Genomic DNA, 57671 nt, shown 5'->3' with positions numbered 1-57671 from the left:
AGCCATCGGCGTGACGCTGCGCGGGCGTGCGCGGATCAGGTGTGCCGTCGTGCGCAGGAAGCGGTTTCGACAGCGGCCGGAGCGCGGCCAGGAACTTCTGACCGGTCTCCTTGTCGAGCCGAGCCTTCACCACGACCATCCCGTCGCCGGTCGTGACGTAGTGCAGCTCCCGCGACTCGTGCTGGGCCTTCTCGTCCCGCACGGCGCGCTCGCGGTCGTGCGCGGCGTTGATCCCCTCGGCCAACTGCCGCAGGTCGCGAGGACGACACGCCCGCGCCTGCTCAACTAGTACCGCCTCCACCTGGGAGGTCTCGGCGGCATCGGGGAGCCTGTCGACGCACGAAGCGATCACCTGCGCGTGTTCCACGCTGATCATCCCGTCGGCCAACGCCTTCCGCGCCAGACGGCAGTGCTCGTGGCGACCTGAACCCGTCCACGAGCCTGCCGGGGATCGGCCTTGAGCACGTCCTGCAACCACACACCGGTGTTCCGCGCTCCCGAAGAGCGCGCGATCTCCCGCTGTTCAACCTCCTGGATCAACTCGGCCTGCACGGAATACACGTACCGAGCAAGCGATTCCAACTCCCGAATCGCACCGGCCAAGTCACCGGCACGCCTCGGTGACGCCACGGCACCCGCAAGAGCGGCCCGAGCCGCGGCCACGGCACCGGAAAACGACGTCATCGAACTCATGTTCCCATTGTGCCTGCTGGGCGATGCGAAAACGAGCCTCGCGCCATCGCTGGACCGGGTGAACAGTGCGTCCAAAAACGCGAAAATCAAACGGATTTCATGTAATTCGGCTGCTGGCTGGAGCAGTCCGAACCTCTCACATCATGTGCTCCCGCAGCTGCGTTGCCAGGTCGGCGATGTCGCGTCCGATCACGTCCCAAGGGCCGGTCGCGTGGAGGTCTTCGCGCTGGTCCGGGCCGTACTCCGTCGGGCGGGGGATGAAGGCCGTCCGCAGCCCGGCCTTCTGAGCGGCAGCGAGGTCGATGTTGTGGGCGGCGCACAGCATCACTCGCTCCGGCGGCAGGTGAAGGAGTTCGGCGGCGCGCAGGTAGGCGTTCGGGTCGGGCTTGTAGGTGCGGGTGATGTCCGACCCGATGATCACGTCCCACGGCAGCCCGGCGTGCTTGGCCATGTTCGTCAGCAGCGCGGTGTGGCCGTTGGACAACGGCCCGATGATGAACTCCCGCTTGATCGCGGTCAGCCCCGGAACGCTGTCGGGCCAAGCGGGAAGCCGGTGCCAAGCGCGGTTCAACCAGTCCACATCGGACGGGTCGCGGTCCAGGGGGAGGTCGAATTCGGCAGCGGTGGCTTCCAGGTTCTCGCGATGCAGCACATCGAGGTCGACGAATCCCCGCTCGCCGCGACGAACCGGAGTCATCGACGGCTGATACCGACCCCGCCAAGCCAGGGCGAACCGGTCCGCGTCCACGGCATCCCCCGCGAACTCCGCGACGGCCTGCGCGATGCCGGTTCTCCAGTCGACGACGGTGCCGAAGGTGTCGAACAGCACTGCGTCCACCAGGTGTTTCGGTCGCATCGTCGCCCTCCCGGGTCGTGGTCAACGGTCGCAGGTTACGAGCTCGTCAGCCCGTCCGGAAGGGCGACGCGGCCGTCAGCTGCGGGACTTCGGGGCGTTCTCGGCCGTTTTGCCCGGATCGGTGACCACGACCGGTGCGAGGATCTCGTTCATCTTCGCCACCAGGTCCGCGTCGAGCTGCACACCTGCGGCGACGGCGTTCTCCGACACCTGTTCGGGGCGGGAGGCGCCGATGATCGCGGCCGAGACGTTGTCGTTCTGCAGCACCCACGCCACCGCCAGCTGGGCCAGCGACAGGCCTGCCTCCTCGGCGAGCGGCTTGAGCTGCTGAACGCGCTCCAGGACTTCGTCACGCAGGTAGCGGGCCACGAAGGTGGAACCGCGCTCGTCGGTGGCGCGCGAGCCCTCCGGCGGTGCGGCGCCCGGCAGGTACTTTCCGGTCAGCACGCCCTGGGCGATGGGGGAGAAGACGATCTGGCCGATTCCCAGCTCGCGGGACGCGGGCACGACCTCGCCCTCGATGACCCGCCACAAGGCGGAGTACTGGGGCTGGTTGGACACCATCGGGATCCGCAGCTCCCGGGCCAGCCGGTGGCCTTCGCGGATCTGGTCGGCGGTCCACTCGGAAACGCCGATGTAGTGCGCTTTCCCGCTGCGGACGACGTCGGCGAAGGCCTCCATCGTCTCTTCGAGGGGAGTCTCCGGGTCGTAGCGGTGCGCCTGGTAGAGGTCGACGTAGTCGGTCTGCAGCCTGCGCAGCGAGTTGTCGATCGACTCCATGATGTGCTTGCGGGACAGCCCGCGGTCGTTCTTGCCCTCGCCCATCGGGTGGTAGACCTTCGTGAAGATCTCCAGTCCCTCGCGGCGCTCGGATCGCAACGCCCGCCCCAGCACTTCCTCGGCGCGCCCACCTGCGTAGACGTCGGCGGTGTCGAAGCTGGTGATGCCGTTGTTCAGCGCGGCCCGCACGCAGGCCACCGCGGCGTTCTCCTCGACCTGGGAGCCGTGCGTGATCCAGTTGCCGTAGACCAGCTCGCTGATGATCATGCCGCTGCTGCCCAGATGCCGGTACTGCATTCGCGTCCTCCTGGTTGCCTCGAAGCGCAAGCCGCCGTTCGCAGCATAAGCCGTTGCTCCACCCGATCGGCTAACTCGCATTCGATCATCGCAGGTCAGACGCTCATTCGCGATCAACGGAGGGTGTTCGGCAGGAGAAATCCCTTGCGTAAACGCCAGGTAACCGCCAAGGTATCGATCGCAGCCCGCGCTTCGGCAGGGTGTGCGGCCTGGCGAGACAACGGAGTCCCGCCAGGCGTCGAAAGCTCCAGGGCCGATGTGCGACGACGCCCGGCCCGACGGATTCGAAGAGGATTTTTCCTGGTGCGCAACATCCGCCGGCAACGGACCGCCGACGAAGACAAGGCGGGCGCCACCCGCCTCCTCCTCCGAGCCGCCTGGCTGCAACTCTTCACCGCCTTCGTACGCTGACCGCCTGGACGATCGGCGTCCGGTTCGTCGCGGTGCGCTCATTGCCGAATCTCGGGACGTTGTCTGATGCACATGTGACATCCCCTGGCCAACGCGTGGATGACCAGGGGATGTCGGGATTCCCAGATCAGTACGTCAGCCCGAAGCCGTACGGGAACAGCGGCTTCTGGCCGTCGCTGTCGTTGATGGGTTGTTGGTCTGCCGAGGCCATCCAGGTCATCGGGAGGGTCGCTGTCGGGTTGTGGTTTCCGAAGAGGACGTCTGCGACGCCGGCGCCTTCGGTGCCGGGGAGCCAGGAGGCGAGGAGGGCGTCCCAGCGGGGGAGGTGTTCGGCGATGTCCAGGGGGCGGCCGGAGACCGTGACCGCGATGACTGGGACTCCGCTGTCCTCCAGCTTCTTCACCGTGGCCAGGTCTTCCTGGTCCAGGCCCATGCCGGACGGCCGGTCGCCCTGGCCTTCGGCGTACGGGGTTTCGCCGACCACCGCGATGGCGGCGCGGTAGGAGGAGTCGATGCCCTCGCCGTGGCGGTCATAGGTGACCTCCGTGCCCTTCGCGGCGTCGCGGATGCCTTGCAGGATGGTGGTTCCCGGGGTGATGGGGCCGCTCTCGCCCTGCCAGCTGATGGTCCAGCCACCCGACTGGTTGCCGATGTCGTCGGCGTTCTTGCCCGCCACGAACAGCTTTCCGCCGTCCTTGGCCAGCGGCAGCACGCCGCCGTCGTTCTTGAGCAGGACCTGGGACTTGCGGACCGCGTCGCGGGCCAGGGCGCGGTGCTCCGGGCTGCCGACCGTGCCGGTGAATTGCCGGTCCGTGTAGGGGTTCTCGAAGAGCCCGAGCTCGAACTTCTTGGTGAGGATGCGGCGGTTGGCGTCGTCGATGCGCTCCATCGGGACGTGGCCGTTCTCGACCTCGCCGCGCAGCAGCTCGGTGAACTTCTGCCAGTCGTTCGGCACCATGATCATGTCGAGGCCGGAGTTGATCGCGGTCGCGACCTCCTCGGCGGTGAAGCCCAGCTGACCGTCGATCTGGTCGATCGCGTCGTAGTCGGAGATCACGAAGCCCTGGAATCCCAGCTCGCCCTTGAGCACGTCGTTGATCAGGTACGAGTGGGCGTGCAGCTTCAGGCCGTTCCAGCTGCTGTAGGAGATCATCACCGAACCGACGCCGCGGTTGATCGCCTCCTGGAACGGGGGCAGGTGGATGCGGCGCAGCTCCTGCTCGTCGATCTCGGTGTTGCCCTGGTCGTCACCGCCCGTGGTGCCGCCGTCGCCGATGTAGTGCTTGGCCGTGGCCAGCACCGAACCCGGGGCGTCGAGCGCCTCGCCCTGCAGGCCGTCGATGGCCGTCGCGTTTGCCGCGGGGCGCTCGGGGGTTTCGCCGAAGGACTCGTAGGTGCGTCCCCAGCGGTCGTTGCGGGCCACGCACAGGCACGGGGCGAAGTCCCAGTCGATGCCGGTGCCGGAGATCTCCTCGGCGGTCGCACGGCCGATGTCCTCCGTCAGCTGCGGGTCGTTGGCCGCGCCCAGGCCGATGTTGTGCGGGAAGATCGTCGCGCCGTGCACGTTGTTGTGCCCGTGCACCGCGTCCACGCCGTAGATCAGCGGGATGCCCAGCGGGGTCGAGGTCGCCGCGCGCTGGTACTCGTCGTACATGTCCGCCCAGGACTCCGCCGTGTTGGGTTCCGGGGCGGAACCGCCGCCGCTGAGGACCGATCCCAGCGACGCCGAGGCCGCGGTCCGCGGATCGGCTGCGACCCGCTCGGCCTGGGTCATCTGACCGATCTTGTCCTGCAACGACATCCGCGACAGCAGGTCCTCGACCCGGTCCGGGATCGGTGCCGACGCGTCCTGGTAGGTCGGGGCAGCGGCGGCCACCGTCGGGGTGATCAGCGCCGTGCACGCGAGCGCGGCACCGATCGCCGCCACGCGCATTCGTCTGCTGAAGGTCATGAACGCATCTCCTCCGCGTTGAGAAAACACAAAAGGCATTCGCCGAGACGGCAATCCGAAATGTTTCGGAATTCACCTGCGCGGCGAATGCGACCGAACCGATCCAGTTCGGGGGGTGTCGCCGTGAGGTCGGGTTTGTCGCGATTGCCGAACATAGCACCGCGCCAACGAATCCGGCCTCGTTGGCGAGAGTTCGACACCTTTCGTCGGAAAGGCGCACTCGCGTTCACCGAAATGCACGATCGGACGGGAAATGCCACGTGCGCCGGGATCGAAATCGGCGAACAATTCCGCCGTGACGAACTCGGCCGAGAGGACATCGCGATGAGGCGAACCCGACCCCGGCGCAGCCGCGCCGCACTGCTCGCCGGCGCCCTGCTGCTGGGAACCGCTGCGGGCGTCGCGCCCGGTGGTGCCGCGCCGGTCGTGCAGGTGTGGGAGACCACCGGCGACAAGAGCAAGCTGCTCGAACGCCAGGAGGACGAGGAGTTCGGCTCCGGTGGTACCGCCGAGACGATCATCGACGTCGACCCGGCCACCACCTACCAGACCGTCGACGGGTTCGGGACCGCCTTCACCGACTCGGCCGCCTCGCTCGTCGCCAACGACCTCGACCAGGGTGCGCGCGACGAGCTGATGAACAACCTGTTCGGCGCCAACGGGATCGGGCTCAGCATGCTCCGGCAACCGCTGGGCGCCAGCGACTTCGCCACCGCCGACTCCGGTGACTACACCTTCGACGACACCTGCTGCGACCTCGGCGACTTCTCCACCGCGCACGACGACGCCTACATCCTGCCGCTGCTGCGCCAGGCCGAGCAGATCAACCCCGACCTGAAGGTGATGGGCACGCCGTGGAGCGCGCCCGCCTGGATGAAGACCAACGACAACGTCGACGGCGGAGAGCTCAAGTCCGAGAACCACGGCGTCTTCGCCGACTACCTCGTGAAGACCGCCCGGGCCTACTCGGACGCGGGCGTACCGCTGGACTTCCTGAGCGTCCAGAACGAGCCCTACCACCCCGAATCCGGCGACGGCTCCGCCGGATACCCGTCGATGCACATGAGCCCCGAGCAGCAGGCCGCCGTCATCGGCGACGAGATCGGGCCGAAGTTCGCCGAATCAGGGCTGGGCACGCAACTGCTGGCGTGGGACCACAACTGGTCGCACCCCGAGTACCCGGGCGCCGTCGTCGACGACCCCGAAGCCGGGCCGCACGTGGCCGGGGCGGCGTTCCACTGCTACGAGGGCGACGTGTCCGGGCAGAGCGAGTTCCAGCAGGCCCACCCCGACAAGGGCGTGTGGCTCACCGAGTGCTCCGGCGGCGACTGGTCGCCCGACTTCGCCGAGAACCTCAAGTGGCAGACGCAGAACCTCGTCATCGGCGGCACCCGCAACGGCGCCAAGGGCGTCGCGCTGTGGAACGTGGCGCTCGACCAGGACCACGGGCCCACCAACGGCGGCTGCTCGGACTGCCGCGGCGTGGTCACCGTCGACACCGGCAGCGGGCAGGTCACCTACAACGAGGAGTACTACGTCCTCGGCCACGTCGCGAAGTTCGTGAAACCCGGTGCGCAGCGGGTGGAGTCGGCCAGCAACCCGGGCGGGATCGAGACCGTCGCCTTCCGCAACACCGACGGCTCGATCGCGCTGCTGGCGCTCAACGCCTCCGACTCGGAGCAGACCTTCCAGGTCCGCAGCGGCGGTCAGAGCTTCGAGCACGCGCTCCCGGCAGGAGCGGTGACGACCTTCGCGTGGTCGGAGTCCTGATGGGGTGGGGGGAAGTTTTCATGAAAACTTCCCCCCACCCCGAGAGATCACCGGTCGACGGCGACGACCATGCCTCGGAGCTCGTAGCCGCCGATGGCGTCGTTGAACGACACCCTCGGCGGGGTCTGGAGGCGCACGCCGGGGAGGGCGAACAGGCGGGTCAGGAAGACGTCGGTCTCCTGGATCGCGATGTTGTTGCCGGGGCAGCGGTGCGCGCCGTCGCTGAACGACAGGCCCGGGGCCGTGGCCTCGGTGAGCTCGCGGTGCGGGCAGACCTGCAGCGGCTTGTCGCCGAACGCGGCGGTGTCGGTGTTGGTGCTGGTCACGTCGATGTCGATGACCTCGCCCGCCGGCACCGCGTGCGTCTCGCCGCCCTCACCGGGCAGCTCGACCGGGGCGGTGGTGCGGCGCCGCAGGTTCGACACCACCGGCTCCAGGCGCAGGAACTCGTGCAGGATCGCCAGGCGCTCCGGTTCCTCGGCGTTGACGTAGCGCTCGCGCAGGGCGTCGTCGTCGAACAGGTGCCAGGCCGCCAGGTTCACGAACTCGCGCGTGGTCACCATGCCCGCGGCGGCGACCGTGATGCACTCGCCGAGGATCTCCGCCGACGAGCAGCCGTCGGCCAGCAGGTGCGAGATGAGGTCGTCCTGCGGCTGCTTGCGCCGGGCGCGCACCGCGGGCAGCACGTCCGCGAAGTAGATGCCGCCCCAGTTCACCGCCTGCCGCCACACCCAGTACAGGCCGTGCAGGCTGGTGAAACCGGGCTCGCCGAACTCCTCCGGGAAGAACCTCTCCAGGCGTCCGGCCAGGCCCGGCTTGCTCTCGGTCAGCCCGATCACCGCGCACGCCACGCCGATCGCCAGCTCGAAGCTCAGCTCCGAGAGCACCGCGTTGCCGTGGGTGGTGAGCTTGGCCAGCTGCTCGTCGCTGACCCGCTCCATGATCCCGCGGTAGGACTCGTCGACCTTGCGGGGAGTGAAGTACTTGGCCGTCTGCCTGCGGTGCTCGCGGTGCTCCGGCCCGTCCCGGTAGAGCACGGGGCGGCGGATCTTGGCGGGCATCTTCTCGACGGTCTCCACGCCGAGGCCGGCCTGGACCGTGTCGGTGCTGCGCAGGGCCGCGCGGGCGGCGGCGTGACCGCGAACCCGCCACACGCCGTCGGAGCCCCGGCTCACCGGGCATCCCCCGGTGTCCTGCTCGCGTTCGATCTTGCGCGCGTCGGTGTCGTCGTCGGTCGTCGACATGGTGGGGACCGGTCCTTTCCCGAAGCCGGTGGAGGAACATGATCTTTCCTCACCTTTGGTAGCAGGACCGTGACCGCCCGCGCACCGGGAATCCTCGCTTCGTAGCGGAAACTTCACCGAGCGCAGCAGCCGTTGAGCGGATCGGGCGGTGGGCCGTGCACTGCGCGCTGAGTAACCCAATAGGATGACCGAAACGTCGGACGAGGAGCAGCAACCGTGCAGTCGCAGTTCGGCCCGTACCGGGTGGAGGGCGTCATCGCCCGCGGGGGAATGGGCGAGATCCTGCGCGCCTACGACACCCGCCACGACCGCATCGTCGCGTTGAAGCTGCTCGCCCCGCACCTGGCGGCCGACCGGGAGTTCCGCGAGCGGTTCAAGCGCGAGGCCCACGCCGCAGGACGCCTCAACGAACCGCACGTCATCCCGATCCACGGCTACGGCGAGATCGACGGCCGCCTCTACCTGGACATGCGGCTGGTCGAGGGCGAGGACCTCGGCGCCCGGCTCAACGCCCACGGCCCGATGCACCCCAACGACGTGGTCCACGTGATCGAGCAGGTCGCCGCGGCGCTGGACGCCGCGCACGCCGCCCGCGTGGTGCACCGCGACGTCAAGCCGTCGAACGTGCTGCTCGGCGCAGGCGGCTTCGCCTACCTCGTGGACTTCGGCATCGCCGCCTCGATCCAGGACGCCACCAGCCGCACCTCCGGCAGCGTCACGATGGGCACCCTGGCCTACATGGCCCCGGAGCGCTTCGGCGACGCGCCCTCCGATCACCGGGTCGACGTCTACTCGCTGGCCTGCGTGCTCTACCAGTGCCTGACCGGCGCCAAGCCCTACGGCGTGACCAGCACCGAAGCGCTGATCTACGCCCACCTCAACCGGGAGCCCCCGAAGCCGTCGGAGTCGATGCCCGGCGTCCCGCCGGAGTTCGACCGCGTCGTGGCCAACGGCATGGCCAAGAACGCCGCCGACCGCTACAGCACCGCCGGTGAGCTCGCCGCCGCCGCGCGCCGCGCGCTTCGCACCACCGCGCCCCTGGGCGCCGGGGGAGCCGCTGGATTCGACGACGGTCGGCGCCGATCCCGCTGGCCGATCGCGCTGGCGACAGTGGGCGCGGTGGCCGCGGTCGCCGGAGTCGCCGCCGCCGTGGTGACGCTGCGACCCGAGGCCACCGGCGGCCAGGCCACGCCGCTTCCGGCTCCGGCGCCCACGACGGCCCCGGTGACCAGCGCGCCGCCGACCTCCTCGGCCGCGCCGACCACCACACCGGTGGTGATCTCGTCCTCGGTCCAGCCCGCACCTCCGCCGCCCGAGACGTCCCAACCGACGACCTCGCGGGCGCCGTACGAGGCCAGGATCTGCAAGTCCATCAGCTACAAGGGCGAGAACCGCGGCACCGGCTGCTTCGACGCCGACGGCGACTACATCGCGGCCAAGGACACCAACAAGGACGGGTACTGGATCAAGACCCGCTCGGAGACCGACTACCACCACACCGCCGAGTGCCGGGACACCAGCAGCGAGGGCGACTGGGTCCAGTGCAAGCTGCAGCTCAAGTCCGATGGCTCGATGCGGATCATGGTGGAGCTCTGGGACGGCAACAAGAAGCTCGCCGACACCCCCTGGACCCGCTTCAGCCCCATCAGCAAGTGATTCAGTCCACCAGGCCCGACTGGTAAGCGAAGACCACCAGCTGCGCGCGGTCCCGCGCCGCGAGCTTGACCATCGCGCGGCTGACGTGCGTGCGCGCCGTGGCCGGGCTGACGACCAGGCGCTGCGCGATCTCGTCGTTGCTCAACCCCTCGGCCACCAGCGCCAGCACCTCCCGCTCCCGGTCGGTGAGGGTGTGCAGCTGCGGGTGCGGCTGGTGGGAGCGCGGCGCGAGGGTGACGAACTCGCGCACCAGCTTGCGGGTTGCCGACGGCGCCAGCAGCGCCTCGCCGCCGGCGACCAGCCGGATCGCGCGCAGCAGCTCGACCGGGGTCGTGTCCTTGAGCAGGAAACCGCTGGCACCGGCGCGCAGCGCGCTGAAGACGTACTCGTCGATCTCGAAGGTCGTCAGCACGATCACCTTGGTGCCGGCCAGATCCGGGTCGGCGGTGATCCTGCGCGTCGCCTCCAGACCGTCCACACCGGACATCCGGATGTCCATCAGCACCACGTCGGGCCGGGTTTCGCTGGCTCTGGCCACGGCTTCGAGCCCGTCGGCGGCCTCGCCGGCGCAGTGCAGGTCGTCCTCGGAGTCCAGCAGCGTGCGCAGACCGATGCGCACCAGGTCCTGGTCGTCGACGATGAGAACGCTGATCACGGCTGCTCTCCGATCGGCAGGCGGGCTCGCACCCGGAAGCGGCCGCCGGACGCTCCGGCGTCGAACTCGCCGCCCAGCGCCTCCACGCGGCGGCGCATCCCCGGGATGCCGAGGCCGTCGCCGCCGGTGGCGGCGGGGGAGGGGTTGGTGACCTCGATGCGGACCTCCTCGGGCGCGTAGTCGACGGTGACCTCCGCTCGTTGCTCGCGGCTGTGCCGCAGCACGTTGGTCAGCGACTCCTGCAGTATCCGGTACCCGGTGAGGTCGACGGCCTTGGGCAGGTCGGGCCGCTCGCCTCGCACCCGCAGCGCGACGTCCACACCGGCCTCCCGGGTGCGGTGGACCAGGTCGTGCACGCGCTCCAGGCCCGGCTCGGGACCCCGGCCGGTGCCGGTGCGGACCATCGCCAGCGTCGCGCGCAGCTCGTCGAGGGCGTCGCTGCTGGTGCGGCTGATCGCGTCGAGCGCGATCTCGGCCTGCTCCGGTTTCTTCGGCAGCACGTGCAGCGCCACGTCCGCCTGCATCTTGATCGCCGCGAGCCCGTGCCCGACGACGTCGTGCACCTCCTGGGCGATGCGCAGCCGCTCGTCGTCGACGCGCTGCCGCAGCGCCTCGGCCCGATGACGCGCCACCGCCTCCGACTGCGTGCGCGCCACCAGTCCCGCGGCGAAGGGCACCAGGACCCACGCGGCCGCCGGGACCAGCCCCGTCCAGCCGGGACCGGTGATCAGCGTGTGCGCCCACATCAGCGCGAGGACGACGCCCGCGGCGATCCCGGCGGTGCGCGGCGGCCGGTGCCGCGCGGCCGAGTACACCGCCACCAGCAGGGCGAGCAGGATCGGCCCGTAGCGGTAGCCGCTGATCAGGTAGCCGGTGACGGCCGCCGCCGCGATCCCGAGCACCACCAGCGGCAGCCGGCGCCGCCAGGCCAGCGCCAGCCCGGCGACCAGCACGAAGGCGATGCCGAGCCCGTCGAGGCCGCGCATCCCGTGCCCGCTCCACCGGCTCGCGGCGACGGTCCCGATCACGCCGACCGCGGTCACCAGCACGGCCAGCCCCACATCACCGACCCGAGGACGCAACGAACCCATGCCCACCAGTCTCGCCCACGCACCCCGCCCTGACGTCGCCTCGACACCGACATCGCACCTACGCCCCCCGACGTACATCTCAATACGGTTGGTGGCGTCAGTGTCGAATGAAATCAATCCGCCATCACCGAACGGGGGAGTTGCCGGGACGTTCGGATCGGCATGATCGCGTGGCGTCTTCGGAGCGGCCTCAACGTGGAGGACTCATGTTCGGAAGAGTTGTGAGCGTCGTCGTCGGACTGGCACTGCTGGCCACCGGGTGTTCCGCCGAGCGCGAGTGGGGCGGGGGAGCCTCCCCGGAGGGCGGCGTCGCCAAGATCGGGCTGGTCACCAAGACCGACACCAATCCCTACTTCGTGGACCTGCGAGCGGACGCCGAAGCGGCGGCCTCGGCCCGGGGAGCCGAGTTCATCGCACTGGCCGGGCAGTTCGACGGGGACAACGACGGCCAGGTCCGCGCGATCGAGAACTTCATCCAGCAGGGCGTGAGCACCATCCTCATCACGCCGAACTCCTCCACCGGCGTCAACGACGCCCTCGCCCGCGCGCGGCAGGCCGGCATCCTGGTGATCGCCCTCGACACGGCCACCGAGCCCCCCGACGCGGTCGACGCCACCATCGCCACCGACAACTTCGAAGCCGGACGACTCCAGGGCGCCTACGCCAAGGCCGCCCTCGGCGACCGGCCGCCGAAGGTCCTCATGATCGACGGCACCGCCGGGTCGTCGGTGAGCACGCTGCGGCACCAGGGATTCCTCGTCGGCATGGGCCTCGCCGAGGGCGCCCCGGAGATCCGCGGCACCACCAACGCCAACGGCGACCAGAGCCTCGCCCAGCAGGGCGCCGAGAACCTGCTTGCCCGCAGCAGCGACATCACCGCCGTCCACACCATGAACGAACCGACCGCGCGCGGCGTGCACGCGGCCCTGCAGTCGCGCGGGCTGGCCGGACAGGTCGTGATGGCCTCGATCGACGGCGGCTGCGAAGGGGTCGCCGCCGTCAAGTCCGGTCAGATCCGGGCCACCGTCATGCAGTTCCCCGACAAGATGGCGCAGCTGGGCGTCGACGCCGCCGTCGAGCACGCCCGCACCGGCGCCAAGCCCGGCGGGTTCCAGGACACCGGATCGGTGGTGATCACCGACCAGCCGATGCCCGGCATCCCCAGCCAACCCGTCGCCTGGGGCGAGCAGCACTGCTGGGGCGAGCGGTGACCGCTGTCGCCGAGGAACGTCTCAGCGCCCGCGAGTTCCTGCTGCGGGCACCGGCCGTCGGCCCGGCCCTGGCGCTGCTGCTGGCCGTCGCGGTGTTCTCGCTGACCACCGACACGTTCCTCGATCCCGACAACCTGTCCCTGGTGGTCCAGCAGTCGCTGGTGATCGGCACCCTCGCGCTGGGTCAGACGCTGATCATCCTCACCGGCGGCATCGATCTGGCCAACGCCTCCTCCGCCGTGGTGGCCACGCTGGTGATGGCGCTGCTCGTGCTCGCCGGGGCACCGGGCGTGCTCGCCCTGCCTGCGGGCATCGCCACCACCGCGCTGATCGGGCTGGTGATCGGCGCGCTGGTCACCCGGTTCCGGCTGCCGCCGTTCATCGTCACGCTCGGCATGCTCACGATGCTCACCGCCGTCGGCAAGCTGCTCGCCGGCGGCGAGGCGGTGCCCACCGGCGACGGACTGCTGACCTGGCTGGGCACCCGCCGCTACCTGTTCGGCGGCATCGAGATCACCTACGGCATGACGCTGTGCCTGGTGCTGTACGCGGTGGTCTGGTACGCGCTGACCCGCACCGCTTGGGGCAGGCACGTCTACGCCGTGGGAAACGCGCCGGAAGCGGCGCGGCTGTCGGGCATCAAGGTCGACCGGACGCTGCTGTCGGTCTACCTCACCGCCGGGGTGATCTTCGGGATCGCTGCCTGGCAGGCGCTCGGCCGGGTCCCCAACGCCGATCCGAACGCCTACCAGCTGGGCAACCTCGACTCGATCACCGCGGTCGTGCTCTCGGCGGCACCAGCCTGTTCGGCGGACGCGGATCGGTGCTGGGCACGTTGATGGGAGCGCTGATCGTGGCGGTGCTGCGCTCCGGGCTCACCCAGCTCGGCGTCGACGCGCTCTACCAGGACGTGGCCACCGGTGCGCTCGTGATCGCCGCGGTGGTCTTCGACCGGCTGGCCAGGAGGCAACGATGAGCACACCGACGCTGTCGGCCACGGGCCTGAGCAAGCACTACGGGCGGGTCACCGCCATCGACGACGCCGAGTTCGAGGTCTTCCCCGGCGAGGTGCTGGCAGTGGTCGGCGACAACGGCGCGGGCAAGACCAGCCTGATCAAGGCGCTGTCCGGGGCGTTGATCCCGGACGCCGGGGAGATCCGGGTCGACGGGGAAGCGGTGCGCTTCCGGGGCCCGCTGGACGCGCGTCGCTGCGGGATCGAGACCGTCCACCAGGAACTGGCGCTGGCGCCGGCCCAGGACATCGCGACCAACATGTTCCTGGGGCGCGAACGCCGCAGGGACGGGGTGCTGGGCGGGGTGCTGCGCGCGGTCGACCGGGCGTGGATGCGGGACGAGGCGCAGCGGGTGCTCGACGAGCTGGGGATCAAGGTGAAGTCGATCAGCCAGCCGGTGGAGACGCTCTCCGGCGGTCAGCGCCAGGGCGTCGCGGTGGCCCGCGCGGCGGCGTTCGGCAGCAAGGCCGTGATCATGGACGAGCCGACGGCGGCGCTGGGCGTGGCCGAGGCGGGCAAGGTCCTCGAACTCGTCGACCGGATCCGGGATCGAGGGCTACCGGTCGTGCTGATCAGCCACAACCTGCCGCACGTGTTCGACATCGCCGACCGGATCCACGTGCACCGGCTCGGCAGGCGCGTCGGGCTCGTCTCACCGCGCACCCACGACATGAACCAGGTCGTCGGGCTGATCACCGGAGCGAGGGAGGCAGCGTAGGACGGACTTGCGAGGAGCGAGGTCCCGGGAGCGCGCCGCGGCCTCGACGGCTGAGCTCGTCAACTGTCGACGATGGAGTGGTACTCCGTGAGCTGCGCGACGTAGCCGTCGATCTGCTCGTCGAGCTCGGCGAGCCGGGCGCGCAGCCGTTGCGCTTGCTGCGTCGAGGCGCCGGGGAGCTGCGCCGCGAGGTGCCCGTACTCGGCCAGCACCGCGGGGAGGTTGCTGGTGTCCTGCTGCCTGGGAATTCGCTCCATATGCCGATGGTGCGGCCGAACGCCCGATTCGTCGATTCGATCTACGGCGTGGCTTCGCACCCTGGTCGGGTGATCTCGACGGGATATGCTCAGCCGGAACGACCGACCGGGTGAATCGAACCGGAACGAGGGAGTCCGATGAGCGAAGCGGACGTGGTGGCCCAGGCGCGGAACCTGCTCGAGGTGACGCCGGTGCTCGACGGCCACAACGACCTGCCCTGGGCGTTGCGCCAGCAGGTCCGCTACGACCTCGACCAGCGCGACATCGCCGCCGACCAGACCGGCAGGCTGCACACCGACCTCGCCCGGCTGGACGCGGGCGGCGTCGGCGGCCAGTTCTGGTCGGTCTACGTGCCGACCTCGCTGCAGGGCGACGACGCGGTGAGCGCGACGCTGGAGCAGATCGACTGCGTCAAGGCCCTCGCCGCCCGCTACCCGCACCGGCTGCGCTTGGCCAACACCGCCGACGAGGTCGAGGCCGCCCGCGCCGACGGCAAGATCGCCTCGCTGATGGGCGCCGAGGGCGGGCACTCCATCAACTGCTCGCTGGCGACCCTGCGGGCGTTCTACGACCTGGGCGTGCGCTACCTGACGCTGACCCACAACGACAACACCCCGTGGGCCGACTCGGCTACCGACGAGCCCGCCGCGAACGGCCTGACCCGCTTCGGCGAGGAGGTCGTGCGCGAGATGAACCGGATGGGCATGCTCGTCGACCTCTCGCACGTCGCCGCCGACACCATGCGCGACGCGCTGCGCGTCAGCCGGGCCCCGGTGCTGTTCTCGCACTCCTCCTCGCGCGCGGTGTGCACGCACCCGCGCAACATCCCCGACGACGTGCTCGCCCAGCTGCCCGGCAACGGCGGCGTGGCGATGGCGACGTTCGTGACCAAGTTCGTGCTGCAGGAGTCGGTGGACTGGACCGCCGCCGCGCAGCGCGAGCTGGTCGCCCAGGGCTTCGACGAGCTGGACAGCTCGGAGGCGGCCAAGGAGGTGCTGCGCAAGTTCGAGGAGGCCAACCCGCAGCCGACGGCCACCGCCAAGACCGTGGCCGATCACCTCGACCACATGCGGGAGGTCGCCGGGATCGACCACATCGGCGTCGGCGGTGACTTCGACGGCACGATGTTCCTGCCGGAGGACCTCGACGACGTCTCCGGTTACCCGAACCTCATCGCCGAGCTGCTGGACCGCGGCTGGTCGGAGACCGATCTGGGCAAGCTGACCTGGCACAACGGCGTGCGCGTGCTGCGCGACGCCGAGCGGGTGGCCGCGGAGCTGCAGCGGACCGAGTCGCCGTCGATCGCCACCATCGACGAGCTCGACGCCTGATCCGAGCGGGCTTCGCGCCCGCGGCACCACACCTCCGCTGCGCCGACCCGGTGATCCGGGTCGGCGCAGCGTCGTCTCCTCCGTCGCAGTCGGTAGTCGACTGGTCCAAAGTGGTCAGGTCGTGCCACTCGATCCGGCCACCTGCTGGCGAGTCGGCGCGAGCCCGTTCCCCGGGATGTCCAATATGGAACCGGGGGGAAGGTGCTTGGTCGAACACCGGCGCGAATCACCGTGATTCACGGGTTTCCTCGTGGTTCGCGGGGGTTCCCGGTTCGCCCTGCGCTGCCGCAGGGGCGCTCATACGATGCCGGTTGCGCCTCCTGGCCGGTGGATAGGAGGAGGACCGATGGTCTTGTCGTTGCCGGACGAGACGCTGTCCGGTGAGGATCCCGAACACCCGGAGGGGTCAGGGCGTTCGGGCGAGTTCCCGCGCAGCGCCGCGGTGCTGGCGCGGATGCGTTCCGAGAACTTCCCGGTGGCCTCCCGCGTCCTGCCCCGGGGCGTGCGCAGGCACCTGCACGCGCTCTACGGCTACTTCCGGCTCGTCGACTACGCCGGCGACGAGGCGCCCGGCAACCGCGAGGCGCTGCTGGACTTCCTCGAACACGACCTCGAACGCGCCTACGCGGGTTCCGCGCGGCTGCCGCTCATGCGGGGGCTGCAGGAGACCGTCGCCGAGTGCGCGATCCCGGTGTCCACACTGGCCAAGCTGATCGAGGCCAACCGCCGCGACCAGCACGTCAAGCGCTACGCGGACTTCGCCGAGCTGCTGGACTACTGCGCGCTGTCGGCCAACCCGGTGGGGGAGTCGGTGCTGCACGTGTTCGGCCGCGCCGAGGAGGGGCTGATCGCGCTGTCCGACCGGGTCTGCACCGCCCTGCAGATCCTGGAGCACCTCCAAGATCTCGCCGAGGACCACCGGGCGGGCCGGATCTACGTGCCCGCCGAGGACCTCGCGCGCTACGGCTGCCAGGAGCTCGACCTGGCGGCTCCGCGCGCCTCCACCGCGCTGCGCGGGCTGGTGCGCTTCGAGGTCGAGCGCGCTCGCCGCATGCTGCGGGACGGCAGCGTGCTCGTCGGTGCCCTGTCGGGAACCGCGCGGGTGGCCGTGGCCGGCTACGTCGGTGGAGGGCTGGCCACGGTCGCCGCGTTCGCCGCGGCCGGACACGACCCGCTGGCCGCACCGGTCAGCCCGAGCAGGTCGCGCACCTTCGCCGAGTGGGCGCGGCTGCACGCGATGGGAGGAACCCGGTGACGCAACCGACTCGGATCCGCGACGCCTACCTGGAGTGCGAGCGGATCACCCGCGCGCAGGCGCGCAACTTCTCCTACGGCATCCGGCTGCTGCCGGGCCCGAAGCGCCGCGCGCTGTCGGCGGTCTACGCCTTCGCCCGCCGCATCGACGACATCGGTGACGGGGAGCTGCCGCGCGAGGAGAAGCTGCGCGAGCTCAAGCAGTGCCGCGAAGCCGTGCACCAGGCCTCGATCGGCTCGACCGACCCGGTGCTGGCCGCGCTGGCCGATGCCGCGAGCCGGATGCCGCTGCCGCTGGAGGCGTTCGACGAGCTCATCGACGGCTGCGAGGCCGACGTGCGCGGCACGAGCTACGCGACCTTCGACGAGCTGCTGCACTACTGCCGCTGCGTGGCCGGGACGATCGGCAGGTTGTCGCTGGGCGTGTTCGGCACCGACGACCCCAGCACCGCCACGGAGCGCGCCGACGCGCTCGGGGTGGCGCTGCAGCTGACCAACATCCTGCGCGACGTCCGGGAGGACCAGCTCAACGGGCGGGTCTACCTGCCCGCGGGCGATCTCGCGCACTTCGGCGTCCGGCTGGAGCCGGGCGGCGGTTTCGTCGAGGACACCACCCGCTGGAACCGGCTGGTGCGCTTCCAGGCCGCTCGCGCCGAACGCTGGTACACCGAGGGGTTCCGGCTGCTGCCGATGCTGGACCGGCGCTCGCGCGCCTGCTGCGCGTCGATGGCCGGGATCTACCACGAGCTGCTGGTGCGCATCGCCTCCAACCCGAACGCCGCGATGCGCGAGCGCACGTCGTTGACGGGGTGGCGCAAGGCCGGAGTGGCGGCCCGATCGCTGGCGGGGATGGCGCCGTGAGCCGGGGGAGCGTCGTGGTCGTCGGCGGTGGTCTGGCCGGGATCACCGCCGCGCTGGAGTGCCGCGAGCGCGGCTACGCCGTGCAGCTGCTGGAGGCGCGTCCGAGGCTGGGCGGCGCCACCTACTCGTTCGCGCGCGGCGAGCTGCTCGTCGACACCGGCCAGCACGTGCTGCTGCGCTGCTACAGCGCCTACCTCGACCTGCTGCGCAGGATCGGCGCGGCCGACGGGGTGCGGATGCAGCAGCGCTTCGCGGTCCCGGTGCTCAGCCCCGGCGCCGCGCCCGCGACGCTGCGGCGCTGGAACCTGCGCGCCCCGGCCCACCTCACCCCGGCGCTGCTGGGGTACCGGAGGCTGAGCGTGCTGCAGCGGGCCCGGGTCGTGCGCACCGCGCTCGCGCTGCGCAAGCTCGACCCCGCTGATCCGGCGCTGGACGAGCAGAGCTTCGGGCAGTGGCTGCGGGACCGGGGTGAGACGCCGCGCGCGGTGGACGCGCTGTGGGGCCTGCTGGCGGTGGCGGCGCTCAACGCCGAACCGGAGAACGCATCGATGGCCTTGGCCGCCAAGGTGTTCCGCACCGGAGTGCTCGACTCGGCGTCCGCCTGCGACATCGGCATCCCGCAGCGCCCGCTGTCGCAGCTGCACGGCGAGGCCGGGCTGCGGGCGCTGACGGCGGCGGGCGCGCAGGTGCGGCTGCGCTGCAAGGTGCGCGCGATCCGTCGTGGCCCCAACGGTTTTCAGATTCCCGTGGACGACCAGGCCGGGCAGGCGGAGCTGTCCGCCGACTCGGTGGTCGTGGCGACGCCGCACCCGGCCGCGGCCGGGCTGCTGGCCGACCTGCCGGTGCGCGGTGCGTGCGACTGGGCGCGGCTGTCGTCGGCGCCGATCGTGAACGTCCACGCCCACTTCGACCGGCAGGTCACCGACCTGGAGATGGCCGCCGCGCTGGACTCACCGGTGCAGTGGGTCTTCGACCGCACCCGCATCTCCGGGGCGCGCACCGGCCAGTACCTGGCGCTGTCGCAGTCGGCGGCCCAGCAGGAGCTCGGGATGCGCACCGAGGACCTGCGCGAGACCTTCCTGCCCGCGCTGCGGGACCTGTTCCCCGCCGCCCGGCAGGCGCAGCTGCTGGACTTCTTCGTCACCCGCGAACCCCACGCCACCTTCCGGCAGGCACCGGGCACCGCGTCGCTGCGGCCGCGGGCCCGCACCAACGTGCCGGGGCTGGTGCTGGCCGGGGCCTGGACCGCGACCGGCTGGCCGGACACCACCGAAGGCGCCGTGCGCAGCGGGAACAGCGCCGCCGAGGTGGTCGAGGGCAGGCAGCGATCACCGCAGAGCGTGGAGGTGACGGCATGACCGCAGTCCTGCCCCTGGCGTTGCGCAGCGCCAAGGAATCGGTGGAACCCGCGCTGCGCTCGGCGGTGGCGCGTCTCGACGTCGACACCCGCCGGGTCGCCGAGTACCACTTCGGCTGGAGCGACGCCCAGGGCGCGCCCACCGACGCCGGGGGCAAGGCGCTGCGCCCGGCGCTGGCGCTGGCCGCCAGCGAGATCGCCTGCGGTGACCCGGAATCCGGCGTCGCCGGTGCCGCTGCGGTGGAGCTGGTTCACAACTTCTCGCTGCTGCACGACGACTTGATGGACGGCGACGCCTCGCGCAGGCACCGGCCCACCGCCTGGACCGTGTTCGGTTCCTCGCCGGCGATCCTGGCCGGTGACGCGCTGCTGGCGGTCGCACCCGAGGTGCTGCTGGAATCCGCCGCGCCGCACGCCTCGGTGGCGGTGCGGTCGCTGTCGGCGACCACCCGGGTGCTCATCGCCGGCCAGGCCGCCGACCTCGACTTCGAGAGCCGCACCGACGTCGACCTCACCGAGTGCTTGAGCATGGCGCACGACAAGACCGCCGCGCTGCTGGCCTGCGCCTGCTCCATCGGGCCGCTGAGCGCGGGCGCGCCGCGCGGGACGGTGCGCGCGCTGCACGGCTACGGCACCGAGCTGGGGATGGCGTTCCAGCTCGTCGACGACCTGCTGGGCCTGTGGGGAGACCCGGAGGTCACCGGCAAGCCGGTCCTGTCGGACCTGCGCACCCGCAAGAAGTCGGTCCCGGTGGTGCACGCCCTGACCTCCGGCACCGCAGCGGGCGAGCGGCTCTCGGAGCTCTACGAGCAGTCCGAGCCGCTCACCGAGGAGCAGTTGCACGAAGCCGCCGAGATGGTGCGCCGCGCCGGTTCCGAGGACTGGACGCGACGGGAGTGCCGGCGTCGGCTGGAGCGCGCGGAGGCGGCGCTGGAAGCCGGATCGCTGGGCGACACCGCGGCACTGGGAGAGCTCGCCGAATTCGTCGTACGGAGGAAGCTTTGACCGATCAGCTGCAACAGTCCGCGCGAACCGCCGCCACGGCGGTGGAGATCCCCAGCCAAGGGGCGGCGCGCGCCGACGCGCGGATGGCCGCGCTGGCCGCCCGGGACCACCTGCTGTCGTTGCAGAGCCCGGAGGGCTGGTGGAAGGGCGAGCTGCAGACCAACGTGACGATGGACGTCGAGGACCTGCTGCTGCGGCAGTTCCTCGGCATCCGCACCGACGCCGAGACCGAGCAGGCGGCCCGCTGGATCCGGTCGCAGCAGCGCGAGGACGGTACCTGGGCGACGTTCCACGGCGGCCCCGGCGACCTGTCGACCACGGTCGAGGCCTACACCGCGCTCAAGCTCGCCGGCGACGACGTCGAGGCCGCGCACATGCGGCTCGCGCGCGAGTGGGTCCTGGCGCACGGCGGGCTGGAGGAGACCCGGGTGTTCACCCGGATCTGGCTGGCGCTGTTCGGCGAGTGGTCCTGGGACGACCTGCCGGCCATGCCGCCGGAGGTGGTGCTGCTGCCGAAGTGGTGCCCGCTCAACGTCTCCGACTGGGCCTGCTGGGCGCGGCAGACCGTGGTGCCGCTGACCGTGGTGTGCACCCTGCGGCCGCGTCGCGACCTGGGCATCACCGTCCGCGAGCTGCGCTCCGGGCGACCGGCTTCGGCGCCGCGCCGCGAGTGGTCCTGGGCCTACGGCTTCCACAGCCTCGACCGCGTCCTGCACCGCTACCACCGGCGGCCGGTGAAGTCGCTGCGGCGGCACGCGATGCTGCGCGCCGCCGAGTGGATCGTGGCCCGCCAGGAGGCCGACGGCTCGTGGGGCGGTATCCAGCCGCCGTGGGTGTACTCGATCCTTGCGCTGCACCTGCTCGGCTACCCGATGAACCACCCGGTGATCGCGAAGGGGCTCGGCGGGCTGGAGCGGTTCCTCATCCGCGAGCAGACCCCGGAGGGCGCGGTGCGCAGGCTGGAGGCCTGCCAGTCGCCGGTGTGGGACACGGTGCTGGGCGTGCAGGCGCTGCACGATGCCGGGGTGCCCGGCGATCACCCGTCGCTGCGGCGCGCGGCGGACTTCCTGCTGGCCGAGGAGATCCGGGTCAAGGGCGACTGGGCCGTGCAGCGGCCCGAGCTGCCCGCGGGCGGGGGCTGGGCCTTCGAGTTCGACAACGACGGCTACCCCGACATCGACGACACCGCGGAGGTGCTGCTGGCGCTCAACCGCGTCGACCACCCCGATCCCGACGCGGTGCGCGGCGCGATCGCGCGCGGCTTGCGGTGGCTGCGCGGCATGCGCTCGAAGGACGGCGGCTGGGCCGCCTTCGACGCCGACAACACGCGGCAGCTGGTCCGCAAGCTGCCGTTCTGCGACTTCGGCGAGGTCATCGATCCGCCATCGGCGGACGTCACCGCGCACGTCGTGGAGGCGCTGGCGGTGCTCGGCGAGGACGACGAGGTGCTGCGCGGCGGCGTGAAGTGGTTGCTGGCCAACCAGGAGCGGGACGGGTCGTGGTTCGGGCGGTGGGGCGCCAACCACGTCTACGGCACCGGCGCCGTCGTGCCCGCCCTGGTGGCGGCCGGGGTCGATCGCCACCACCGCGCGCTGCGCGACGCCGCGCGATGGCTGGAGCAGCACCAGAACACCGATGGCGGCTGGGGCGAGGACCTGCGGTCCTACGACGATCCGCAGTGGATCGGGCGCGGCGCCTCCACCGCTTCGCAGACCGGGTGGGCGCTGATGGCGCTGCTGGCGATGAACCGGCACGACAGCGACGCCGTGCGTCGCGGCATCGGCTACCTGGCCAGGAGCCAGCGGGCCGACGGCGGCTGGGACGAACCGCAGTTCACCGGGACCGGGTTCCCCGGCGACTTCTACATCAACTACCACCTGTACCGGGTGATCTTCCCGCTGACCGCGCTCGGGCGCTACCTGCGGGACGGGGAGTGAACATGTCGACGAGGATGCTGATCTGCGCCCCGATGCGGCTGGAGGCCAGCGCGCTGCGCTCGGCCGCCGGGAACTCCGCGTCCGGCCAGGAAACCATGCGCACAACCGGGCTCGGGGCCGACTCGGTGACGGTGCGCCGCACCGGCTACGGCCCGAGCCGCAGCGCGAGCAGCGCGGTCCGGTTGCTGGCCGCCGACTTCGACGTCCTGGTGGTGGCCGGGCTCGCCGGTGGGCTGTCGCCCGACGTGCGCAGCGGTGACGTGATCGTCGCCGACGAGCTGCGCGGTCATCGCGAGGTGCTGCGATGCCAGGCCGCTGATTCGCTGGCCGCCGAACTCGTGCGCAGCGGGTTCCCGGTGCGCTGCGGGCCGATCGTGACCACCGACGCGCTGGTCCACGGCCAGCGCCGCGCTGACCTGGCGGCCACGGGCGCGCTGGCCGTGGACCTGGAATCGGCGGTGCTGGCCCAAGCCGCCGGGCACCGCCCGCTGGCGGTGGTGCGCGTCGTGGTCGACACCCCGCAGCACCCGCTGCTGCGGCCGGGCACCGTCCGCCGGGCGATGTCGGGGCTGGCGAGGCTGCACGCCGTGGGCTCGTGCCTGCGGCGGTGGGGCCGCCACATCCCGCCGGAAGTGCGCACCACCTGCGAGGAGGCGTTGTAGTCATGGGCATTCCCGTGCGCCAGGCGGTCCGCGTCGGCGCGTACCTGTTGAAGCAGAAGCTGGCGCGGCGCGAGAAGTTCGCGCTCACCCTGGAGCTGGAGCCGCTGTTCGCCTGCAACCTGGCCTGCGCCGGGTGCGGCAAGATCCAGCACCCGGCCAACGTGCTCAAGCAGCGGATGCCGGTCGAGCAGGCGTTGGCCGCGGTCGAGGAGTGCGGAGCCCCGGTGGTCTCGATCGCCGGGGGCGAGCCGCTGATGCATCCCGAGATCGACGTGCTGGTGCGGGAGCTGGTCAAGCGCAAGAAGTTCGTCTACCTGTGCACCAACGCGCTGCTGATGCCGCGCAAGATCGATGAGTTCGAGCCCTCGCCGTACTTCTCCTTCGCGGTGCACATCGACGGGTTGGAGGAGCGCCACGACGCCTCGGTGTGCAAGAAGGGCGTGTTCGCGCAGGCCGTGGACAACGTGAAGGACGCGCAGCGTCGCGGTTTCCGGGTGACCACGAACTCCACGTTCTTCACCACCGACACGCCGCAGTCGGTCATCGAGGTGCTGGACTTCCTCAACAACGAGCTCCAGGTCGACAAGATGATGCTCTCGCCGGCCTACGCCTACGACAAGGCACCGGACCAGGAGCACTTCCTCGGCGTGACCGAGACCCGCGAGCTGTTCAAGAAGGTCTTCGCCGACGGGCGGCGCAAGCGGTGGCGCTTCAACCACTCGCCGCTGTTCCTGGACTTCCTGGAGGGCAAGGTCGACTTCGACTGCACGGCGTGGGCGATCCCGTCGTACTCGCTCTACGGCTGGCAGCGGCCCTGCTACTTGATGGACGACGGCTACGCCCGCACCTACCGCGAGTTGCTGGAGGACACCGACTGGCAGGCGTACGGCCGGGGCAACGATCCGCGCTGCGCCAACTGCATGGCCCACTGCGGCTACGAGCCCACCTCGGTGCTGGCCACCCTCGGCTCCCTGCGGGAGTCGCTGCGCGCCTTGCGGAGCTGACCCGCACCGCGCAGCGTCGTCACCTCCGCTCGAGCACCGTGGCCGTGTCGCTGAGCGTGGGCAGCGGACAGTTCTAGTCCAAATCACCCATGATCAATATCCGTTTTGTCCGGACAGTTTGGACTAAAACTGTCCACTGCCCACCGACGCACCCGGAGTGGGTCAGCCGAAACGCCTTGCGAGGTGGTGGAAGGCCGTGGGTAGGGCGCCGTGGAGGCGGTCGGCCGCGATGAGCCAGCGGGGGACGAAGATCTCGGGACGGCCGCGCAGGACCGCGTCGACGAGGGCGTCGGCGACGCGGTCGGGTTCGACCATGCGCGGGAAGCGGCGGTCGTAGGCCCGGCCGTGGAAGAACGGGGTGCGCACGGCCCCCGGGAACACCGCGGTCGTGGTGACGCCCCGGTAGCGCAGGCTCGCCGCGAAGGCGCGCAGCCCCGCCTTGGTCGCCGCGTAGACGTCCTCGTCGCGGACGCCCACGACCGCCACCGACGCCACGAACGCCACCCGGGGCGGCAGCAGCGCGCGGGTCAGCCGCATCGGGACGGCCAGGTTCAGCTCGACGAGCCGGTCGATGTGGTGCGGTTCCATCTCCGCGAACGGTCCGGCCCAGCCGATCCCGGCGCTGTGCACCAGCAGGTCCACCCCGCGACCGGCCTCGATCACCTGCTGCAGACCGTCTTCGTCGGTGAGGTCGGCGGCCACGGCGCTGCCGCCCGCCCGGTCGGCGAGCGCGTCCAGGCGCGGTCGGTCGCGGCCGGTGAGCACGAGGTTCCAGCCGTCGGCGGCCAGCCGCAGTGCGGTGGCGGCGCCGATGCCCGACGAGGCACCGGTGACCAGAGCCCGGTTCATCCCCACGATCCCGGTTCCTCCTGCCTGGCGAGTTCGCGGGCGAGCTGCTCGCTGCGCCGCGCCAGCACGGCGATACCGCCGATCATGAGCGCGGCCGCGACCGCCTCCCCGGCGAGGATCGCGGGGGAGTGGGCGATGCGCTCGCCCAGCCAGCTCACGCCGATCGCCGCCGAGACCAGCGGGTCGACCGTGGTGATCACCGCCAGCGACGGCGACATCAACCGGCCCCGCTGGAACGTCTGCTGGCTGAGCAGGAACCCCATCGGCCCGATCACGCACACCACGTACAAGGTCCAGTGGCCGAACGGCTCGACCAGGCCTCCCGTGCGGAACTGCCCGGCCACCACCCGCATCAGGCCCGCCGTGACGCCGTAGAGCACGCCGGTGGCCACCGCCAGGCCCACCACGCCGAACTCGCCCGGCAGCCACCGCTCGGCCAGCAGCGACAGCACCACCACCAGTCCCAGCACGATCGCCAGCGGCAGCACCGGCGCACCCGTGAACTCGCTGCCCTGCCCGGAAGGCCGCGCCAGCACCAGGAACGCCGCCAGACCGCCCGCGCACGACAGCGCCCCCAGCGCCAGGACCCCGTCCATGCGCCGCCGGGCCAGCCACGCCGCGAACGCCGCGCCGAAGAGCACCGAGGTCACCAGCAGCGGCTGCACCAGCACCAGCGGCCCGAACGCCAACGCCACCACCTGCAGCGACAGGCCGACGATCACGGTCCCGATGCTGAGCACCCAGATCGGTTCGCGCACCAGGTCCCAGAACATCCGGGGGCTGAACGTCGCGACGCGCGGGACCTGCTTGGTCACCCGGTGCTGGATGGCGCTGGCCAGCCCGAAGCTCGCGGCGCCCACCACCGCGGCGGGCACGGCCACCACCAGCACCGTGCCCGAGCTCACCGGCGCTCCCGCAGCTCGTCGAACGCCTCCCGCAGGTGAGCGGCCAGCACGTGGGCCTCCGGGGCGAGCCCGGGGTCGGTGGTGACGCCGAAGCCGAACTCCTCGCCCCAGCCGATCGCGCCGATCGCCACGCCGACACCGTCGGCCAGCGACAGCACCGGCAGCACCCGGCTCAGCCGGGAACCGTTGATGTGCGCGGCACGTCGCCTCCCGGGCATCACCGAGACCACCGCGTTGAAGAACCGGTGACCGTAGATGCGGCGCACGACCCACGCGTGCAGCGGCGCGGGCAGCAGCCCGAGCCCGGCCAGCACGGCGCCCGCCGCTTCCGGCTGTCCGGAGTGGTCGGGCGCGGCCAGGGCGTCGGCGACGGCGCGGATCCGCCACACCAGCGGCATCGGCCCGACCGGCAGGTCCACCGACAGGGTGCGGGTGTGGTTGCCGGGAGCTTCGAGTCCCGCGCCGCCGCGGCCGGTGCGAGCCGTGCGCGGCACCATCACCCGGAACAGCGCACCGGTGCGCTTCTCGCCCAACGACCGGTGCAGCGCCTCGGCGACCAGCCCGATCAGCAGGGCGCTGCTGGTCACGCCGTGATCGCGGGCGTGCGCGCGGACCCGCACCGCGGGCAGCGCCAGGTGCCCGAAGCTGCGCGCCGGAGTGCTGCGCCCGGTCCACGCGCGGCTGGGCGAGCCGGCGGAGGTGGCCAGGCCGATGAGGCCGCGCAGCACCTCGCGCACCTGTCCGGTGCGCCCGACGGCGGCCGAGTGCGGGGTGGGGTGGGGCCCGTCGCAGAGCAGGCGCAGCAGCGTGCCGGTCACCGCCAGACCGTCGCCGAGGGCGTGGTGCATCTTCGCCAGCAGCGTCGCCCGGCCGGTGGCCGGGTCGTGCAGCAGGCGCAGCTCCCACGGCGGGCGGTCGGTGCGCACCGGGGTCGAGAAGAACTCGCTGATGAACGCCTCGGGGTCGTGCTCGGGGCGCAGCTCGCGGGAGCTGAGGTGCTCGACGGGGTCGACCGAGGCGTCGGCGATCCACTGCGGACGACGTCCGGTGCGCCGGGTCAGCCTGCGGGTGAGCATCGGCAGCCGCGGCGCGTGCTCGCGGATCCGGGCGGCGAGGTGCTCGGACCACTGGTGCGTGGAGTCCAGCGACGGTTCCAGCTGCAGGATCGCGCCGGTCTGCTGCGAGACCTCGGGAGTCGTGGCGTAGACGAAGAACGCGTCCTGCGCGCGCAGCGGACGCCTCCCGCGGTGCCGGGGGAGATCGGCCAGCGCGGCCACCTGCTCGTCGAACTCGGCTGCGCGGCAGTGCTTGAGCGCGCGTTCCTCCCGCTCGCCCACCTCCTGCGGGTCGGCGACCCAGCGGCGCAGCGTCGCGGTCAGCTGCGCTTCCTCCGGGCACAGCTCGGCCAGACCCGCGTCGGCCATCAGCTCGGCGTTGGCGCGGCCGTGCCCGGCGATCGGTTCGAACATGACCACCGCGCGCCCGCACGCCAGCGCCTCCAGCGCCGTCGCGCCGCCCGCGTTGGTGATCACCGCGTCCGAGCAGGCCATCAGACCGGGCATGTCGTCGACCCAGCCCAACGGCACCACCCGGGGATCTCCGCGCGCCAGCAGTCGTTCGCGCACCGCGTCGTTGCGGCCGCACACCACCAGCACGCGCGCCAGGCCCGGCGCTCGCAGCGCCGCGTCCACAGCCCGCTCCACCGCGCCGAAGCTCAACGCCCCGCACGCGACCAGCGCGGTGAAACCGGTTGCGGGGAAACCGAACTCGGTCCTCGCGGTGGCACGATCGCGCGGGTGGAACTCGCTGCGCACCGGCGGCACCGACACGGCACCGACCGCGTCCGGTTCGGCGCGGCGCATCGCGCGCAGGCTCGCCTCGCTCATCACGTAGTGCAGATCGGCTTCGGGGTAGACCCAGAACGGGTGCGGTGAGAAGTCCGACACCACCGCCGAGACAGGCACGTCGAGGCCGCCGCGCCTGCGCATCCAGTCCAGCCCGGCCGTGCCCAGCGGGTAGGTCGAGACGATCAGATCCGGTGCGAGACGGCGGATCTCGCGGCGCAGCAGCGGACCGCACCAGGCGCCGACGAAGCGCCGCGAAGCGGTGGCGAACCACCGGTACCGCCACAGCGCGTCGTAGAAGAAGTCGTAGAGCCACGGCGTCGACTCGACGTTGGTGACGTAGATCCAGTTGAACGCGCGCGGGACCCATCGGCCCATGATGCGCAGCGCGTCCAGCCACACCACCTCGCAGCCGGGCCAGACCCGGCGCGCGGCCTCCTCGACGGCGCGAGCGGTCGCGTTGTGGCCCTCACCGATGGTGGCGCTGATCAGCAGCACACGACGCGGCTGGAAGCTCACGCGACCGATTCCTTTCACCAAGCGTGCCTTCGCAGGCTAACGCGAGGTGCGGAGGTCGGCCCTCCGAGAAGCTCCTCAGGCGGCTTGCTGCTGGAGCGGGCCGTGGCTGGCCACGAGGCGGACCGTGCCGTCGGCCAGGCGGTAGGACAGGCCCGCGATCGCGCAGCGGCCCGCGGCGACTTCGTCGGCCAGCAGCGAGGAGCGTTCGAGGAGCAGTTCGCTGGTGCGCTGGATGTGGACGTCGACGATGTCGTCGACCTCCTCGTGCCCGCCCGCCTTGGCGGCCAGCACGCTGGGCGTGACCCGCTCGACGATGTCGCGCAGGTAGCCGGGCGGGTTGGTGCCCTCCAGGACCGCTTGGCGCGCGGCGACCACCGCGCCGCAGGAGTCGTGGCCGAGCACGACCACCAGCGGCGTGCCCAGCACGCCCACGCCGTACTCGATGCTGCCCAGCACCTCCGAGCCGGTGACCTGCCCGGCGGTGCGCACCACGAACAGGTCGCCCAGGCCGCGGTCGAAGATGATCTCCGCTGCGAGTCGCGAGTCCGAGCAGCCGAACAGGACGGCGAACGGGGTCTGCCCGGGAGCGAGGGACGCGCGGTGGTCCGCGTCCTGGTGGGGGTGCAGCCGGGCGCTGTCGACGAAGCGCTGGTTGCCTTCCATGAGGGTCGCGAAGGCTTCGGCCGGCGTGGAGGGCGTGCGGTTCATGGTGCTGAGATTAACCCAACCGGGTGGCGGTGGCAGTCCGCGAGTGGGGGAAGCCACGCCGGTGATCGGCGGTGTTTGATCTCGCAACGATCAGCGGTCCGTCGTAGGCTCGCACCTGCGGTGGTGAGGCGGGCGAGGGGGCCGCCTCACCACCGATCCGCTCGGAGACCGAAAGTGGTCCACACCGATGTTCCGCGGCGCATCCGGTATCCGGGCGTGAATCGAAATTCCCGCAATTCCGCGTGGTTTCGCCAGGTCAGAATCGGAATGCCGGACAATGGTGAAAATTGTTCGACGCAAGAGCTTGTGCGCTGTTCGGGTGAGCGTTCATCATCAAGGCGGATTCCGGTGGTGTCGACCACCGAGGTCTGGGGGATCAGCAGGCAACGCCAACACCTGGGGGGTGTAGCGATGGCTCATCGTTTCTTCTGGCAGCGCGTGTAGTTCGCGAGGTGAACTCCGCGGCGTGAACTCGCTTCGCGCGGCGGGAGTTCCGGTCATCAGCCCGCAGATGTCGTGAGCGGGATTCGGTTTCGGGAATCCACGTCGTCGCGGGACTCTCGGTCGACCGGCGGCACGTCGTCCCCGGATCCGGACGATCCGACGTCCATTCGGCGGGCGAACGCGCATTCCGGGGTGACGCATGCCCGGAATTGGTTCGATCCCGGTCTGGCGCGGTCGCGAGCACCGGGTGCTGCGCGCGGTCGCGCGGTCGACATGCCCCGTTCCGAGTCCGGATCCGGTATCGACCAGGTACTCGGTATCACTCGTTGGGGTGCCGCTCGTTGAGCCGCCCGGCGTTTTGCGGCCAATGTGCGCGGCGTGGCTTTCTCGTCGCTTTCTGGAGGCAGCGGCAGGGGGCCCCGATGCGGCAGTATTGTTCGTTTGTCATTTTCTGGGGGAAGCACGATGCGGTTCGAAGTTCTTGGACCGATTCGGATGATCGACGGGGACTCGACAGCACCGCTGACCGGCGCGTTGCGACGCCACCTGCTGGCCGTGCTGCTGGCCCGCGCCAACGAACCGGTCCCGGTCACCGTTCTGCTGGAAGCGCTGTGGGGTGAGCCGGGCGAGCAGGGGGCGCGCCGACTCCAGGTCCACGTCCACCGGCTGCGCCGGGAGCTGGACGAACCCGACCGGCTCACCCACGGGCCCGCCGGCTACTGCCTGCGCGTCGAGCCCGGCGAGCTCGACGCCGCGGTGTTCCGGGCGCTGCTCGACGAGGCCACCGGGGAAGCGGACCCGGCACGCGCGGCCGCCACCCTGCGGCACGCGCTGGGGCTGTGGCGCGGCAGGCCCTACCAGGAGATCGACCTGCCCGAGGTCGCGGCCGAGGTGGAACGGCTCGGCGAGCAGCGGCTGCTGGCCGTCGAGGAGCTCTACGCCGCCGAGCTGCGCGCGGGCAGGCACGAGGCCGTCGCCGGTGAGCTGCTGGAGACCGTGCACCACCACCCGCTGCGGGAACGGCTGCACGGGCTGCTCATGCTCGCCCTCTACCGCAGCGGACGGCAGGCCGAGGCGCTGTCTGCCTACCACCACGCGCGCGAGGTCCTCAACGACGAGCTCGGCCTCGACCCCGGCCCGGACCTGCGCGCGCTGCACGGCCAGATCCGCGCCGGGGAGGTCGTCGAGGTCTCCGCCCCTGCCGAGGTCCCGGCCCAACTCCCGCACTGCGCCACCGATTTCGTCGGTCGCGAGGTCGCGCTGTCCGAACTGGACCAGATCCTGGACGAGGGAACCCGCACCATCCCCATCGCGGTCATCGCAGGCACCGCCGGAGTCGGCAAGACCTCGCTGGCGCTGCGCTGGGCGCACCGGGTGAAGAGCCGCTTCCCGGACGGCCAGCTGCACGCCGACCTGCGCGGCTTCGGCACCGACACCCCGGCCGAGCCCGGCGACGTGCTCGCCGGTTGGCTGCGGGCGATGGGCGTCGACGGCAAGGACGTGCCGCTGGACGTGGCCGAACGCGGTGCCCGGCTGCGCAGCCTGCTCGACGGGAAGCGGGTGCTGCTGGTGCTCGACAACGCCGTCAGCGCCGACCAGGTGCGCCCGCTGCTGCCCGGGAACGCCCACTGCGCGGTGCTGATCACCAGCCGCGACCAGCTCAACGGCCTGGTCGTCGGGCAGGGCGCGCAGCGGGTCGAGCTGGACCGGATGACCGTCCACGAGGCGCGGTTGCTGCTCAAGGAACTGCTCGGGGACCTGGTCACCGACTCCGACGCCGTCGACGAGCTCATCGAGTGCTGCGCCCGGCTGCCGCTGGCGCTGCGCATCGCCGCCGAACGGGTCCGGCGGAACCGCAACCGCGGCATCGACCAGACCGTCGCCGAGTTCGGCTGCGCCCAAGCGCGGCTGGACCTGCTCGACAGCGGCGACCCGCAGGCGTGCGTGCGGACCATATTCGCGGCCTCCTACCGGAACCTGTCGGAGACCGAGGCCCGGCTGTTCCGGCTGATCGGCCTGCACCCGGGCCACGAGGTCGACGCCCACTCGCTGACCGCGCTGGCCGGGGACGGCGACGTCCGCGCCACCCGGCGCGGGCTGGCGGAACTGGCCCGCGCGCACCTGGTGGAGGAGGTCGGGGACAAGCGGGTCCGGTTGCACGACCTGCTGGCCACCTACGCCGAGGAGCTGTGCGAGCTCACCGAGACCGCCGCCGAGCGGCGGGACGCGCTGCGGCGGCTCTACGACTACTTCCTCCAGGCGGCCACCGCCGCGACCGGGTTACTCGCGCCCGGAGCGCTGCCCGAACGCGACACCGGCTACGAGATCCCGGCGATGCGCGACCACGAGGACGCGGCCGGCTGGCTGGACGCCAAGCTTGAGACCATGACGCGCATCGCCGAGACCGTCGACGGCGAACTCGCCCACTACGCCGTCGATTTCGCCGTCGTTCTCGACGCCGCGCTCGACTTCGGCTGGCACGTCGACGAAGCCGAGCGGCTCCACGGCCGGGCCCGCGAGATCGCCCACCGCACCGGCGACCGGGCCGCCGAGGGCATCGTGCTGCGCGGGCTCGGCATCGCGCACTTCCGGCGCAACCGGTTCGAGTCGGCGCGACGCCTGCTGGAGGAGGCGCTGGAACTGGCCGACGGGCCGGGGGCGACCGCGACGGTGCTGCTGAGCCTGGGGGAGGTGTGCGTGTTCACCGGCCACACCGAGCGCGCGCTGGAACACCTGCGGCGCTCAGCCCGGCTGTACCAGCAGGCGGGGCTGCGGCTGCTGGGACTGCGGCCGATGATCTGCATGGGGCGGTTGCACCGCAGGTGGGGGCGCCACGAGGCGTCGCTGGTCTGCCTGCAGGAGGCCTCGCGGGTGGCCGCCGCGCACGGCTACCGGCCCGCTGAGGCCGACGCGTCCTACGCGCTGGCCGGTCTGCACCGCGACGCCGGCCGCTACGCCGAGGCCGCCGAGCACGCCGAGCGGGCCCTGGTGCTGGCCCGCCGCACCCGGTTCCGGTTCCTGGAGGGCATGGCGCTGCACCGGCTGGGCACCATCCGCCGCTGCCTCGGCGACTACCCGCAGGCGCTGGAGAGTCACCGCGCGACGCTGGTGCTCGCCCGCCAGATGCGGTCGGCGACGATGGAGGCGATGGCGCTGACCGCCACGGCCGAGACGCACGTGGCGATGGGCGACGACGTCGAGGCCACCCGCTGCCTGCTGCACGCGCTCGGCGTCGCCAACAGCGGCCCCAGCCACTACGTGCGGGCCCGCGCCCACACCGGGCTCGGGGATCTGCACCGCGCGGCGGGACGGCACGACTCGGCCCGGCGCCACTGGGAGACCGCCGTCCGGATCTACGAGGCCCTGGACGCGCCCGAGGCCGGTGACCTGCGGCGGAGGCTGAGCGAGGTGATCACGCCGCGCGTGCCCTGCTGACCAGGCGGCCGAGCAGGCCGATCGCGAACACCCCGAGCCCGACGGCCACCGAGGTCCACGGCAGGGTCGCGGCCAGCAGCAGGCACCCGGTCAGGCCCGCGACGTTGAGCGCCTTCGGCCAGCGCCGCTCCGAGGCCGGTTGGGTGAACGCCGAGGCGTTGGCGATCGCGTAGTACACCAGCACGCCGAAGCTGGAGAAGCCGATCACCCCGCGCAGGTCGGTGGTCAGCACCAGCGCGATCACCACCGCGGCGAGGGTGAGCTCGGCGTGGTGCGGCACCTGGAACCTCGGGTGCACGGCCGCCAGGAACCGCGGCAGGTCGCCCTCCCGCGCCATCGCCAGACCCGTGCGGCCGACACCGGCGATCAGCGCCAGCAGCGCGCCGAGGCCGGCGGTCGCCGCGCCGAACCGCACCACCGGAGCCAGCCCCGGGTGCCCGGCTGCGGTGAGCGCGTCGGCCAGCGGAGCGGCGCTGGTCGCCAGCTCGTGCGGACCGAGCACCCCCAGCAGGGCCAGTCCCACGCCCGCGTAGACCACCGCGGCGATCGGCAGCGCCAGCAGGATCGCGCGCGGGATCGTGCGCGCCGGATCGCGCACCTCCTCGCCGAGCGTCGCGATGCGCGCGTACCCGGCGAAGGCGAAGAACAGCAGCCCGGCGGCCTGCAGCACGCCGAGCGGACCGTGCGGCAGCCAGTCGGGCGGCCCGCCGGTTCCGGCCGCCGGTGCGCTCAGCGCGGCGAAGCCGACGAGCACCAGCAGCACCACGACCAGCAGGGCGCGGGTCAGCTGAGCGGTGCGGGTGATGCCCACGCAGTTCACCGCCGCCAGCACCGCCACGGCCAGCGCGGCGGCCGGGCGCTCGAAACCCGGGGCCGCGTAGGCGGCGAACGTCAGCGCCATCGCGGCGCAGCTGGCCGTCTTGCCGATCACGAAGCCCCAGCCCGCGGTGAACCCCCACCAGTGACCCAGCCGCGCCCGCCCGTAGACGTAGGTTCCGCCGGACGCCGGGTGCACCGCGGCCAGCTGCGCCGAGCTCGTCGCGTTGCAGTAGGCGATGAACCCGGCGATGACCAGTGAGAGCAGCAGACCGCTCCCGGCGGCGGCAGCGGCCGGGGCGAACACCGCGAACACCCCGGCACCCAGCATCGAGCCGAGACCGATCGCGGTCGCGTCCATCGTGCCCAGGCGCCGGGCCAGCGGAGCCCCCGGCTGGTTCGTCGTCACGCCGGGGACAGTAGATCAGCGGTGCGCGGTGAGGAAGTGCGCGGGAACGCGCGCGTCGACCACCGGTGACCCGCCTCGGTGCTCGGCGGGCGGGTCCGCTCCCGTCGGCCTCCGCGTCGTATCGACGGAAATCCGACCCCGGCGGAGGACTCCTGTCCGGACCGGCGACGTCATGAGGTCGTGAACCGCAGCGGCAGCGAGCTCCACGCGCGCAGCGTGTTGTTCAGGTGGCGCACCGGTCGGCCCGCGAGCCGGATGCCGGTGACGCGACGCGCCAACGCCGTCAGCAGCGCCTCGGACTCCAGCCGGGCGATGTGCTGACCGACGCACTGGTGCAGGCCCATCCCGAACCCGACGTGCCCGGACGGGTCGCGGCCCGGGTCGAAGACGTCGGGGTCCTGCCAGCGGCGCGGGTCGCGGTTGGCGGAGGCCAGCGACAGCAGCACCTTCGTCCCCGCGGGTAGTCGTTCGCCGCCGAGTTCGACCGGTTCGGCGGTGGTGCGGAAGAACGTCTGCACCGGCGATTCCCAGCGCACGGCCTCGTCGAAGGCCGCGCGGGCCCGCTCCGGGCGTTCGCGCAGCAGCGCCCACTGCTCGGGGTGGGTGGCGAAGGCGTGCAGCACGGCCCCGATGCCGTGCACGGTGGTGTCCACCCCGGCGGTGAGCAGCGAGCGGACCACCAGCGGTGCCTGCTCGGGGGTGATCTCGCCTCGATCGGCCTCCGCCCAGATCTGCGCGCCGAAACCGCCCGGGGCCAGCGATTCCCGCCGGCACTGGTCGCCGACCCAGGCCGCGTGCTCGGCGACGCCGTCGGCTCCGCGCTGGACGAGCTCGTTGTGCGGGCCGAAGGCGTTGAAGGCGAAATCGCCGTAGGGCAGCAGGTGTTCGCGGCCGTGCGGGGAGAGCCCGACGGCGTCGGGGAACACCCGCAGCGGGAACACCTCGGCCAGGTCGGTCACCCCGTCCAGCTCTCCGTCGCGGACGACCTCGTCGACGAGCGCTTCGGCGTCGTCGTACCACGAGTGGCGCAACCGTCGCAGCGCGCGCGGACCGAGCAGGCGGCTGAGCACAGCCCGGGGCGCGTCGTGGTGCGGCGGGTCGGCTTCCAGCAGCAGGCTCGGCGGCCGCCAGGGCGGTTCGGTGCGGAAGTTCGCCACGCCCACCCCGGCACCGGACTGGAAGCGCTGCCAGTCGGTGAGCGTCGCGCGGACCTCGTCGTAGCGGCCCAGTGCGCAGGCGCCGTAGCGCTCCAGGAACATGATCGGACCCGCCTCGCGCAACCACGCGTGCCACGGCAGCGGATCGGCGAGCACCTCGGGGCTGAACGGATCGACGTCCGACACCGGAGTTCTCCCTGTCATGGCAGTCCCTTTCAGAGGTCGAGGACCAGGCGGTCGGAGCGGGCGCGGGAGACGCACGGGAACAGGCGGTCGCCGCGCTCGCGCTCGACGTCGTCCAGCAGCGAGTCGCGGTGATCGGGTTCGCCGTCGAGGACGTCGGTCTCGCAGGTCCCGCAGATTCCCTGACCGCAGGAGGACAGCAGGCTCGCCCCGGCCGCCCGCACCGCGTCGAGCAGCGAGGTGCCGGGCTCGACGGTCGCGGACCCACCCGAGCGGGCCAGCTGGACGGTGAACGGCCGGTCCTCGCTCGCTGCAACGGGTTTCGCGGCGAAGCGCTCCGTGCGCAACCGGTCGCCGTACGCGCGTTCGGCGGCGTCGATCAGCGGAGCCGGGCCGCAGCAGTAGACCGCGCAGCCCTCCTCGGCGGTGGGCAGGTCGAGCAGACCGACCTCGTCCTGCGGAGCCACCCGCACGCGCTCGTCGTCGAGCTCGTCGAGGAAGGCCATCGACGCGCGCCGCCTGCCGCCGTAGAGCAGCCGCCACCGAGCGCCGAGCCGTTCGGCCGCCGCCAGCATCGGCAGGATCGGCGTGATCCCGATCCCTCCCGCGATGAACAGGTGCTCGGCGGCCGGGACGAGCCGGAAGTGGTTGCGCGGACCCCCGATCGCGATCTCAGCGCCTTCGGCGAGCTCGTCGTGCACGAAGGCCGAACCGCCGCGCCCGCGGGGTTCGCGCAGCACGGCGACGCGATATGCGTGGGCGTCCCACCGGTCGCCGCACAACGAGTACTGCCGGGTCATGCCGTTGGGCAGCACGAGGTCGACGTGCGATCCCGGCGTCCAGTCCGGGAGCCGCAGGCCCCGCGGATGTTCCAACCGCAACGCCACGACGTCCTCGGCCACCTGCTCCTTGGCGGTCACGCGCACCCGATCCATTCCCGGCGCTCCCTTCGTCGTGCCGACGAGAGTGCGGACCCGGTCACCGCCGGCGCGAGCGCGTTCTCATTGAACGAGCGTTCCTCGCCGCATCGCCCGGTCGACGGCGCGAGCGGTGGACTGCAGCAGCGCCACCCGCGACCACGCGTGCTCATCGTTGGGGATGACCAGGCTCAACGCGGCCACGACCCGCCCGTCCGCACCGCGCAGCGGTACCGCCGCACCGGTGGCGTCCGGGTGCACGTGCCCCGCGCAGAAGGCGAAGCCCCGGGTGCGCACCCGCGCGAGAACCGTGCGCAGCGCGTCGGCGTCGGTGATGGTCTCGGCCGTCATCGCGGGGAGCGGGCCCGACAGAACGCGTTCCTGCAGGTCGGGCGGGGAGTGGGCGAGCAGCACCTGACCGGCCGAGGACACGTGCAGCGGCAGCCGCCCGGCGATGCGGGTCAGGTTGACGACCGCGCGCGGTGCGCTGAGCCGCTCCACGAACAGCACCTCGTCGCCGTCGAGCACGCCCAGCTGGGCGCTGTGCCCGACCACCGCGTGCACGTCCTCCAGGAACGGCATCACCACGTCGCGCAGCCGCAGGGTGGGCGAGGCGCGCTGGGCGAGCTCCCACAGGCGCACCCCGATGCGGACCCGCCGCTGCTCGTCGCGGTGCAGCAGGCCGTGCCGGACCAGCTCGCCGACCAGCCGGCCCGCCGTCGGCAGCGGGAGGTCCGCGCGACGGCTGATGTCGGTGACCGTGAGCACGCGATCGTCCGGACCGAAGGCGTCGAGGATGCGCACCGCCCTGGTCAACACTGATTCCCCGCTCGGCGACCTTGCCATGCCGGACAGCATGCGCACACCGGACACCGATGTCGAGCCGGTCGAAGCGCTCGACCATCGCCGTCGCGGATACCAGGCATAGCCACGCCGCGCTTCCCCGATCACCGGCCGTCGGCAACCCTGGAAGGGCAACACCCCCTTCACCTCGGAGAAACCCATGACGACGCGGAACGTGCTGGTGGTCGGCGCGGGATCGGCCGGCACCGCGACCGCGATCCTGCTCGCCGAAGGGGGCTGGGAGGTCGAGATCGCCGAGGCGCGCCCGTCGGTGTCCGCCGTCGGATCCGGGATCACCTTGCAGGGCAACGCACTTCGGGTGCTCGACCAGGTCGGGGCGTGGGAGCGGCTCAGCGGCTACCGGTTCGACGGGCTGGGCCTGCGCGCTCCCGACGGCACGCTGCTCACCGAGGTCGACGACGTGCGCACCGGCGGGCCCGACCTGCCCGCGACTCTCGGCGCTCACCGGCCCGAGCTGGCGCGGGTGCTCGTCGAACGCGCCGCCGAAGCGGGCGCGGCGGTGCGCTTCGGCAGGCCGGTGACCGGGCTGGAGCAGGACGACGACGGCGTGCGGGTGACCTTCGGCGACGGCGGCACCGGTCGCTACGACCTGGTCGTCGGCGCGGACGGTGTCCGCTCAACCACGCGCGAGCTGCTGGGCATCGACGCCGCGACCCGCGCCACCGGCATGGGAATCTGGCGGGCCTTCACCCGGCGCCCCGAGTCGATCACCCGCACGGAGCTCTACTACGGCGGGCACTGCTACATCGCCGGGTACTGCCCGACCGGCGAGTCCGACATGTACGCCTACCTGGTCGAGGACGCCCGCGACCGCAGCGATCTCACGCCCGAGCAGTCGCTGGAGGTCATGCGGGACCTCGCCTCGCACTACGGCGGACCGTGGCGGGAGATCCGCGACGGGCTCACCGACCCGGACGCCGTCCACCACACCTGGTTCGAGACCCACCTGCTCGACGCGCCCTGGCACCGGGGCCGCGTGGTGCTCGCCGGCGACGCCGCGCACACCTGCCCGCCCACCATCGCCCAGGGCGCCGCCCAGGCGCTGGAGGACGCCTCGGTGCTCGCCGAGCTCCTGCTGGCCGCGGGCACCGTCGACGACGAGGTGCTCACCGCCTACGCCGAGCGGCGCCACCCGCGCGCCAAGACGGTCGTCGACGCCTCCAACCAGCTCGGGCAGTGGCTGCTCGACGGCGAGCGCGGCGACGTCCCAGGACTGCTCGACGAGGTCACGACCCTGCTCACCCGACCCGCCTAGAGGTCGCCGCAATCCGGCGCCGGAGGAACCACATGCGATTCGCCACAGCCCGTCACGACGGAACCCGGCTCAGCGGGGTCGTCGACGGCGAGACGTTCCACCCGCTGCCCGCCCCGCTGCTGGAACTGCTGCGCTCCCAACGCCTTCCCGAGGCCGGGGCGCGGGCGCTGGACGAGCCGGGCGTGCCGCTGGCCGAGGTGGAGCTGCGGGCGCCGCTGGAACCCGCGACGGTGCGCGACTTCGTCGCCTTCGAGGAGCACGTCGAGGGCATGACCGGAGGTGCCATCGCGCCGGAGTGGTACGCGGCGCCGACGTTCTACTTCACCAACCCGCACGCGATCACCGGTCCGTTCGACGACGTCGCGATCCCGCCCGGCTGCCGCCGGATGGATTTCGAGCTGGAGGTCGCCGCCGTCATCGGGCGCCCAGGTCGCGACCTCGCACCGGAGCAGGCGCGCGAGCACATCCTCGGCTACACGATCTTCAACGACTGGTCGGCCCGCGACCTGCAGTCCGCCGAGATGAAGGTGGGCCTCGGCCCGGCCAAGGGCAAGGACTTCGCCACCACTCTCGGCCCGGTTCTGGTCACCGCCGACGAGCTCGACGCCCACCGGGACGCCGACGGTTTCCTGCGGCTGCCGATGAGCGTGGCGGTCAACGGCGAGCGGATCGGCCACGACCTGCTGTCCAACATGGGCTGGCCCTTCGAGGAACTCGTCTCCTACGCCTCGCGCGGTACCGAGGTCCGGCCCGGTGACGTGCTGGGCTCCGGGACCTGCGGCAACGGCGGCTGCCTCGGCGAGCTGTGGGGCAGGCCCGACCGGGAGGACCCGCCGTCGCTGCAGCCCGGCGACGTCGTCGAGATGACCGTCGAGGGCATCGGGACGATCCGCAACCGCGTCACCGCGGGCCACGACCTCCCGCCGGTGCGCCCCGCGCGGAAGCGCCCGCGCGACCGCTAGGCGCCCAGGTAGCGGCCCGGCCGGTGGTTGAGGGCCAGGACGCCGTTGAGGAACACCGCGCCGAAGGCCGAGATCAGGACGGCTGCGGGGGAGACGACGGTGAGCGCCGTGACGATGACCAGCACGTCCAGGCCCATCTGCACGTACCCGGCCCGCCACCCCAGGCGTTCCTGGGCGATCAGCGCGACCACGTTGAACCCGCCCAGGCTGGAGTTGTGCCGGAACACGATCAGCAGCCCGATCCCGGTCAGCACGTTGCCGCACACCGCCGCGTAGATCGCGGGCAGGTGCAGCGCGCCGAACAGCTGCGCGTGCAGCGGCGTGAACGCCGAGACCAGCGCGATCGAGATCAGCGAGCGGACCGCGAACGACCAGCCCTTCTTGGCCACCGCCAGCACCATGAACGGCAGGTTCACCAGGAAGAACAGCACCCCGAACGGCACCGGCAGCCCGTAGCTGAGCAGGAGCGACAGGCCCGCCGTGCCGCCGGTGACGATCTCGCTGGACTTGAGCAGGTGCAGGCCGAGCGAGACCACGAACGTGCCGGTGAGCAGACCGAGCACGTCCTCGGTGCGCGAGTGCGGCACCACCGGCCGCCGGGTCTCGGCGGGCTGCGGCGGCGCGGTGGCCGGAGTAGGGGACAGGGTCGGTGCGGACATGCTCGAAATCTTCGGGCAGGCGCATCAGATCGGGCAACACAGCCGTCATCGGCTGCGCGGAAGTTCGCGGATCCGCGCATCCGTGTGGCAGAGTGCTCATCAGCCCGGTGCTCGTCACACGGTTTCGCCCCCGATGTGCCCGGCACCACAGTTGAGCTGGGGTTTCGCCCGAGGGGAGGGGAGCGTGCCGGTGAGTCGGATCGATGCCCTCGACGCCCGCATCCTGCTGGCGCTCGACGACGACCCGGAGCTGACCGTCCTCGGACTGTCCCGGGAGCTCGGCGTCGCCCGCAACACCGTGCACGCGCGGCTGCGCAAGCTCGGCCACAACGGGGTGCTCGGCGACTTCAGCCGGCGCGTCGACCCGGTGGCGCTGGGCTACGACCTGGTGGCGTTCGTGTCGATGCAGATCAGCCAGACCCAGCAACCGGTGACCACCACGGCGCTGCGCGAGCTGCCCGAGGTGATCGAGATCCACGCGACCTCGGGCGACGCCGACCTCATGGTCAAGGTCGTCGCCCGCGACACCCAGGACCTGCACCGGATCACCAACGCGATCCTCGACATCGACGGGGTCGAGCGCACCAGCACCGCCATCTCGCTGCACGAGGCGATGACCACCCGGATGCGGGCCCTGCTGGAGGACGCCGCGCGGAATTCCTGATCACCGCGCGGGAAGTGGTCGATCCGGTGCGGTCTTGTGCTGGTCCGGTCACCGCCTCGAAACCGAACCGTGTTCCGCGAAGGGGATGTGATCATGGTGCGCGAGCGGGCATGATCACGACGTGTCGCTCGATGTCTCCCGCCTGAACGTGCTGCTCTTCGATGTCCTGGGAACCGTGGTCGACGAGCGGGGCTCGCTCCTCGCCGCGACCCGGGAGGCGGTGGGGGAAGGCGGTGACGAGCTCGCGACCGCCTGGCTGGACCGGCTCAACGCCCTGGTCGCCGAGACCGACGACTACCGGCCGATGGACGAGCTCAACCTGGAGGCCCTGCGCCACGCGGCCGGGACCAGCGGCGCCTCCCTCGACGAAGCCGCGCTGACCGCCCTGGCCGAGGAGGGGCTGCGCCCGAAGCCGTGGCCGGACGCCGCACCGGGTGTGGGCGCCCTCGCCGACCGGTTCACCGTCGTCGCCCTGTCGAACTCCACCGTGCGCTCGCTGGCCGAGATCACCCGCCGCGGCGGCCTGCGCTGGGCGCTGGCCCTGTCCTCGGAGCAGGTCGGCGCCTACAAGCCGGACCCTGCCGTCTACCAGCGCGCTCTGGAACTCCTGCGGGTCGAACCCGACCAGGCGCTCATGGTCGCCTCGCACTCCTGGGACCTGCGCGCCGCCGCCAAGCTCGGCATCGCCACCGCCTACATCACCCGCGACGGCGAGGACGACGATCCTGCGGAACCCGACGAGTTCGACCTCCACGCCGAGACCATCGCCGAACTCGCCGGCCAACTCCTGTAACCGGCTCCCGTCGCCGGTCAGGATGCGCCCATCGGCGGATTGCCGCAGGTATGGGAACTACGTGTTACCGAAATGTACACCCAAACGATTGCCAGGCGGCTGCGGAGCATGGACGATCTGCCTGGGATCGGCGATCCCATCTGCTCCGACCACCTCAACGACGACGGGAACGGAACATGACGAACCTGGCAGCGAACTTGGTCGCCTCCGCGCAGCGGCACGGCGACCGGCCCGCGGTCCGTCTCGACGAGCACGTGCTCAGCTACGCCCAGCTCCACGCCTCGGCCGCGGCCGTGGCCGGTGACCTGCGGGAACGCGGCATCTCACCGGGCGACCGCGTCGGTTTGGTGCTGCCGAACGTGCCCGCGTTCCCGATCCTGTTCTACGGCGCGCTGCTGGCCGGGGCGACGGTCGTGCCGATGAACCCGCTGCTCAAGGCCCGCGAGGTCGAGTTCTACCTGCGCGACTCGCAGATGTCGCTGGTCTACGGCTGGGACGGCGGCGGCGACGCGGTGCCCGACGCCGCGGCCGAAGTCGGCCTCCCCGGTGTCGTCGTCGGCGCACTGGGCCCGAACGAGCTCGGCGGTACGCCGATCACCGAGCCCGTCGAGCGCACCGATTCCGACACCGCCGTGCTGCTCTACACCTCGGGCACCACCGGCAAGCCCAAGGGCGCCGAGCTGACCCACCACAACCTCGCCTCCAACGCGAAGATGGCGGTGGAGACGCTGTTCGAGCTCACCCCCGACGACGTGGTGATGGGCTGCCTGCCGCTGTTCCACGTGTTCGGCCTGACCTGCGCGCTGAACACCTCGGTGCTGGTCGGCGCGTGCCTGACGCTGCTGCCGCGGTTCGACCCGGCCAAGGCGCTGCAGATCGTGCCGCGAGACAAGGTCACCATCTTCGAGGGCGTGCCCACGATGTACGCCGCGATGCTCAACCACCCCGACGCGGGCACCGCCGACATGAGCTCGCTGCGCACCTGCGCCACCGGTGGTTCGGCGATGCCGGTGGAGGTGCTGCGCGGCTTCGAGTCCAAGTTCGACTGCCACGTGCTGGAGGGCTACGGCCTGTCCGAGACGTCGCCGGTGGCCTCCTTCAACCAGCCCGGCTACGAGCGCAAGCCCGGCTCGATCGGACTGCCGGTGCGGGGCTGCGAGATGAAGGTCGTCGACCTCGACGGCAACGAGGTCGGGCTCGACGAGCCGGGCGAGATCGTCATCCGCGGCGAGAACGTGATGAAGGGCTACTGGGGCCGTCCGGACGCCACTGCCGAGGCGATCAAGGACGGCTGGTTCCACACCGGCGACATCGCCACCAAGGACTCCGACGGCTACTACTTCATCGTCGACCGCAAGAAGGACCTGATCATCCGCGGCGGCTACAACGTCTACCCGCGCGAGGTCGAGGAGGTGCTCTACGAGCACCCGGCGGTGGCCGAGGCCGCGGTCATCGGCGTCAAGCACGCCGACCTCGGCGAGGAGATCGGCGCCGCCGTCTCGCTCAAGCCCGGTCAGGACGCCACCGAGGACGAGCTGCGCGAGTTCGTCAAGGCCCGCATCGCCGCCTACAAGTACCCGCGCGAGATCTGGCTGGTCCCCGAGCTGCCCAAGGGGCCCACCGGCAAGATCCTCCGCCGCGAGGTCAAGGAGATGCCCCGCGAGGCGTGAGCGAGCGAGTGGGCCCGGCCGCGCGGCCGGGCCCACGACCTCGGACTAGGCTCGCGTCAGTTCGGTGAGTGAGGTTCGAGGATGGTCGGAATCAAGGACGTCGCGCGGGCGGCGGGGGTCTCCATCGGCACGGTGTCCAATGTGGTCAACCGGCCGCAGCTGGTGTCGGAGGAGACCCGGCGGCGCGTGCAGGCCGCGATCGACGAGCTCGGCTACGTGCGCGACGAGTCCGCGCGGCAGCTGCGGGCCGGCAGCAGCCGCATCATGGCGCTGCTGGTGCTCGACCTCGCCAACCCGTTCTTCGTCGACATCGCCCGCGGCGCCGAGCAGGCCGCGCACGAGGCCGGGCTCAACGTGATCACCTGCAACAGCGGGCAGCGCGTCGACCTGGAGTCCTCGTACCTGTCGATGCTGGCCGAGCAGCGGGTGCGCGGGGTGCTGCTGTCCCCGGTGGACACCACCGGCGAGCGGTTGCGGGCCTTCGCGCGCAACGGCATCCCGTACGTCTTCGTCGACCGCACGGTGCCGGAGGTGCAGGGCAGCTCGGTGGCCGTCGACGACGTCACCGGGGGAGCGCTGGCGGCCCACCACCTCGCCGAGACCGGGCACCGCGAGATCGCGATGGTCAACGGGCCGTCGCTGCTGGCCCAGTGCCGCGACCGCGAAGCCGGTGCGCGCTCGGCCCTGCAGGACCACGACGTGCACCTGTCCGTCCTGGACGCACCCGCGCTCGACGTGGCGTCGGGCCGCGATGCGGGTGCCCGGCTGCTGGGCCGGAGTCCTCGTCCCACGGCGGTGTTCTGCGCCAACGACCTGCTCGCGCTCGGAGTGCTGCAGGCGATGGTCGCCGCGGGCGTGCGGGTGCCGGAGGAGATGGCGATCGTCGGGTACGACGACATCGAGTTCGCCGGGGCCGCGGCCGTGCCGCTGACCTCGGTGCGCCAGCCCGCGCGTCAGATCGGGCGCACGGCTGCGGAGCTGCTCATCGACGAGACCTCAGGGGAGGCGCCGGTGAAGCACCGGCGCCTCGTGTTCCAGCCGGAACTCGTCGTCCGCGACTCAACGCGAGCGCACCGTCAGAAGTAGCCGATCCACATCGCGCCGATGGTCAGGAACGTGGTGATCGAGAGGGTCGCCGTGATCACTTCGGCGTGACGTGCTGTCATGGTGGTTCCTCGGGCGTTCTCGGGTTCTGGGGGCGGCGCGGCCGGGGTGACCGGCAGCGGCCTGCGGATCGGGGAGGTGCCGGGACGGGCCGGGAGCGGGCGTCCCACCCACGGGCGGGTGGCCGTCGGGCGCGCGTTGTGCCTGCCGCGGGCGTGCTGCCTCCGCGCGGTGCTGCGCCGGGTCTTCCGTTGGACCTGTGCCGTGCTCAAAACCAGCGTCCCCCTCGCGGTCGGTGCCCTCCTGCGCCGTGCGCGCGGGTGGACGCCCCACCCGCCTGCGACGGCAGCAGCGGGTGCGGTCCGGACGGTCGACATCGGACTGCTGCGCCTCTCCCCGCGCGTCCCGCTGCTGCCACCAAGATGTCATCGGCGGATGGAGAAGTTAAGCGCCCATGTCCGGCGCGTCCGGAATTCGCGGGATTGCACCCGATCGGCCGCCGGTCGGTCACAGGGGGTGATCATGTTGGTGAGCTGCGAGAACGGTTCGAGGCGGGTGCCGCACCGGCGCCCGCCTCGGAGCTCGGGCGACGTCTCAGCTGGTCAGCAGTCGGGTGGCCGCCTCGCAGGCCTCGTCGGTGATGATGTGCTCGCTGCCCGGATCGATCCGCAGGTCGACCTCGGCGCCGGCCGCGCGCAGTGACGCTGCGGTCTCCTCGACCCGGTGCCGCGGCACCCACGGGTCCTCGCTGATGCTGCGCAGCACCACCGGGACGCCCGTCAGCGGCTCGTCCACCGGATCGGCGATGACGTCGGGCCCGATGAAGCCGCCGGTGAACACGATCAGCCCCGCGTAGCGGCGCGGCGCGACCGCGAGCGCGTAGTGCGAGATCAGGCAGGCGCCCTGCGAGAACCCCCACAGCACCACGCGTTCCGGCCCGAACCCGGCACCGGCGAGCTCGTCGAGGCACTGCCCGACGGTGCGCAGCGAGTTCTCCAGCGCGGGCTGGTTGTCCTCCAGCGGCTGCAGGAAACCGCCCGGGTACCAGGCGTTGCCCGGGGCCTCCGGGGCGAAGAACCGCACCGGCGCGTCACCGAAACGGCTCGCGACCTCGCGCATCGAGCCCGGATCGCCGCCGCGTCCGTGCACCGCCAGCACCGCGACCCTCGCGCCCTCGGGCCGGGCGCCCCATTCCAGCATCGGCGACATGCCCTCGATCACTCCTGTTCGACGAGGTCCCAGAACCAACAGCGGCCGTTCGACGGGCTGCCGAGCATTGTGCCGCAGCTCCGCGGCACGCCCGTCGCCGACGTGACCTCAGCTTCCCGATGCCGACAGCACCGGCTGGGTCGAGAGGACCGACCCGTAGCGCGTGATGGTCAGCGCCGAGCCGTCGATGCGGTAGACGTGGCCGTCGTTGCTCTCGGTCGTGTACCCGTCGCCGTCGGCGTAGGCCCGCAGCACGAGGGAGCCGGAGTCGCTGGATCCGTAGTAGTAGAGCGAACCCGCCGTCCCGCAGATGTCGACATGGGACTGCGACGTCTCGTAGGAGGCCACGCAACCGGTGGTGCTCGCGGTCTGCGACCGCGGAACCGGGTACGGCACGGCGGGTTGCGGCACGGGAACCACGACCGGCGCCGGAACGGTGACGGGTGCCGGAACGGTGACCGGGGCGGGAACCGTGACCGGCGCGGGAGCGGGTGCGTACGCCGTCGCGCAGGAGGCCAGCACCGGGAGGCTCAGCAGTCCGATCGCTGCGGCGGTGCGGGCGTGTCGGGTCGGCATGGCGGCGTCCTCCGCGGTGCGAGTGGACGAGGGGGATGCGGGGTGAGGTGCCTGGAGATCCACATCCCCCTCGAAGCGCGGGAACATCGGTCTTCGGCCGGAGTTCCCGCTGCTCATTGGGCGCCGCGACACCGCCGGTGAGCCAGGGACTTTGGTCCCCGGCGCCGGGTCGTGGCGCTCAGCGGCCCACGATCGGGTTGCCGAGGAGGTCGAGGGCTCCGGTGATCGGATCGATGCCCAGCAGGCGGCCGGAGGGCTGCAGGCGCAGATCCGCGCCCGCGTCGACGCCGTCGCGCTCGATGACCAGGTGCGGGTCGGCGTCCACGGCGACGCCGAGCAGGTCGACCCCGGCGTGCGTGGTGCCGTCGGCGACCGGCGCCGCGGCCGGGGGCAGCGGCAGCGGGATCGGCAGCAGCGGCGTGCCGCCCTCCTCGGCCGGAGGCGCGGGCGGAGCGGCACCGCCCGGGGCCGCCGGAGCCGGTGCCGGCGCCGCCGGCGGGGCCGGGGGAGCGGGTGGTGACTGCGGGGACTGCGGCGACTGCGGGGAGGACGGCTGCTGCGGCTTGGCCGAGGCTACCGGCGGCAGCTCGCCGTCGTTGGAGGTCAGGGCGAGCGCGAGCCCGGCCAGCACCGCGGCGAGCGCGGCACCGGACAGCGCCGCGCGACGCGGACCGCCGACGGCGTTGATCGCGGTGCCGATGGCGCCACCGCCGACCGCACCACCGGCCCCGACCGCGGCGAGGTATCCCGTGGTGGTGGCACTTCCGCCCAGCACCAGCGGTGCGATGAACACGCGCAGCGCGCCGTTGATCTCGGCGAGCTCGGCGGCCAGCGCCCGGCACCGGTCGCAGTCGTCGAGATGCGCTTCGACCTGGGCGGTCTCCCGCTTGGCCAGCCCGCCCCGGGTCCAGGCGCCGAGGCGCTCGACGTTGGCCCGGCAGCGCTCCTGCTCGGCGTCGAGCTTGCTCAGGTGCACCTGCAGGAACGCCTGCTTGAGCCCTTCGCGGGCGCGGTAGGCCAGCGCGGACACGCCGTTGGGAGTCATGCCCAGTAGCGGAGCGACCTTCGCCGGGGACTCGCCCTCGATCTCGACGTGCCAGAGCACCATCTGCCAGCGCTCGGGGAGCTTGGCGAACGCCGCCGCGACCAGGGACCGGTCCTCGCTCTCGACGGCGGTGTCGCGGAACGGCTGCGAGACGTCGATGTTGGGCACCGTCTCCAGGTCGTCGGCGTACTGGAGCCGCTGCTGCTTGCGGGTGCGGTCGTAGGCTGCGTGCCGGACGGCGGTGAGCACGTAGGCGCGGAACGCCGAGGTCGGTCCCCGCTGGTCGCGCAGCAGGTCGAGGACCTTCGCGAACGCCTCGGAGACCACGTCGTCGGCCTCGGCGGAGGACTTGGTGACCTGCCGGGCCATCGAGTACGCGGCGGCCACGTGCCGCTCGTAGAGGACCCCGTAGGCGCTGGTGTCGCCCTCGCGCACCGCTTCGATGAGCTCGGTGTCCCCGCGTTCCCGGGAACCCGCCTCCGTGGGCAACGCCGCCATACCCGCCCCCTGCTCGCGATCGGTGTTCCGCCGGAGTTCGGCACTGGACTTGCTACCGCGACAGTGACAACGATGGTTGTCAGGATCGGGTTTCGTTGTGCCTTCGTGACCGCGCACTGCTCCGTTCGCATGGTGCGCGACACCCTCCGACGGGTGATGACGATAGGCGGGTCACCTCACGGCGAGGGCACTCGGTGATCACGATCGAGGCCGAGGTCACCCCAACCGGTTTCAGGTCGTGGTAGGCAGCACGTGCACCCAGTTGCCGGCGTCGGTGAACACCAGGCCGCACTCGCGCAGGTCCGAGAGCCGGGCGTGCACCTGCGGCCCGAAGCGTGCGGAGAGCACCGCGAGCGGGCACGGAGCCTCCAGGTGGCGCAGGAGATCCGCGGCCGGACCGGCGAAGACGTACTCGTGCCTGCCGAAGCGCGGGCGGTCGTCGAGCACCACCAGCGCCTCGCCGTCGGCGAACACCTGCAGCGCGCCCGCCGGGTGCTCCCGGCGCCACTCCGCGACACCGGCCAGCAGGGCCGTCTCGGTCGCGGCGGAGATGCCGTCGCCGCTGCGCTCGGCGCCGGTCATCGGCGGAAGGTGGTGCAGCGCCGGGAACTGCCGCAGCACCCGGGAGTAGGCGTGGTCGGTCTCGCCGGGGAACCCGTAGCGGTAGCGCCACTCGACCGAGAGCCCGAGAGTGCGCGCGTCGCGCAGCATCCGGACGTTCCCGCAGCCCTCGGCGGCGCTGCCCGCCAGCCGCAGCACCCGCGTGCTCAGGTTGTCGATCCCCGGGCGCAGCCGGTGAAAACCGGTGTCGCGCAACCGCGACAGGCGTTCGAAGGACACCTCGGCTCTGGTCTCGGTCTGCGACCGCATCGGACCCGCAACACCTTTCACGCTCGGGCGGGGTGGGGCGGCCGGATGCCGCCCCGCTCGCGCGCTCGTGGTCCGGACACCGCCGAACCCCGATCCGGTTCACCGTGCCAGGTTCGGGCGACCGAAACCAGACGAGGTTCACCCGGACGTCGTCATCCGTTCGTTCTCGGCTTTCCCGCTTTTCGGTCCCCCTCGGACAGGGTCTGCAGCAGCGCGTCGTAGGCGGGCTTGGGCGTGAAGTCGTCCCAGTAGATCGTCGCCGCGCCCTGGTTCGGGAAGGTGCCCGGAACCCAGGAGTACTTGTCCGGCAGGCCCCACACGGTGAACGAGTGGCAGGTGGCGACGTCCAGGCAGGACTGCAGCGCGCGGCGGTAGTAGTCCGCCTGCTCGGCCAGCTGCTGCTCGGTCGGCGCGCCGCCTTCCGGCAGCGTCATCCGCACGTCCAGCTCGGTGATCGAGGTTTCCAGGCCGAGGTCGGCGAAGCGCTGCAGGTTCTGGGTGAGGTCTGCGGGGAAGCCGTCGTCGAGGTTGAGGTGAGCCTGCGCCGAGAACCCGTGCACCGGGACGCCTCGCGCGCGCAGGTCCTGGATCAGCGAGTAGTAGGCGTCGCTCTTGGCGTTGTCGCTCTCCACTCCGTAGTCGTTGAAGAACAGCTTCGCCTGCGGGTCGGCCTCGTGGGCCCAGCGGAAGGCGTCGGCGATGATGCCCGGGCCGAGTTCGCGGATCCAGATGTTGTCGGTGGTGCGCAGGTTCCCGCTCTCGTCGAAGATCTCGTTGGCCACGTCCCACTGCTGGATCTTGCCCGCGTAGCGGCCGACGACGGTGCTGATGTGCTCGTGCAGGATCTCGCGCAGCTCCTCGGGCGAGAAGTTGCCGTTCTCCAGCCAGTCCGGGTTCTGGCTGTGCCACAGCAGGGTGTGCCCGCGCATCACCTGGCCGTGCTGGCGGGCGAAGTCCACGATGGAGTCGGCGACGCCGAAGTTGTAGGTGTCGCGCGCGGGGTGGACGTACTCCCACTTCGTCTGGTTCTCGGGCGACAGCGAGCTGAACTCGCGACCGAGGACGTCGCGGTAGGGCTGGTCCGAGCTGAACGGGTCGGGGTAGGGCTGCTCCTCGTGGTGGCCGCCGCCGGCGACGGCCGAGCCGATGACGAGGCCGTCGGGCGCGGCGTCGCGCAGCGTGTCCGCCTGCGACGGGCCGGGTGCGGCCTGGGCGTAGGCGGGCAGCAGCATGAGCGCGGCTGCGGCGGTGGTGGCTAGGCGAATCGGCTTCATCGCGGCTCCCGTGTTCGTCGACGTTGGCCGAACAGTTTCCGAAAGATTTCGGAGATCACGCGATATCGAAGGCTAGGGCCGCGTCTGTCGAAACGTCAAGAATCGCAACTTTCGTAATGTGCGGTGGGAAAACGGTGGTCAAGCGTGGTCCATCCGGACGTTGACACCCGGGAGGCGGATGCTTAGCTTCAGTTTCAGAAATGTTGCGGGCCAGAGGAGGCCAGCGTGACGATCAAGAGATTCGCGGCCGCAACGTTCGGAACCCTGCTGCTGCTCAGCGGTTCCGGCGTCGCGGGTGCCACCGAACCGGGTCGGGTCGGGACCTGGGCGGCCGCACCGAGCGCCACCCCGGAGAGCAACACCCCGACGGTCGCCGACGCCACGGTCCGCCAGGTCGTGCACACCAGCATCGGCGGCGGCGACCTGCGGATCCGGCTGACCAACGAGTTCGGCCGCACCCCGCTGCGCATCGGCGCCGTCCACGTCGCCCGCCGCGCGGGAACCGGCACCGACATCGACCCCGCCACCGATCGCGCGGTCCGCTTCAGCGGCTCCGAGAGCGCCACCGCGCCGCCCGGTGCTCCGCTGGTGAGCGACCCGGTGCCGCTGAGCATCGATGCCCGCGACGATCTCGTGGTGAGCATCCACCTGCCCGGGCCGACGCCGATCACCTCGCTGCACGACTCCGCGCTGCAGGAAAACGCCGTCGCCGACGGCAACGTCGTGGCCGCGCCCTCGGTCGTGCCCGTGGCGCGACCCACCAGCTGGTACCTGCTCTCCGGCGTCAGCGTTCGCCCCACCGGCCGCGCGGCCTCGGTGGTGGCCTTCGGCGACTCCATCACCGACGGCGCCAGCACGCAGGTCAACGCCAACCACCGCTGGCCCGACCTGCTCGCCGAACGCCTGCGCCGCACCGGAGTCCTCAACGCCGGCATCGGCGGCAACCGGCTGCTGCACGACCCGAACCCGCCCGCAGGCAACGAGGCCGAGGAGTACGCGGCGTTCTTCGGCGAAGCCGGGCTGCGGCGCTTCGACCGCGACGTGCTCGCCCAGCCCGGGGTGCGCGACGTCATCGTCCTGCTCGGCGTCAACGACCTCGGGCACCCCGGCACCATCGCTCCGCCCTCGGAAACCGTGACCGCCCAGCAGCTCATCGACGGGCACCGGCAGCTCATCGCTCGCGCGCACGCCGCCGGGATCCGGATCCACGGCGGCACGATCCTGCCGTTCAAGGGCGACGGCCTCGGCTTCTACACGCCCGAGAACGAGGCCAAGCGGCAGGCGGTCAACGACTGGATCCGAACCGGCGGTGAGTACGACTCGGTCGTCGACTTCGACGCCGCCACCCGCGATCCGGCCGATCCGCAGCGGCTGCGCCCGGAGTTCGACGGCGGCGACGGACTGCATCCCAACGACGCGGGGGCCGTCGCCATGGCCGCGGCGGTGCCGGCCCGCGTCCTGGAATGAGCCCGTCAGGGCTAGTCGCGGGAGGTGATCTCCTTGCGCAGCGCGGTGATCTCCTCCCGGAGCGCGACGATCTCCGCGCGCAGCTGGTCGCTCTCGGCGTCGAGCCGGCGGGTGGCGTCGGCGCTGGCGCTCATCGACTGCTCCAGACTGCCGAAGCGGTCGACGAACCAGGACGCGATGCTGCCGGTGACCACGCCGAGCAGCGCGATCCCGGCGACCATCAACCCGGCCGCGATGAGCTTGCCCTGCCCGGTGACCGGGTAGTAGTCGCCGTAGCCGACGGTGGTCACGGTCGTCATCGTCCACCACAGCGCGTCGCCGAAGGTGGTGATCTCGGCGTCCGGCGCGGTGCGCTCGACCTCCAGCACGGCCAGCGCCGCCGACGTGCCGAGCAGGACCACGGCGCCGGTCACGTAGAGCACGACCTGGCCGCGCACGCGCGCCTGCACGCGCCGGTTGAGCGTCAGCAGCACCACGACCAGCCGCAGCACCCGCAGCTGCCGCAGCAGCGGGAGCACCAGCACCAGCAGGTCGAAGATGTTGTGCAGCACGAACCGCAGCCGGCGGCGGGCCAGCGCCAGCCGCACCGCGTAGTCCACGGCGAAGGCGGCCCAGACCGCCCACATGACGCCGTCGATGCGCGCGTGGGCCCTCGGGCTCAGGCCGGTGTCGAGCACCATCCAGGCGTAGAGGCCCAGGAACAGCACCGACAGGGCCACCATCGGCCACTCGGTGCGGCGCTCCCACCAGCGCAGACGTGACTCGTCGACCTCGGCCCCGGCGGGTGCCGCGGTCTCGTGCATGGTGTCCATGGCCGGACATCATGCCTCGATCGGCCTCATCCTGACGGGTGACGGACATACCCCCACATCCGTTTCGTCCGGATGACTGCGCGGGGTGACCGGTGGTGACGCTCGGCGTACGCCGAATATCGACCTCGCAGCGGGTTCCGCTGGGCGGAAACCGAAGCTGGTCGGGTCGGGGGAGCCGGGTCACATGATTCCGGGCACAACACGGACTGCGAAGAGGTGACCTGGAATGACAACGGCGTCAGGACGGTCCGGCGGCGAGCCGGAACCGACGACCGACCAGCGGACGTCGGCCCGCGGCGTCGCCGCGCTGTGCTGGTCGGCGGTGGCGCTGGAGGGCTACGACCTGGTGGTGCTCGGTGTCGTGCTCCCCAAGCTGCTGCGCGACCCGAGCTGGGGGCTCACCCCGGCGACCGCGTCGGTGATCTCCTCGGTCGGGCTGGTCGGGGTGATGATCGGCGCGCTGTGCGTCGGACCGCTGACCGACCGCTTCGGCCGCCGCAAGCTCATGATCGCCACCGTGACGCTGTTCTCGGTGCTGACCCTGGCGTGCGCGTTCGCGACGGGGCCGCTCGCGTTCGGGCTCCTGCGCTTCCTGGCCGGGCTGGGGCTGGGCGGCGTGCTGCCGGTGGCGATCGCGCTGGTCAACGAGGCGTCGCAGGCCAAGGGCGGCAGCGCGACGACCACGCTGATGACCGGCTACCACGTGGGCGCGGTGCTGACCTCGCTGCTGGGGATCCTGGTGATCCCGGTGCTGACCTGGCGGGCCATGTTCGTCATCGGCGCGATCCCGGCGGTCGCGCTGGTGCCGCTGCTGGCCCGCTACCTGCCGGAGTCGCTGCCGGCCACCGCCGAGGAGAAGGCCGCGCGCAGTCCCGTGGCGACCCTGTTCCGCGGCGGTTACCTGCGATCCTCGCTGGCGTTCTGGGTGACCTCGTTCATGGGGCTGCTGCTGGTCTACGGGCTCAACACCTGGCTGCCGGAGATCATGCGCGAGGCGGGCTACGAGCTCGGCGCCGCGCTGGCGCTGCTGCTGACCCTCAACGTGGGTGCCGTGCTGGGCCTGCTGCTCGCGGGCCGGGTCTCCGACCGGATCGGGGTGCGCACCTGCACCCTGATCTGGTTCACGGCCGCGGCGGTGTTCCTGGCGCTGCTGAGCGTGCCGCTGCCCGGTTTCGGCGTGTACGTCAGCGTGCTGCTGGCGGGCGTGTTCGTGTTCAGCACCCAGGTGCCGGTCTACGCCTACGTCAGCCACCACTACCCGGCCGTGGGGCGGGCGACCGCGCTCGGCGCCTCCAGCGGCGTGGGCCGGCTCGGCGCGATCTGCGGTCCGCTGGTCGGCGGTGCGCTGCTCAGCGCCGGTCTGGCCTACCCGTGGGGCTTCTACGCCTTCGCGGCGGTCGCGGTCATCGGCCTGATCTCGGTGACGTTCGTGTCGAAGCACCGGCCCGCCTGAGCCCGTCCGGGCCGGGGTGCCGACGCGCCCCGGCCCGGAATGTGGGATGCGCGCGGCGCGGTTTTACAAGCGTGCCTGGAAGGCATGAGGATGACCGGTATGACAGCCCTGGCCGGTCTCGTGGTGCGGTGCCACATCGACCTGTTGCGCGTGTGCAGCGCGATCTGTTGATCCACGGCTCGTCCTGACCGGTGGCCCCGGCGGCTACCGGAATCTCTTCTTCCAGCAACGCTTTTCGCGTCGATCGGTGACGCGCCGGTGTCGCATCCCGCCTCTCAGGAGTTCAGCATGGTGTCGTGTCCTCGCCTGTTCCCATTTTCGTCCACAGTGGACCGAGGAGGGGTGACATGACCCAGTTCGCCGTGCTCACCGGACACCTGACCCGACGTTCCCGCCCCGGCATGATCGCCGGGACTCTCGCCGACGAACTGCGCGCCACCGGCGCCGACGTCGTCGAGATAGCCGTCGGCGAACTCCCGCACTCCGCCTTGATGGCCGGGAACCACGATCACCCGGACGTCCGCCGAACCCAGCGTGCGCTGGCCGAAGCCGACGCGGTCGCGGTGGTGCTCCCGCGCTACGACCCGCACGGCAGCACGCCGCTGCGCACGTGGCTGGCCATGCTCCCGCCGCGCGCCCTCGACGGAAAACCGGTCCTCCCGATCGGCCTCGGCACGCTCAGGAGCCACTCCGTCGGCCTCGCCAACGCCCTGCCGACCCCGGACCCGCTATCCCCGACTTACCTCTACGACACCTGGTTCACCGCCCCCGACTGGACCCCAACACCCCGAGCCGAGTCCCTCCTGCACCGAGCGGCGACCACCCTCAGGACCGCCACCCACCCGGCCCTCGCCGCAGCCTGACCCGACCCCGCGTCGAAAACCGCAGTTTTCGCGCGTCGAAAACCGCAGTTTTCATCCGACGAAAACCGCGGTTTTCGACAGGTCGAACACCGCAGGTTTCGACCGGACGAACCTGCGGTGTTCGTCCCCGGGGAACGGTCAGATGCCGTGGACCTGGTGGCGGGCTCGGGCGTAGGTGGCGCGGATCGCGGGGCCCGAGGTGTTGTCGCCGACCGGGTGGGACGTGCCCGCTACCTGCCAGTTCGGGGGAGCGGAGGTGCCCGCGTGGGCCCAGGCGGCCTGCTTGGCGGCGCCGAGCGCGACGTACTCGGCCGGGTCGGGGACGTGGACGTCGACGCCGAACAGGCCCGGGGCGATGGCCTGGACCGCTTCGGACCGGGCGGCACCGCCGATGAGCAGCACGCGGCGGACCTCGGCGCCGGTGTCGCGCAGCGCGTCGATGGCATCCGCCATGCCGCACAGCATCCCCTCGACGGCGGCGCGGGCCAGGTTCTGCGGCGTCATGTTCGCGCCCGTCAGGCCGGTCAGCGTGCCGGTGGCGTCCGGGAGGTTGGGCGTGCGCTCGCCCTCCAGGTACGGCAGCAGGCTCAGCCCGCCCGAGCCCGGCTCGGCCTGCAGCGCCAGCCGCGACAGGCCCTCCAGGTCGGTGTCGAGCATCTGCGCGGTCGAGCTCAGCACCCGCGCGGCGTTGAGCGTGCACACCAGCGGCAGGTAGCGGCCGGTGGCGTCGCAGAAGCCCGCCACGATGCCGGTCTCGTCGGCGCTGGGCTGCTCGGCCGGGACGAACACCGCGCCCGAGGTGCCCAGCGAGACCACCACGTCACCGGGCTGCAGGCCCAGCCCGAGCGCGGCGGCCATGTTGTCGCCGGTGCCGACGCCGATCGTCGCGCCCTCGATGCCCGGCAGCGTCGCGACCGCGGCCTTGGCGTTCGGCGCCAGCAGCTCCGGCAGCCTCGGGGTGCGCCCGCCCATCGCCTCGGCCAGGACCTCGGGCAGCCACTCGCCGGTGGTGGGGGAGTAGTAGCCGGTGCCGGAGGCGTCGCCGTGGTCGGTCCAGGTCCGCTCCGGACGTCCGGCCAGCTGCCAGCCGACCCAGTCGTGCGGCAGCAGCACCTGCGCGACCCGGTCGGCGTTGGCCGGTTCGTTCTGGGCCAGCCAGGCGAGCTTGGTGATGGTGAAGCTGGCGACCGGCACCAGGCCCGTCCGCGCGGCCAGCTCCTTCGCGCCGTGGCGCTCGGTGAGCTCGGCGGCCTGCGGCGCCGAGCGGGTGTCGTTCCACAGCAGGGCGTCGCGGACGACCTCGCCGCGCTCGTCGAGCGCGACCATGCCGTGCTGCTGGCCGCCGACCGACACCGCCTCGATCCGACCGGGAGCCTGCGCGACGGCCTCGCCGATCGCGGTCTGCGCCGCCTCCCACCACGCCGCCGGGTTCACCTCGGTGCCGTCGGGGTGCGACGCCTTGGCCTCGGCGACGACCTCGCCGCTGTCGGCGTCGACGACGAGCGCCTTGGTGGACTGGGTCGACGAGTCGATGCCTAGCACCAGCATTGCGTCATCCTTCACGCTCGCGCGGCCCGGGAGGCGGTGAAGCCTCCCGGGCCGGAGTGGTTCCTCACGGGTGATTGTGCGCGATCAACCGGCGATCACGCGATCATGCTCACTGCACGCCGAGCAGGTGGTCCATGGCCAGCTGGTCCAGCTTCTCGAAGGCCATGCCGCGCGCCGCGGCGGCGTCGACGTCGAAGTCCTCGGCCAGCAGGTCCGAGACCTTCTCGCCCGCGCCCAGCGTCGGGGTCGACAGCTCGCCGACGCGGGAGGCCTCCAGCGCCTCCTTGACCCGCGGGTCCGCGCGGAAGGCCGCCGCGCGCTCCTTGAGGATCAGGTAGTTCCGCATGCAGCCGGCCGCCGAGGCCCAGACGCCGTCGTAGTCCTCGGTGCGCGGCGGCTTGAAGTCGAAGTGCCGCGGACCCTCGTAGCCGCCGTTCTCCAGCAGGTCGACCAGGAAGAACGCGTTGCGCACGTCGCCGGCGCCGAAGCGCAGGTCCTGGTCGTACTTGATGCCGCTCTGGCCGTTGAGGTCGATGTGGAACAGCTTGCCCGACCACAGCGCCTGCGCGATGCCGTGCGCGAAGTTCAGCCCGGCCATCTGCTCGTGCCCGACCTCGGGGTTCACGCCGACGATGTCACCGTGCTCGAGCTCGTTGATGAACGCCAGCGCGTGACCCACGGTCGGCAGCAGGATGTCGCCCCGCGGCTCGTTCGGCTTGGGCTCCAGCGCCAGCTTCAGGTCGTAGCCGCGCTCCTTGATGAAGGCCGCCACGGTGTCCACGGACTCGCGGTAGCGGTCCAGCGCCGCGCGAACGTCCTTGGCAGCACCCGATTCCGCGCCTTCGCGGCCGCCCCAGGCCACGAACGTCTTGGCGCCCAGCTCCGCGGCCAGCTCGACGTTGCGCAGCACCTTGCGCAGCGCGAAGCGGCGCACGTCCCGGTCGTTGGCGGTGAACCCGCCGTCCTTGAACACCGGGTGGCTGAAGAGGTTGGTCGTCACCATCGGCACGGCCAGCCCGGTCTCGTCCAGCGCACCCCGGAACCGGGACACGACGGCCGAGCGCTCCGAGGTGTCGGAGCCGAACGGGACCAGGTCGTCGTCGTGGAAGGTGATGCCGTAGGCCCCGAGGTCGGAGAGCCGGTGCACGGCCTCGACCGGGTCCAGCGGGCTGCGGGTGGCCTCGCCGAACGGGTCGCGGCCGAGCCAGCCCACCGTCCAGAGTCCGAACGAGAACTTGTCGTCGCGCTTCGGGGTGAAGTCGGTCATGACCTGGTGCTCCTCACTTCGTCGTGCACTGCTCACCGGCACCGGGGGTGCCGAATCCTGTTCAGTCGGCGGCCTTCTCGGCTGCGGGGATGCGCAGCGGGTCGCCGAAGATCTCCTCGATGACGATGCTGCTCGCGCCGCGCACGGCGGCGGAGAAGCCGAAGGTGGACGCGGTGATCCGGCAGGCGGCCTCGTCCCCGGCCACCGCGCGGGCGCGCAGCTCGCGCATCGCGGCGGGGACCAGGTAGGGCGCCACGGTCCCGAGGTAGCCGCCGAGCACGACGACCTCCGGGTTGAGCAGGTTCACCAGCATCGACACGCCGATGCCCAGCCACCTGCCGATCTCGTCGAACCCGGCCATGGCCTCGGGTCCGCCGTCCTCGGCGCGCTGCCGCAGCGCGTGCGCCTGGTCCTGCGGATCGGCCTCGCGGTCGACCAGGTCGGGTGCCGCCGCGCGCAGCACCGCGGGCAGACCGATCTTGGTCTCCAGGCAGCCGCGCCGCCCGCACCCGCAGACCTGCCCGTCGAGGTCGACCGGGATGTGCCCGATCTCGCCGGAGAACCCGCCGGACCCGCGCAGCAGCCGGCCGCCGGTGATCAGCCCGGCGCCGACGCCG

General features: G+C 71.8%; 50 protein-coding genes and 1 pseudogene (2 of these 51 only partly in view). 24 read left to right on the top strand and 27 right to left on the bottom strand.

Translation table 11 applies throughout. The annotated features are described in order from the left end of the window. From REH65_RS04085 to REH65_RS04070, 4 genes are all read right to left on the bottom strand, one after another. On the bottom strand, positions 1–478 hold the 5' portion of the coding sequence (locus REH65_RS04085) for a DUF222 domain-containing protein (RefSeq protein WP_406691342.1). Its footprint begins 623 nt before the window's first position; only the first 478 of its 1101 coding nucleotides appear in the window; its start codon is at positions 476–478; its stop codon lies beyond the left edge, outside the window. Between the two features lie 351 nt (positions 479–829). Continuing rightward, on the bottom strand, positions 830–1549 hold the full coding sequence (locus REH65_RS04080) for a haloacid dehalogenase type II (protein ID WP_406691341.1): 720 nt from the start codon (positions 1547–1549) through the stop codon (positions 830–832). Between the two features lie 75 nt (positions 1550–1624). Then, the gene (locus REH65_RS04075) at positions 1625–2626 is read right to left on the bottom strand and encodes an aldo/keto reductase family protein (protein WP_406691340.1); all 1002 of its coding nucleotides are present in this window, start codon (positions 2624–2626) and stop codon (positions 1625–1627) included. Positions 2627–3164: 538 nt separating this feature from the next. Beyond that, entirely contained in the window at positions 3165–4988 is a 1824-nt protein-coding gene (locus tag REH65_RS04070; RefSeq protein ID WP_406691339.1) for a glycoside hydrolase family 3 protein, read from the bottom strand. Positions 4989–5312: 324 nt separating this feature from the next. Between REH65_RS04070 and REH65_RS04065 the strand changes: the two genes are divergently transcribed. Continuing rightward, positions 5313–6758 (top strand): glycoside hydrolase family 30 protein, encoded by a 1446-nt coding sequence (locus REH65_RS04065; protein WP_406691338.1) that lies wholly within the window; start codon positions 5313–5315, stop codon positions 6756–6758. A 47-nt stretch (positions 6759–6805) separates the two neighbouring features. Here the strand turns inward: REH65_RS04065 and REH65_RS04060 are convergent, their stop codons facing one another. Continuing rightward, positions 6806–8002, bottom strand: coding sequence for a cytochrome P450 (locus REH65_RS04060; RefSeq protein WP_406691337.1), 1197 nt, complete (start codon positions 8000–8002; stop codon positions 6806–6808). A 216-nt stretch (positions 8003–8218) separates the two neighbouring features. On the opposite strand from REH65_RS04060, the gene REH65_RS04055 reads away from it, so the two are divergent. After that, a complete protein-coding gene (locus tag REH65_RS04055; protein ID WP_406691336.1) occupies positions 8219–9658 on the top strand; it encodes a protein kinase domain-containing protein in 1440 nt (479 codons plus the stop codon). Position 9659: 1 nt separating this feature from the next. Here the strand turns inward: REH65_RS04055 and REH65_RS04050 are convergent, their stop codons facing one another. Together REH65_RS04050 and REH65_RS04045 are read right to left on the bottom strand one after the other, a co-directional pair. Then, on the bottom strand, positions 9660–10313 hold the full coding sequence (locus tag REH65_RS04050; RefSeq protein WP_406691335.1) for a response regulator: 654 nt from the start codon (positions 10311–10313) through the stop codon (positions 9660–9662). After that, complete coding sequence (locus REH65_RS04045; RefSeq protein ID WP_406691334.1) at positions 10310–11404, bottom strand: sensor histidine kinase; 1095 nt, start codon at positions 11402–11404, stop codon at positions 10310–10312. Before REH65_RS04045 ends, REH65_RS04050 begins: the two co-directional genes overlap by 4 nt. A 206-nt stretch (positions 11405–11610) precedes the next feature. On the opposite strand from REH65_RS04045, the gene REH65_RS04040 reads away from it, so the two are divergent. The 3 genes and pseudogenes from REH65_RS04040 to REH65_RS04030 all read left to right on the top strand — a co-directional run bounded on the left by REH65_RS04040 (position 11611) and on the right by REH65_RS04030 (position 14346). Continuing rightward, a complete protein-coding gene (locus tag REH65_RS04040; protein WP_406691333.1) occupies positions 11611–12615 on the top strand; it encodes a substrate-binding domain-containing protein in 1005 nt (334 codons plus the stop codon). Next, positions 12612–13591: pseudogene (locus tag REH65_RS04035) on the top strand (ABC transporter permease). Before REH65_RS04040 ends, REH65_RS04035 begins: the two are co-directional and overlap by 4 nt. Next, entirely contained in the window at positions 13588–14346 is a 759-nt protein-coding gene (locus tag REH65_RS04030; RefSeq protein ID WP_406691332.1) for an ATP-binding cassette domain-containing protein, read from the top strand. The pseudogene REH65_RS04035 and the gene REH65_RS04030 overlap by 4 nt, the downstream one beginning before the upstream one ends. Before the next feature lie 59 nt (positions 14347–14405). On the opposite strand, the gene REH65_RS04025 is transcribed toward REH65_RS04030, so the two are convergent. Beyond that, positions 14406–14603 carry a hypothetical protein gene (locus REH65_RS04025; RefSeq protein WP_281455853.1) on the bottom strand — a complete coding sequence of 66 codons (198 nt, stop codon included), beginning with the start codon at positions 14601–14603 and terminating at the stop codon, positions 14406–14408. Positions 14604–14741: 138 nt separating this feature from the next. On the opposite strand from REH65_RS04025, the gene REH65_RS04020 reads away from it, so the two are divergent. The 8 genes from REH65_RS04020 (at position 14742) to hpnH (ending at position 24015) form a co-directional block, all read left to right on the top strand. Continuing rightward, the gene (locus REH65_RS04020; protein ID WP_281455854.1) at positions 14742–15935 is read left to right on the top strand and encodes a dipeptidase; all 1194 of its coding nucleotides are present in this window, start codon (positions 14742–14744) and stop codon (positions 15933–15935) included. Positions 15936–16281: 346 nt separating this feature from the next. Next, entirely contained in the window at positions 16282–17190 is a 909-nt protein-coding gene (gene hpnC / locus REH65_RS04015) for a squalene synthase HpnC (RefSeq protein ID WP_281455855.1), read from the top strand. Then, positions 17187–18050: a presqualene diphosphate synthase HpnD gene (gene hpnD / locus REH65_RS04010; RefSeq protein WP_406691331.1), complete on the top strand. Its 864-nt coding sequence runs from the start codon at positions 17187–17189 to the stop codon at positions 18048–18050. The genes hpnC and hpnD overlap by 4 nt, the downstream gene beginning before the upstream one ends. Continuing rightward, positions 18047–19408, top strand: coding sequence for a hydroxysqualene dehydroxylase HpnE (hpnE, locus tag REH65_RS04005; protein WP_406691330.1), 1362 nt, complete (start codon positions 18047–18049; stop codon positions 19406–19408). The genes hpnD and hpnE overlap by 4 nt, the downstream gene beginning before the upstream one ends. Next, entirely contained in the window at positions 19405–20412 is a 1008-nt protein-coding gene (locus tag REH65_RS04000; protein WP_406691329.1) for a polyprenyl synthetase family protein, read from the top strand. Before hpnE ends, REH65_RS04000 begins: the two co-directional genes overlap by 4 nt. Then, positions 20409–22349 carry a squalene--hopene cyclase gene (gene shc / locus REH65_RS03995; RefSeq protein WP_406691328.1) on the top strand — a complete coding sequence of 647 codons (1941 nt, stop codon included), beginning with the start codon at positions 20409–20411 and terminating at the stop codon, positions 22347–22349. Before REH65_RS04000 ends, shc begins: the two co-directional genes overlap by 4 nt. A 2-nt stretch (positions 22350–22351) precedes the next feature. After that, positions 22352–23011, top strand: a complete 660-nt coding sequence (locus tag REH65_RS03990; protein WP_406691327.1) for a hypothetical protein — start codon at positions 22352–22354, stop codon at positions 23009–23011. Between the two features lie 2 nt (positions 23012–23013). Next, the gene (hpnH, locus tag REH65_RS03985; protein WP_281455860.1) at positions 23014–24015 is read left to right on the top strand and encodes an adenosyl-hopene transferase HpnH; all 1002 of its coding nucleotides are present in this window, start codon (positions 23014–23016) and stop codon (positions 24013–24015) included. 162 nt (positions 24016–24177) lie between these two features. On the opposite strand, the gene REH65_RS03980 is transcribed toward hpnH, so the two are convergent. The 4 genes from REH65_RS03980 to REH65_RS03965 all read right to left on the bottom strand — a co-directional run bounded on the left by REH65_RS03980 (position 24178) and on the right by REH65_RS03965 (position 28840). Continuing rightward, positions 24178–24864, bottom strand: coding sequence for an SDR family NAD(P)-dependent oxidoreductase (locus REH65_RS03980; protein WP_406691326.1), 687 nt, complete (start codon positions 24862–24864; stop codon positions 24178–24180). Continuing rightward, on the bottom strand, positions 24861–25769 hold the full coding sequence (locus REH65_RS03975) for a DMT family transporter (RefSeq protein WP_406691325.1): 909 nt from the start codon (positions 25767–25769) through the stop codon (positions 24861–24863). Before REH65_RS03975 ends, REH65_RS03980 begins: the two co-directional genes overlap by 4 nt. After that, positions 25766–28132: a wax ester/triacylglycerol synthase domain-containing protein gene (locus tag REH65_RS03970; RefSeq protein ID WP_406691324.1), complete on the bottom strand. Its 2367-nt coding sequence runs from the start codon at positions 28130–28132 to the stop codon at positions 25766–25768. Before REH65_RS03970 ends, REH65_RS03975 begins: the two co-directional genes overlap by 4 nt. 75 nt (positions 28133–28207) lie before the next feature. Then, a complete protein-coding gene (locus REH65_RS03965; protein ID WP_406691323.1) occupies positions 28208–28840 on the bottom strand; it encodes a carbonic anhydrase in 633 nt (210 codons plus the stop codon). Between the two features lie 939 nt (positions 28841–29779). On the opposite strand from REH65_RS03965, the gene REH65_RS03960 reads away from it, so the two are divergent. Continuing rightward, positions 29780–32719: a BTAD domain-containing putative transcriptional regulator gene (locus REH65_RS03960; protein WP_406691322.1), complete on the top strand. Its 2940-nt coding sequence runs from the start codon at positions 29780–29782 to the stop codon at positions 32717–32719. Here REH65_RS03960 and REH65_RS03955 read toward each other — a convergent pair. The 4 genes from REH65_RS03955 to REH65_RS03940 form a co-directional block, all read right to left on the bottom strand. After that, complete coding sequence (locus REH65_RS03955; RefSeq protein ID WP_406693077.1) at positions 32697–33896, bottom strand: APC family permease; 1200 nt, start codon at positions 33894–33896, stop codon at positions 32697–32699. The two genes, REH65_RS03960 and REH65_RS03955, sit on opposite strands and share 23 nt — an antisense overlap. A 218-nt stretch (positions 33897–34114) precedes the next feature. After that, positions 34115–35287 carry a cytochrome P450 gene (locus tag REH65_RS03950; protein WP_406691321.1) on the bottom strand — a complete coding sequence of 391 codons (1173 nt, stop codon included), beginning with the start codon at positions 35285–35287 and terminating at the stop codon, positions 34115–34117. Positions 35288–35316: 29 nt separating this feature from the next. Continuing rightward, positions 35317–36219: a PDR/VanB family oxidoreductase gene (locus tag REH65_RS03945; RefSeq protein ID WP_406691320.1), complete on the bottom strand. Its 903-nt coding sequence runs from the start codon at positions 36217–36219 to the stop codon at positions 35317–35319. 66 nt (positions 36220–36285) lie between these two features. Next, positions 36286–37020 (bottom strand): IclR family transcriptional regulator, encoded by a 735-nt coding sequence (locus REH65_RS03940; RefSeq protein ID WP_406693076.1) that lies wholly within the window; start codon positions 37018–37020, stop codon positions 36286–36288. Between REH65_RS03940 and REH65_RS03935 the strand changes: the two genes are divergently transcribed. The 3 genes from REH65_RS03935 to REH65_RS03925 all read left to right on the top strand — a co-directional run bounded on the left by REH65_RS03935 (position 36998) and on the right by REH65_RS03925 (position 39282). Further along, complete coding sequence (locus REH65_RS03935) at positions 36998–37129, top strand: hypothetical protein (RefSeq protein ID WP_406693301.1); 132 nt, start codon at positions 36998–37000, stop codon at positions 37127–37129. The two genes, REH65_RS03940 and REH65_RS03935, sit on opposite strands and share 23 nt — an antisense overlap. 75 nt (positions 37130–37204) lie before the next feature. Further along, positions 37205–38320: an FAD-dependent monooxygenase gene (locus tag REH65_RS03930; protein ID WP_406691319.1), complete on the top strand. Its 1116-nt coding sequence runs from the start codon at positions 37205–37207 to the stop codon at positions 38318–38320. Between the two features lie 32 nt (positions 38321–38352). After that, a complete protein-coding gene (locus REH65_RS03925; protein ID WP_406691318.1) occupies positions 38353–39282 on the top strand; it encodes a fumarylacetoacetate hydrolase family protein in 930 nt (309 codons plus the stop codon). On the opposite strand, the gene REH65_RS03920 is transcribed toward REH65_RS03925, so the two are convergent. After that, complete coding sequence (locus tag REH65_RS03920) at positions 39279–39941, bottom strand: YitT family protein (protein WP_281455909.1); 663 nt, start codon at positions 39939–39941, stop codon at positions 39279–39281. The two genes, REH65_RS03925 and REH65_RS03920, sit on opposite strands and share 4 nt — an antisense overlap. Positions 39942–40131: 190 nt before the next feature. Between REH65_RS03920 and REH65_RS03915 the strand changes: the two genes are divergently transcribed. The 4 genes from REH65_RS03915 (at position 40132) to REH65_RS03900 (ending at position 44154) form a co-directional block, all read left to right on the top strand. Beyond that, positions 40132–40605, top strand: a complete 474-nt coding sequence (locus tag REH65_RS03915; protein ID WP_406691317.1) for an Lrp/AsnC family transcriptional regulator — start codon at positions 40132–40134, stop codon at positions 40603–40605. A gap of 121 nt (positions 40606–40726) precedes the next feature. Next, a complete protein-coding gene (locus REH65_RS03910; protein WP_406691316.1) occupies positions 40727–41398 on the top strand; it encodes a haloacid dehalogenase type II in 672 nt (223 codons plus the stop codon). 176 nt (positions 41399–41574) lie between these two features. Further along, positions 41575–43068 (top strand): long-chain-fatty-acid--CoA ligase, encoded by a 1494-nt coding sequence (locus tag REH65_RS03905; RefSeq protein WP_406691315.1) that lies wholly within the window; start codon positions 41575–41577, stop codon positions 43066–43068. Positions 43069–43149: 81 nt separating this feature from the next. Next, a complete protein-coding gene (locus REH65_RS03900; protein ID WP_406691314.1) occupies positions 43150–44154 on the top strand; it encodes a LacI family DNA-binding transcriptional regulator in 1005 nt (334 codons plus the stop codon). On the opposite strand, the gene REH65_RS03895 is transcribed toward REH65_RS03900, so the two are convergent. From REH65_RS03895 to REH65_RS03870, 6 genes are all read right to left on the bottom strand, one after another. Further along, on the bottom strand, positions 44145–44444 hold the full coding sequence (locus tag REH65_RS03895) for a hypothetical protein (RefSeq protein WP_406691313.1): 300 nt from the start codon (positions 44442–44444) through the stop codon (positions 44145–44147). The two genes, REH65_RS03900 and REH65_RS03895, sit on opposite strands and share 10 nt — an antisense overlap. 322 nt (positions 44445–44766) lie before the next feature. Further along, positions 44767–45381: an alpha/beta hydrolase gene (locus REH65_RS03890; RefSeq protein WP_406691312.1), complete on the bottom strand. Its 615-nt coding sequence runs from the start codon at positions 45379–45381 to the stop codon at positions 44767–44769. Positions 45382–45489: 108 nt separating this feature from the next. Continuing rightward, on the bottom strand, positions 45490–45957 hold the full coding sequence (locus tag REH65_RS03885; protein ID WP_406691311.1) for a hypothetical protein: 468 nt from the start codon (positions 45955–45957) through the stop codon (positions 45490–45492). Between the two features lie 178 nt (positions 45958–46135). After that, a complete protein-coding gene (locus REH65_RS03880) occupies positions 46136–47500 on the bottom strand; it encodes a sigma-70 family RNA polymerase sigma factor (protein WP_406691310.1) in 1365 nt (454 codons plus the stop codon). A 231-nt stretch (positions 47501–47731) separates the two neighbouring features. Beyond that, on the bottom strand, positions 47732–48370 hold the full coding sequence (locus REH65_RS03875) for a hypothetical protein (protein WP_406691309.1): 639 nt from the start codon (positions 48368–48370) through the stop codon (positions 47732–47734). A 152-nt stretch (positions 48371–48522) separates the two neighbouring features. After that, positions 48523–49644: an endo-1,4-beta-xylanase gene (locus REH65_RS03870; RefSeq protein WP_406691308.1), complete on the bottom strand. Its 1122-nt coding sequence runs from the start codon at positions 49642–49644 to the stop codon at positions 48523–48525. A 225-nt stretch (positions 49645–49869) separates the two neighbouring features. Between REH65_RS03870 and REH65_RS03865 the strand changes: the two genes are divergently transcribed. Further along, positions 49870–51111: an SGNH/GDSL hydrolase family protein gene (locus tag REH65_RS03865; protein WP_406691307.1), complete on the top strand. Its 1242-nt coding sequence runs from the start codon at positions 49870–49872 to the stop codon at positions 51109–51111. A gap of 11 nt (positions 51112–51122) precedes the next feature. Here REH65_RS03865 and REH65_RS03860 read toward each other — a convergent pair whose 3' ends face one another. Next, a complete protein-coding gene (locus tag REH65_RS03860) occupies positions 51123–51923 on the bottom strand; it encodes an ion channel (RefSeq protein WP_406691306.1) in 801 nt (266 codons plus the stop codon). A gap of 226 nt (positions 51924–52149) precedes the next feature. On the opposite strand from REH65_RS03860, the gene REH65_RS03855 reads away from it, so the two are divergent. After that, positions 52150–53376, top strand: a complete 1227-nt coding sequence (locus REH65_RS03855; protein WP_406691305.1) for an MFS transporter — start codon at positions 52150–52152, stop codon at positions 53374–53376. A 347-nt stretch (positions 53377–53723) separates the two neighbouring features. Further along, on the top strand, positions 53724–54239 hold the full coding sequence (locus REH65_RS03850) for an NADPH-dependent FMN reductase (RefSeq protein ID WP_406691304.1): 516 nt from the start codon (positions 53724–53726) through the stop codon (positions 54237–54239). 138 nt (positions 54240–54377) lie between these two features. Here the strand turns inward: REH65_RS03850 and xylB are convergent, their stop codons facing one another. The 3 genes from xylB to REH65_RS03835 form a co-directional block, all read right to left on the bottom strand. Further along, complete coding sequence (gene xylB / locus REH65_RS03845; protein WP_406691303.1) at positions 54378–55787, bottom strand: xylulokinase; 1410 nt, start codon at positions 55785–55787, stop codon at positions 54378–54380. A 109-nt stretch (positions 55788–55896) separates the two neighbouring features. Then, positions 55897–57054, bottom strand: coding sequence for a xylose isomerase (gene xylA / locus REH65_RS03840; protein ID WP_406691302.1), 1158 nt, complete (start codon positions 57052–57054; stop codon positions 55897–55899). 61 nt (positions 57055–57115) lie between these two features. Next, on the bottom strand, positions 57116–57671 hold the 3' portion of the coding sequence (locus tag REH65_RS03835) for an ROK family transcriptional regulator (RefSeq protein ID WP_281455924.1). 704 nt of this gene lie beyond the right edge of the window; only the last 556 of its 1260 coding nucleotides appear in the window; the start codon falls outside the window, past its right edge; the stop codon is at positions 57116–57118.

The sequence above is a fragment of the Saccharopolyspora sp. ID03-671 genome (assembly GCF_045278815.1).
Classification (GTDB): Bacteria; Actinomycetota; Actinomycetes; order Mycobacteriales; family Pseudonocardiaceae; genus Saccharopolyspora; species Saccharopolyspora ipomoeae.
This window is presented reverse-complemented; position numbering and strand designations above follow the sequence as displayed.

Bases quoted from the DNA above. Each gene is read 5' to 3' on its own strand.
- REH65_RS03945 (WP_406691320.1), bottom strand. From the start codon at position 36,219: ATGGATCGGGTGCGCGTGACCGCCAAGGAGCAGGTGGCCGAGGACGTC.
- REH65_RS04000 (WP_406691329.1), top strand. From the start codon at position 19,405: ATGACCGCAGTCCTGCCCCTGGCGTTGCGCAGCGCCAAGGAATCGGTG.
- REH65_RS03880 (WP_406691310.1), bottom strand. From the start codon at position 47,500: ATGGCGGCGTTGCCCACGGAGGCGGGTTCCCGGGAACGCGGGGACACC.
- REH65_RS04030 (WP_406691332.1), top strand. From the start codon at position 13,588: ATGAGCACACCGACGCTGTCGGCCACGGGCCTGAGCAAGCACTACGGG.
- REH65_RS03900 (WP_406691314.1), top strand. From the start codon at position 43,150: ATGGTCGGAATCAAGGACGTCGCGCGGGCGGCGGGGGTCTCCATCGGC.
- REH65_RS03905 (WP_406691315.1), top strand. From the start codon at position 41,575: ATGACGAACCTGGCAGCGAACTTGGTCGCCTCCGCGCAGCGGCACGGC.
- REH65_RS03965 (WP_406691323.1), bottom strand. From the start codon at position 28,840: ATGAACCGCACGCCCTCCACGCCGGCCGAAGCCTTCGCGACCCTCATG.
- REH65_RS03960 (WP_406691322.1), top strand. From the start codon at position 29,780: ATGATCGACGGGGACTCGACAGCACCGCTGACCGGCGCGTTGCGACGC.
- REH65_RS03920 (WP_281455909.1), bottom strand. From the start codon at position 39,941: ATGTCCGCACCGACCCTGTCCCCTACTCCGGCCACCGCGCCGCCGCAG.
- REH65_RS03925 (WP_406691318.1), top strand. From the start codon at position 38,353: ATGCGATTCGCCACAGCCCGTCACGACGGAACCCGGCTCAGCGGGGTC.
- REH65_RS03875 (WP_406691309.1), bottom strand. From the start codon at position 48,370: ATGCGGTCGCAGACCGAGACCAGAGCCGAGGTGTCCTTCGAACGCCTG.
- REH65_RS03870 (WP_406691308.1), bottom strand. From the start codon at position 49,644: ATGAAGCCGATTCGCCTAGCCACCACCGCCGCAGCCGCGCTCATGCTG.
- REH65_RS03935 (WP_406693301.1), top strand. From the start codon at position 36,998: ATGCGCACCGCCCTGGTCAACACTGATTCCCCGCTCGGCGACCTTGCC.
- hpnC (WP_281455855.1), top strand. From the start codon at position 16,282: ATGGTCTTGTCGTTGCCGGACGAGACGCTGTCCGGTGAGGATCCCGAA.
- REH65_RS04070 (WP_406691339.1), bottom strand. From the start codon at position 4,988: ATGACCTTCAGCAGACGAATGCGCGTGGCGGCGATCGGTGCCGCGCTC.
- REH65_RS03855 (WP_406691305.1), top strand. From the start codon at position 52,150: ATGACAACGGCGTCAGGACGGTCCGGCGGCGAGCCGGAACCGACGACC.
- REH65_RS03860 (WP_406691306.1), bottom strand. From the start codon at position 51,923: ATGGACACCATGCACGAGACCGCGGCACCCGCCGGGGCCGAGGTCGAC.
- REH65_RS04060 (WP_406691337.1), bottom strand. From the start codon at position 8,002: ATGTCGACGACCGACGACGACACCGACGCGCGCAAGATCGAACGCGAG.
- xylB (WP_406691303.1), bottom strand. From the start codon at position 55,787: ATGCTGGTGCTAGGCATCGACTCGTCGACCCAGTCCACCAAGGCGCTC.
- REH65_RS04065 (WP_406691338.1), top strand. From the start codon at position 5,313: ATGAGGCGAACCCGACCCCGGCGCAGCCGCGCCGCACTGCTCGCCGGC.
- REH65_RS03890 (WP_406691312.1), bottom strand. From the start codon at position 45,381: ATGTCGCCGATGCTGGAATGGGGCGCCCGGCCCGAGGGCGCGAGGGTC.
- REH65_RS03930 (WP_406691319.1), top strand. From the start codon at position 37,205: ATGACGACGCGGAACGTGCTGGTGGTCGGCGCGGGATCGGCCGGCACC.
- REH65_RS04025 (WP_281455853.1), bottom strand. From the start codon at position 14,603: ATGGAGCGAATTCCCAGGCAGCAGGACACCAGCAACCTCCCCGCGGTG.
- REH65_RS03980 (WP_406691326.1), bottom strand. From the start codon at position 24,864: ATGAACCGGGCTCTGGTCACCGGTGCCTCGTCGGGCATCGGCGCCGCC.
- REH65_RS03990 (WP_406691327.1), top strand. From the start codon at position 22,352: ATGTCGACGAGGATGCTGATCTGCGCCCCGATGCGGCTGGAGGCCAGC.
- REH65_RS03850 (WP_406691304.1), top strand. From the start codon at position 53,724: ATGACCCAGTTCGCCGTGCTCACCGGACACCTGACCCGACGTTCCCGC.
- REH65_RS03955 (WP_406693077.1), bottom strand. From the start codon at position 33,896: ATGGACGCGACCGCGATCGGTCTCGGCTCGATGCTGGGTGCCGGGGTG.
- REH65_RS03885 (WP_406691311.1), bottom strand. From the start codon at position 45,957: ATGCCGACCCGACACGCCCGCACCGCCGCAGCGATCGGACTGCTGAGC.
- REH65_RS04040 (WP_406691333.1), top strand. From the start codon at position 11,611: ATGTTCGGAAGAGTTGTGAGCGTCGTCGTCGGACTGGCACTGCTGGCC.
- REH65_RS04075 (WP_406691340.1), bottom strand. From the start codon at position 2,626: ATGCAGTACCGGCATCTGGGCAGCAGCGGCATGATCATCAGCGAGCTG.
- REH65_RS04020 (WP_281455854.1), top strand. From the start codon at position 14,742: ATGAGCGAAGCGGACGTGGTGGCCCAGGCGCGGAACCTGCTCGAGGTG.
- xylA (WP_406691302.1), bottom strand. From the start codon at position 57,054: ATGACCGACTTCACCCCGAAGCGCGACGACAAGTTCTCGTTCGGACTC.
- hpnH (WP_281455860.1), top strand. From the start codon at position 23,014: ATGGGCATTCCCGTGCGCCAGGCGGTCCGCGTCGGCGCGTACCTGTTG.
- REH65_RS04080 (WP_406691341.1), bottom strand. From the start codon at position 1,549: ATGCGACCGAAACACCTGGTGGACGCAGTGCTGTTCGACACCTTCGGC.
- REH65_RS04045 (WP_406691334.1), bottom strand. From the start codon at position 11,404: ATGGGTTCGTTGCGTCCTCGGGTCGGTGATGTGGGGCTGGCCGTGCTG.